Raw genomic sequence first — 52,142 nt, 5'->3', positions numbered from 1 at the left:
CAGCGCCGGACCCTGCGGCAGCGCGGCGGAAACCTGCGCGGCCAGCGCTTCGGCCTCCTCGCGGGAAAGGTCGCCGACCAGCGCGATCACCGCATTGCCGGCCGCGTAGGCGCGGGCGTGGAAGGCGCGCAGCTGCTCGACGCCGATCGCCGGGATCGACTCCGGCGTGCCTTCGCTGGGATGGGCATAGGGGTGTTCGCCGTAGAGCTGGGCGAACAGCTCCAGGCTGGCCAGCTTGCCGGGGTTCTGCTTCTGGAATTCGAAGCCGGCCAGCAGCTGGTTCTTGATCCGCTGCAGCGAGTCCTCGGGGAAGCTCGGCTGGCCGACCACCTGGCCGAACAGTTCCAGCGCCGGCTCGCGCTTGTCGGGGGCGCTCAGGCTGCGCAGGCTGGCCACCGCCATGTCGCGGTAGGAGCCGTTGCCGAAGTCCGCGCCGAGGCCTTCGAAGCCACGGGCGATGGCGCTGACGTCCTTGCCTTCGACACCCTCGTTGAGCATGGCGTTGGTCAGCAGCGCCAGCCCGGGTACGTCGCCGTCCTGGCTGCTGCCGGCGGCGAAGGTCAGGCGCAGGTCGAACATCGGCAATTCGCGGGCCTCGACGAACAGCACCTTGGCGCCTTCGGCGGTCTGCCAGCTCTGGATGTCCAGGCTGCGCCGCGCCAGCGGCTGGTCGCCCAGCTCGGCCAGCGACTCCAGGCGCGGCTTCCTGGCCCCTTCGGTCGCTACGGCGGGCTGGCTGGCTTCGCGGGCCACGTCCTGCTCGACCGGCTGGCCGGGCTGCGGCAGGACGCTGGAGCCATCATCGCAGCCCGCCAGGCCGAAACCGATCGCCAGCAACAGGCCGAACAGGCCATGGCGCAGGGCTTTGGATTCACTCATCACGGGCTTCCTCGGGCAGAACATGGGCGACGCTCAGGCGCGTGCGGGTGAAATAGCTGCGGGCGGCCTGCTGGATGTCCTCGGGCGTGACGGCTTCGAGTGCCGCCAGCTCTTCGTCCATCAGCCGCCAGGACAGGCCGACGGTCTCCAGCTTGCCGATGGTGGTGGCCTGCTGGGTGATGGAGTCGCGCTCGTAGACCAGCCCGGCGATGACCTGGGCGCGTACGCGCTCCAGTTCGTCCGCCGAAGGCGGCGCCTGCTTGAGGCGTCCAGCTCCCGCCAGAGGCCGGCTTCGACCTCCTCCAGGGTGCGGCCCTTCTGTTGGTTCGGCGCGGCGCTCAAGACGAACAGGCTGTCGCCGCGGGCGTAGGCGTCGTACCAGGCCGAGGCGCTGGTCACCAGTTCCTCGCCGCGCTCCAGGCGCTCCGGCAGGCGGGCGCTGTAGCCACCGTCGAGCAGCGCGGAGATCAGCCGCAGCGCGTGCACCTGGCGGGCGTTCTCTTCGGTGGCCAGGCTCGGCACGTTGAAGGCCATCAGCAGGGTCGGCAGTTGGGTCTTCACGTGCAGTTCGAGGCGGCGCTCGCCGGGTTCGTCCAGTTCCAGCGGGCGCTTGGCCGTCGGCACGGCGCGTTGTTCGATGCCGCCGAAGAAGCGCTCGGCCAGGCCACGGACTTCATCGAGCGAAACGTCGCCGACTACCACCAGGGTGGCGTTGTTCGGCGCGTACCAGCGCTCGTACCAGGCACGCAGCTCGTCGGCCTGCATGCGGTTGAGGTCGTCCATCCAGCCGATGGTCGGGTTGCGGTAGCCACTGGCGGGGTAGGCGATGGTCTTGAAGCGCTCGTAGGCCAGCGAACTGGGCTTGTCGTCGGTGCGCAGGCGGCGCTCTTCCTTGATCACTTCGATCTCGCGGGCGAACTCGTCTGGCGGCAGCTTGAGGCTGGCCAGGCGATCGGCCTCCAGCTCGAAGGCCACTGCCAGGCGATCGCGCGCCAGCACCTGGTAATAGGCGGTGTAGTCGTCGCTGGTGAAGGCATTCTCCTCGGCGCCGAGCTCGCGCAGGATGCGCGAGGCCTCGCCGGCGTCGAGCTTGCGGCTGCCCTTGAACATCATGTGCTCGAGGGCATGGGACAGGCCGGTCTGGCCCGGCGTCTCGTAGCTGGAACCGACCTTGTACCAGAGTTGGGAAACCACTACGGGCGCGCGATGGTCCTCGCGCACGATGACCTTCAGGCCGTTGTCGAGAAAGAACTCGTGGGTCGGCTGGCTGTCTGCCGCAGCCAGTAGCGGCAGATACAGGGCTCCGAGCAGCAGGGCGGCGGCGCGGCGTAACGTCAGGGGCATAGTCGGGACTCGTCCAGGTTGGTGCCCGCCCCGGCAGGTTGGCAGGGCGGCGACACGGCAGCCATGGTAATGGCCTGCGCGGGTCAGGCAAAGCCGGGGGTATTCGCACGCCCTGCTCGGTCGCAGCGCCGTGCTTAGCGCACCTGCTTGGCGAGGTGCTAGGATAGGGCCCATTTTGAGGTCGGCAGCCTGGCTGTCGGCGTTTCGCACCCTTGAGAATACCTTCTCCATGTTTGGTTCCAACGACGACAAGAAGACGCCGGCCGAGCCCGGCGAGAAGAAAGGCCTGTTCGGCTGGCTGCGCAAGAAGCCGCAGCAACCGGCGGCCGAACAGCCTGCCGCCGAGCCGCAGGAAGACAGCCTGCCGCTCGCCGAACGGTCCGGGGACGAGATCGAGCAGCCCACGGCAGCTACGCCCGGGGCCTTGCCCGAGCGCCCGGTCGATGCTGAACTGACGCCAGAGCCAGAGCCAGAGCCAGAGCCAGAGCCAGAGCCAGAGCCAGAGCCAGAGCCAGAGCCAGAGCCAGAGCCAGAGCCGGTCGCTGTGCCTGTCGTGGCCGAAACAGCGGCTGCCGAGCCGGCCAGGCTGGGCTTCTTCGCCCGCCTGCGCCAGGGCCTGTCCAAGACCAGTGCCAGCATCGGCGAGGGCATGGCCAGCCTGTTCCTCGGCAAGAAGGCCATCGACGACGACTTGCTCGACGAACTGGAGACCCGTCTGCTGACCGCCGACGTCGGCGTCGAGGCGACATCGGCGATCATGCAGAACCTCACCCGGCGCGTCTCGCGCAAGGAACTGGCCGACAGCGGCGCGCTCTATACCGCGCTGCAGGAAGAACTCAGCGGCCTGCTCAAGCCGGTCGAGCAACCGCTGGTGATCGATAGTGGCAAGCGCCCCTACGTGATCCTGGTGGTCGGCGTGAACGGCGTCGGCAAGACCACCACCATCGGCAAGCTGGCCAGGAAGCTGCAGCTCGACGGCAAGAAGGTCATGCTCGCCGCCGGCGACACCTTCCGCGCCGCGGCGGTGGAGCAGCTGCAGGTGTGGGGCGAGCGCAACGGCATCCCGGTGATCGCCCAGCACACCGGCGCCGATTCCGCCTCGGTGATCTTCGATGCGGTGCAGGCGGCCAAGGCGCGCGGCATCGACGTGCTGATCGCCGATACCGCCGGTCGCCTGCACACCAAGGACAACCTGATGGAGGAGCTGAAGAAGGTTCGTCGGGTGATCGGCAAGCTGGACGAGAGCGCGCCGCACGAAGTGCTGCTGGTGCTCGACGCCGGCACCGGGCAGAACGCGATCAACCAGACCCGCCAGTTCAACCAGGCGGTCGAACTCACCGGCCTGGCGCTGACCAAGCTCGACGGCACCGCCAAGGGCGGCGTGATCTTCGCCCTGGCCAAGCAGTTCGGCACGCCGATCCGTTTCATCGGCGTCGGCGAGGGCATCGACGACCTGCGCCCCTTCGAGGCCGATGCCTTCGTCAAGGCGCTGTTCGCCCGGCAGGACGGCGCATGATCCGTTTCGAACAGGTCGGCAAGCGCTACCCCAACGGCCATGTCGGGCTGCACGAGCTGTCCTTCCAGGTCCGGCGTGGCGAGTTCCTCTTCGTCACCGGCCATTCCGGCGCCGGCAAGAGCACCCTGCTGCGCCTGTTGCTGGCGATGGAGCGGCCCACCAGCGGCAAGCTGCTGCTGGCCGGGCAGGACCTGTCGCGCATCACCAATGCGCAGATTCCCTTCCTGCGCCGGCAGATCGGCGTGGTGTTCCAGAACCACCAGCTGCTGTTCGATCGCACCGTGTTCGACAACGTCGCCCTGCCGCTGCAGATCCTCGGGCTGAACAAACGCGAGATCGGCCAGCGGGTGATGACGGCGCTGGAGCGGGTCAGCCTCAAGGACAAGGCGCTGCAGTACCCGGCGGACCTGTCCACCGGCCAGCAGCAGCGCGTCGGCATCGCCCGCGCCGTGGTGCACCGGCCGGCGCTGCTGCTGGCCGACGAGCCCACCGGCAACCTCGATCCGCGCCTGGCCGCTGAGATCATGGGGGTTTTCGAAGACATCAACCGCCTGGGCACCACCGTGCTGATCGCCAGTCACGACTTGGCGCTGATCGCCCGCATGCGCCACCGCATGCTGACCTTGCAGCGTGGCCGCCTGATCGGCGATGGGGAGGCCGGCTGATGAGCGCCGAACGCAAGTCCGATTCGAACAAGAGCACCGCCGAACGCGTTGGCGGTGCGCTGAAGAAGCCCGCGCAGCACGGCGTCGACGAGCCGGAATTCAAGGTGCTGTTCCACGCCTGGCTGGAAAGCCACCGCGCCAGCCTGGTCGACAGCGTCAGCCGGTTGCTCAAGCAGCCGATCGGCAGCTTCTTCACCTGCCTGGTGATGGCCGTCGCGCTGAGCCTGCCGATGGGCCTCGCCCTGCTGCTGGACAACGTCGAACGGCTCGGTGGCTCCTGGCAGCGCGCCGCGCAGATCTCGCTGTTCATGCAGCTGGAGGTGGATGCCGCGGCAGGGGCGGAGCTGCGCGACGAAGTTGCCGCCATGCCCGACGTGGCCGAGGCGCAATGGATCAGCCGCGAGCAGGCGCTGGAGGAATTCCAACAGCTTTCCGGACTCGGCGAGGCGCTCAAGGAGCTGCCGGAAAACCCGCTGCCCGGGGTGATCCTGGTGACGCCCGAGGAGGTCGACAAGGACAAGCTGGAGGCGCTGCGCCAGCAACTGGCCGGGCTGCCGGGCGTGCAGCAGGCGCAGCTGGACCTGCTCTGGGTCGAGCGGCTGACGGCGATCCTCAAGCTCGGCGACCGCTTCGTCTTCGGCCTCACGCTGTTGCTGGTGGCCACGCTGCTGCTGGTGATCGGCAACACCATCCGCCTGCATATCGAGAACCGCCGCACCGAGATCGAGGTGGTCAAGCTGGTGGGCGGCACCGACGGCTACGTGCGCCGGCCGTTCCTCTACATGGGCGCGCTCTACGGCCTCGGCGCCGGGCTGATCGCCTGGCTGCTGCTGGCCTACGGGCTGGGCTGGCTGAACGAGGCGGTGGTGCGCCTGGCCGGGCTCTACGGCAGCGATTTCGGCCTGGGAGGCGTGCCGGCGGGCGATGGCCTGTCGCTGGTGGTCGGGGCCGTGCTGCTCGGCTACATCGGTGCCTGGCTGGCCGTCGCAAGGCACCTGAGTGAGCTGGCGCCTAGATAAAAAATCCTTATAAAACAGTAGCTTGGTTATGCTGTAAGGGAACTTTTCCATAGGCTTGCAGTCTGTTGCGGCAATGCTAAACTGCTGCAGCTTCATCACTGGAGGTACTGCATGACTACTACTCTGCAACCTGTTCAAGCACTCGTCCCGGGAGCCAATCTCGAGGCCTACGTGCAGACCGTGAACAGCCTCCCGCTGCTCACCGTCGAGCAGGAGCGCGAGCTGGCCGAGCGCCTCTTCTATCAGCAGGATCTCGAAGCCGCCCGGCAGATGGTGCTGGCGCACCTGCGTTTCGTCGTCCACATCGCGCGCAGCTACTCCGGCTACGGGCTGGCCCAGGCCGACCTGATCCAGGAAGGCAACGTCGGCCTGATGAAGGCAGTCAAGCGCTTCAACCCCGAGATGGGCGTGCGCCTGGTGTCCTTCGCGGTGCATTGGATCCGCGCCGAGATCCACGAATTCATCCTGCGCAACTGGCGCATCGTCAAGGTCGCCACCACCAAGGCGCAGCGCAAGCTGTTCTTCAACCTGCGCAGCCAGAAGAAGCGCCTGGCCTGGCTGAACAACGACGAAGTGACCGCCGTGGCCGACAGCCTGGGCGTCGAACCGCACGAAGTGCGCGAGATGGAAAGCCGCCTGACCGGCCACGACATGGCCTTCGATCCGGCCGCCGATGCCGACGACGACAGCGCCTACCAGTCGCCGGCGCACTACCTGGAAGATCATCGCTACGACCCGGCGCGCCAGCTGGAAGACGCCGACTGGAGCGACAGCTCCAGCTCCAGCCTGCACGAGGCGCTGGAAGGCCTGGACGAGCGCAGCCGCGACATCCTGCAGCAGCGCTGGCTGAGCGAGGACAAGGCGACCCTGCACGACCTGGCGGCCAAGTACAACGTCTCGGCCGAGCGGATTCGCCAGCTGGAAAAGAACGCAATGAACAAGCTCAAGGGTTGGATACAGGCCTGAAGCCCGTAGTCGCACCGAGAATCGCGGGATGGTTGGCGCCTCCCGCGATTTTTTTTGCGGAGCCAGCCATGCCTACGCCCTGAGAGCCTGTTCACGATCTAGCGAGCTAGAGACCTGCAAGGCGCAACGACCAACGGGAGTAACAGCCAAAGGCTGGCCCGAAGGGTGAGCGCCAGCGAATCAAACAGGCGAGGAAGCGGAGTTTACTGGTGTAAATGAGCATGACTCACTTCGTTCGCCCTTCGGGCCGCGCTAAAGCGCGTTAGCCGCAAGCGGCTTGCCGAGCCTGTTTTTAACGCCGCAGGGCCGACGCGCAGCAGATCGTGAACAGGTTCTGAAGCCTCGCCAGACACGGGTGGGCTGGGTGGCATTGCGCTTCGATCCATCGGATACCGCCCTGTCACCTTTGGTGGGCTGAGGCCCACCTTAGCGAGGCCGGCTATCTACACAAGCCCCGCACGATCTCCTGTAGGAGCGAGCCATGCTCGCGATGCTCCTGCGTGGCCGGTATTCGTGGGCATGGCCCGCTCCTACGGGCTCCGGGCGATTTGCGCGTTGCTTCAGGCGCTGCGCCGGGCGCTTTCCAAGGCCTGGTCGAGCGCCGCCAGCAGTTGCGCATTGGTGATCGGCTTGTGCAGCCAGATGACTTGCTCCGGGAATAGCGCCTCGTCGAATTGATGGGCGGCGGAGATGACGATGATCGGCAGGCCCTGCATCGCCGGCTTGTCGCGCAGTTCCTCGATCAGCTGGACGCCGCTGCCATCGGGCAGGTGCAGGTCCAGTGTCATCGCCTCGTAGTGCCCGCTGGCGAGCTTCTCGCGGGCCTGGTGCAGGCTTTGCACGCGATCTGCGGCATAACCACCTTCGCGCAGCATCAGGTGCAGCAGGCGGCCGGTGTCCGGTTCGTCCTCCACCACCAGGATGCGCGGCAGTTCCTCGCGGCTTTCCACTTCGCCGGAAGGCGTCTGGACCGGCAGCTCGCACCAGAAGGTAGTGCCCTGGCCTGGCTCGCAGTAGAAGCCGACGCTGCCGCCCATGCGTTCGATCAGTTCCTTGGTGATGGCCAAGCCCAGTCCCGTGCCGGATTTCTGCCGGCTGTCGGAGGCGTCCGCCTGGGCGAATTTCTCGAATACGCGCGCACGGAAGGCTTCCGGGATGCCCGGCCCCTGATCGGTGACGCTGATGCGCACCCGCGAGCCGTGCAGGCTGCTGTGCACTTTGATCTCGCCGCCTTCTGGGGTGAACTTGATGGCATTGGAGAGAAAGTTGCCGAGTACCTGCTGCAGGCGCAGGCCGTCGACCCAGACCAGCACGTCCGCCGGGTGCTCCAGCGTACAGTGCACGCCGTGCTGCTCGCAGAACCCCTGATTGCTCGCCAGGGCCTCTTCGAGCAGGCGGCCGAGGGAGTGCTCGCGTAGCTCGAAAGTCATCTTGCCAGCGGCGATCTTTTCCATGTCCAGCAGGTCGTTGATCAGGTGGCCCAGGCGCAGGCTGTTGCGATGGGCGATCTCGAGCATCTGCTGCATGGCCGGCTGTGCGGCGCCGAGGGCGCCGCCGACGATCAGCCGAGGGCGCCGCTGATGGAGGTGAGCGGCGTGCGCAGCTCATGGCTGACGGTGGAGACGAAGTCGTTCTTCATCTGCTCGACGCGCTTGCGCTCGGTGAGGTCCATCAACGTGCCGCTGATGCGCTGCGGCATGCCCTGGGCATCGCGCTGGATGTAGCCGCGTACCAGCACCGGCAACACGTGACCGTCCTTGTGCTGCAGGCGCAGTTCGTTGGTGAAGCGATCGACCTTGGCCAGCATGGTCTGCGCCAGCCGGGCCTTCTGCTGGGCGAGGTCTTCGGCGACTATCAGCCGCTCCCACAGCTTGAGGTCCGACGGCAGCTCGTTCGGCCGGTAGCCGAGCATGTCCCAGGCGCGGGGCGAGGCATAGGTGGTGCCGGCTTCCAGATCCAGGTCCCAGAGGCCGTCGTTGCTGCCCTTGAGCGCCAGCGACAGGCGCTCCTCGCTCTGGCGCAGGTCATGCTTGCTCTTGGTGATGTGCCGGGTCATTTCCTCGGCCAGCGCCTCGGCGCGGCTGTGGCGCAGCGCCAGCGAGGAGGTGAGGCAGAACAGCAGCAAGCTCAGGCCCAGCCCGAGGCCGACCACCAGCGTTTCGTTGGTATGAAAGCGCGCCTCGAATGCCGGCAGGCTGTCCAGGCGCAGGGTCCAGGTCTGGCCGTAGAGCTTCAGTTGCCGTTCCTGGCTGTATTGGGCGGTACCGGCCTCGGGTATTGCCCCGGTGGCATAGATCAGGTGCTGCGGCTGCTCGTCGGCACTGGCATAGATGCGCAGGGCCAGCGGCAGATTGCTGGCCTGGAAGATGCCGTGCATCAGGTCGTCGACCCGGTAGGGGCTGTAGACGAAGCCGACCAGCGCCTGCAGGCGCTGCTCCGGTGTGGCCAATGGCTGTCCGGCTGCGTATACCGGTACGTAGAGCAGCAGGCCGGCCTGCTCCTGCCCGTGGGTCTCCTGCATCAGCCTGACCTTGGCGGTGATGCTGGTTTCGCCCAGGCGGGCAGCGCGGCGCATCGCCTGGTGCCGGGTCGGCTCGGCGTACATGTCGTAGCCGAAGGCGGCCAGGTTGCGGTCGGCGAAGGGCTCCAGATAGACGATCGAGGTGTAGAGTTCGCGCTGCCCGGCCGGGTGGATGTCGTAGTCGGGATAGCCCTGCGCCCGGACGCTGGTGATGTGCGCGGCACGTTCCCCGGGACGAATGGCCTGGGCGAACCCGACGCCCTGGATGCCGGGATAGCGATCCGGCAGCTGCAGGCGCTCGACATAGGTGCGCCACTGCTCGCGGCTGACCGGCCCGGCCGCATCGAACAGCCCGGCGCCGCCCAGCAGGATCTGCTCATGGTCGACCAGGCGTTTGCGAATCGCCTCGGTGATCTTCTCGCGCAGCATGTCGAACTGCTGCTCGGCCGCGCGGTTCTCGTTGGTGTGCAGGTTCTGCAGCACGATCAGCTGGACCAGCAGCGTGAACGTCAGCACCACCCAGGCAATGCTGTTTCGCCAGGTGAAGTACTGTCGCAGGCCCTGTTCCGGGCGGTGGTCTGTCGCGGGGTCGCTCATCATCTTCGCTGCGGTACGCGGTGGTGAAACCGGGTTTGCTTCCTGCCGAGGCGAATGCCCGGTGGCGAGCAGGCCCAGTATGCCGCAATGCGCGGCATCCCAGCGCCCTGCCGGGCGAGTCTGCGACCGGGCGCACGGCCGCTGCCTCGCGCAGGAAAAGCGCTAGCTTACTTGGCGTGATGGCATATTGATATATCCGGTCCGTCAGCGACGTGCCGAATGGCTCTTCTGCCCGTAGTCCAGTTCGCTCGGGCGCCAATCGATGTCCGCTGCCGGAAGGGGGCGGGCGAAGCCGTAGCCCTGGCCGAAGTCGCAGTCGTGCGCCAGCAGGAAGGCCGCCTGGTCGATGGCCTCGATACCTTCGGCGACCACCTGCAGGCCGAGGTTGTGGGCGAGGCTGATGACCGAGCGGGTGATGGCGGCATCTTCGCGATCCTCCGGCAGCCCCCTGACGAAGCCCTGGTCGATCTTCAGCTTGTGCACGTTCATGCGCTTGAGGCGCTGCAGTGACGAATAGCCGGTGCCGAAGTCGTCGATGGCCAGGTGCACGCCGAGCGCGCGCAGCCGCTGCAGCAGCTCCAGGGCGGCATCGGGGTCCTGCATCACCGCGCTTTCGGTGATCTCCAGTTCCAGGTAACGGGCGTCCAGGCCGCTGTCGGCGAGAGTGGTGGCGACCTGCAGGTCGAGTTCGCCGAGCCCGAACAGCCGGCTGGAGATGTTCACCGCGATGAAGCCGAGCGGGCGACCCTGCAGCAGCCATTCGCGTGCCTGGCGGCAGGCCTGTTCCATGACCCAGCGGTCGATGGCGCTGATCAGCCCGCTCTCCTCGGCGATGGGGATGAAGGTCGCCGGGGCGATCAGCCCCTTCTCCGGATGCTGCCAGCGCACCAGGCTTCGAAGCCGGCGATCTCGCCCTGGCGCAGGTCGTAGATCGGCTGGTAATGCAGGCGCAGCTGCCCTTGCTCCAGCGCTTGGCGCAGTGCGGTGGCCAGCTCGACACGCTGGCGGGCCTGGCTGGTCAGCTCCTCGGAGTAGAAGGCATAGGTGGAGCGGCCGCTGTTCTTGGCCTTGAACAGCGCCGAGTCGGCGTTGCGCATCAACTGCTCGACGTTCTCGATGTCGCTCGGGTAGGGGAACAGCACGATGCCGATGCTTGCGCCGCTGAACAGCTGCCGGCCATCGATCCGGTACGGCTCGCTCAGCCGGTCGAGAATGCGCAGCGCCAGGGCGGTGGCTTTCTCGGCGCCGTGCTCTTCGCAGAGCAGGGCGAATTCGTCGCCGCCGAGGCGGCCGAGCGTCATGCCTTCTTGCAGGTGCTCGCTCAGGCGCGCGGTGACGGCCTGCAGCAGGGCATCGCCAAGGCTGTGGCCGAGGCTTTCGTTGATGTCCTTGAAGTGGTCGAGGTCGATCAGCAGCAGCGCGCCGCTGCGCCTCTGCGACCGGGCGCGCTCGAGTGCCTGCTTGGCGCGCTCGGTGAACAGCAGGCGATTCGGCAGGTTCACCAGCGGATCGTAGTGGGCGAGCTGGTCCATTTCCTCACGCGAGCGCTTGAGCGCCGAGAGATCGGAAAACACCGCCACGTAATGGCTGAGCTGGCTCTGGTCGTCATGGATGCTGCGCAGGTTCTGCCACACCGGATAGATCTCGCCGCTCTTGCGGCGGTTCCAGATCTCGCCGCTCCAGGCGCCTTCGCCGTCCAGGGCCTGCCACATCCGCTGATAGAAGCCGGTGTCGTGCTTGCCGGAGGCGAACAGCCGCGGCGTCTGCCCGAGGACTTCTTCCGCGCTGTAGCCGGTAATGCGGCTGAACGCTGGATTGACATGCACGATGTGCTGTTGCGGATCAGTCACCAGCACGCCTTCCTGGGTCGTGGCGAACACTGCCGCGGCCTGTCGCAGGCTGGCTTCCTGTTGCTTCTGGGTGTTGAGTTGTTCGGCGAGACGGCGGAAATGCTGGCGGCTGAGCAGGTACAGCAGGATGCTGGTGATCGTCACGAACAGCGCGCCCTTGCCCATGTGCCAGGCCTGGCCGCCGCCGGGCAGCTGTTCCAGCAGCGCATCGCCGAGCAGCACCCAGAGCATCGAGAGGACGAAGTAACCCAGGCTCAGCCGAAGGAGGTGCATATTCATTTCTCTTCAAATCCGATCCAGGTACTGCATGAAGAAAACCGCCTGTGCTGTCGGCTGCGGGATTCGCTTGCGGCAGGCGATGCCCCACTAGACGCCGAGCTGGCAGCGGGTGTCACTGCCGTTCATCGCTGCTCAGAGCCAGGCCGGCCACCAGCCCGGGTAGTTCGGCACGATCCGCTGCAGATAATGGCTGCCGCCGAGCTGGCGCATCTGCTGGCGGATCCAGGCGGCGCGGTTGTTCACGTAGTTGTTCGGTTGTCCGGCGCTCCATTGCCGCGGGTTCGGCAGCACCGCGGCCAGCAGGCTGCTCTGGCGGGTCGACAGATAGGGCGCGCCCGTGCCGAAGTGGTGCCGCGCTGCCGCCTCGGCGCCGAAGATGCCATCGGCCCATTCGACGCTGTTGAGGTAGACCTCGAGGATGCGTTGCTTCGGCCACAGCAGTTCGATCAACGCGGTGAACCAGGCTTCCAGTCCTTTGCGCAGCCAGCTGCGGCCGGACCAGAGGAACAGGTTCTTGGCCACCTGCTGGCTCAGCGTGCTGGCTCCGCGCAGCGAACCACCGCTTTCATTGTGGCTCAGCGCCGCCCGGATCGCGCCGATGTCGAAGCCCCAGTGCTCGGCGAACTTTTGGTCCTCGGCGGCGATCACCGCCATCTTCAGGTCGTCCGGCAGCTCGCGCCACGGTCGCCAGTCGCGCGTCAGGTCGATGGCCTGGCCGCTGCGCCAGGACTCGATCTTGCGCTCGATCATCAGGGCGGTGAAGGGGGGCGGCACCCAGCGAAACAGCAACACCAGCAGCGCCGAGAGCGCGATCAGCCAGAGCAGCAGTTTGGACAGGTGGCGCAGCAGAGGTCGGAGCATGTCGCATGGTCGTGGGCGAAAAGAGCGGGCATTATAACGACCGCATCGAACATTGAACGGAAAAGGGAATGATTCGTCCTTATCTCGTGCTCGCCGCCCTGTTCGGCTTCAGCGGCGTCGCCCTCGGCGCCTTCGCCGCCCACGGACTGAAGAACCGGCTGAGCGTCGACTACCTGGCCATTTTCCAGACCGCTGTGCATTACCAGCTGATCCATGCGCTGGCGCTGTTCGGCGTCGCGCTGCTGGCACTGCAGCTGCCGAGTCGCCTGCTGGCGTGGGCGGGCGGGCTGTTCATCCTGGGCACCGTGCTGTTTTCCGGCAGCCTCTACCTGCTGACGCTGACCGGCGTCGGCAAGCTCGGTATCGTCACCCCGCTGGGCGGCACGGCGTTCCTCGCCGGCTGGGCGTGCCTGGCGCTGGCCGGCTGGCGCGCGCGCCGCTGAGCGGGACGAATGGCGGCAGCCTGCGCCTTGGTGCGCTGGGTGGTTCGGGCTAGAATGCCGACCCCTTTCGCAATGGCGGCGAACAGTATGCAGATTCAGTTGAACGGCGAACCCTACGAGCTGCCTGTCGGCCAGACGGTGGCCGAGCTGCTCGCACATCTGGAGCTGACCGGGCGCCGGCTGGCGGTCGAACTCAACCGCGACATCGTGCCGCGCAGCGCGCATGCCTCGACCGAACTCAAGGAAGGCGACCATGTCGAGGTGGTGCACGCCATCGGCGGCGGCTAGCCCGGCCGCACCGGCACCCCTTTACCCGAAGCGTCCGCCGCGGTGCGGCGGGCGTTGTGCTGTATCACGTCAGAACGAGGATTTCCCATGCGCCCAGTTCCGAACGACAAGCCTTTCACCCTGGCCGGTCGCACCTATCAATCGCGCCTGCTGGTCGGCACCGGCAAGTACAAGGACCTCGAAGAAACGCGCGCGGCCATCGAGGCCTCGGGCGCGGAAATCGTCACCGTCGCGGTGCGCCGCACCAACATCGGCCAGAACCCCGGCGAGCCGAACCTGCTCGACGTGATCAGCCCCGAGCGCTACACCATCCTGCCGAACACCGCTGGCTGCTTCACCGCCGAGGATGCGGTGCGCACCTGCCGCCTGGCGCGTGAGCTGCTCGACGGTCACAAGCTGGTCAAGCTGGAAGTGCTGGCCGACCAGAAGACCCTGTTCCCCAATGTCATCGAGACCCTCAAGGCCGCCGAAGTGCTGATCGCCGACGGCTTCGACGTGATGGTCTACACCAGCGACGACCCGATCATCGCCCGCCAGCTGGCCGAGATGGGCTGCATCGCGGTGATGCCGCTGGCCGGCCTGATCGGCACCGGCTGGGCATCTGCAACCCCTACAACCTGCGCATCATCCTCGAGGAGGCGAGCGTGCCGGTGCTGGTGGATGCCGGGGTCGGCACCGCTTCGGACGCCACCATCGCCATGGAGCTGGGCTGCGAGGCGGTGCTGATGAACAGCGCCATCGCCCATGCGCAGAACCCGGTGCTGATGGCCGAGGCGATGAAGTACGCCATCGAGGCCGGGCGCCTGGCCTACCTTGCCGGACGCATGCCGAAGAAACTCTACGCCAGCGCCTCGTCGCCCCTGGACGGCTGATCCGCTGATCGACTCCCTGGCCGGCCCTGGCGCTAGCGTCGCCGGGGCCGGCTTTTTTATTCCTGCAGGTACCCCATGACAGAGCAGAGCACCGCGTCCGAGCCGCAGCAACCCGAACACCGCCGCACCATCAAGAGCTTCGTGATGCGCGCCGGGCGCATGACCGAGGGGCAGCAGCGTGGCCTCGAACAGGGCTGGCCGAAGTTCGGCCTGGCGCTGGAGGATGGCCTGCGCGATTTCGACCGAGTGTTCGGCCGCCAGGCGCCGAGGACCTTCGAGATCGGCTTCGGCATGGGCCATTCGACGCTGGAAATGGCCGCGGCGGCGCCGGAACAGGACTTCATCGGCGTCGAAGTGCATAAACCGGGCGTCGGCGCGCTGCTCAGCGGACTTCTGTCACAGAACTTGAGCAACGTCCGGGTCTACAGTTGCGACGCGCTGGAGGTGCTGCGCGATTGCGTGGCCGACGCCAGCCTGGACCGGGTCCTGCTGTTCTTCCCCGATCCCTGGCACAAGAGCCGCCATCACAAGCGGCGCATCGTCCAGCCGGCCTTCGCTGAGCTGGTGCGCCGCAAGCTGAAGGTCGGCGGCGTGCTGCACATGGCCACCGACTGGGAAGCCTACGCCGAGCACATGCTCGAGGTGATGAACGCCGCGCCCGGCTACCGCAACCTGGCCGCCGACGGACGTTGCGTCGAGCGCCCGGCGGAGCGGCCGGTGACCAAGTTCGAGCGTCGCGGCGAGCGCCTCGGCCATGGCGTCTGGGACCTGAAGTTCCAGCGTATCGACTGAGCAGAACAACCAGCGGTTGCGCTCGGGCGCGACCGCAGCCACCAGGCAACCCTGTGCGCGCGCCGCTCGGACGCGGCGCTGCGCCAGGTCGTGCCGTCGTTTTCAAGCACTGAAAAGAGCCGCAGCAGCGGCCACAGGGAATCGAATGCCGGGCCAGGAAGGCCTGCTTGCCCACACCGAACAACAATGCGAAGCCGGCGGCCGTGGTGCAGCGAAGCCGCACCCGTCGTCGCGCGAACAGGGGGAGTAGAGGATGTACGGAAAGATCGGAGTGCTGGTGCTGGCGGCCTGTGCCGCCCTGCAGGTGCAGGCCAGGGTGGACGATGCACAGGCGGTGCGCCTGGGGCAGGACCTAACCCCGCTGGGTGCGGAGCGCGCCGGCAATGCCGCCGGAACCATTCCCGCCTGGAGCGGAGGCGTCGCGCCACCGGCCGATTACCAGCCAGGCATGCACCACCCGGACCCGTTCGCCGCCGACCCGCTGCTCTATCGCGTCGACCAGGGCAACCTCGGCGAATACGCCAGCCTGCTGCCCGAGGGGCTCAAGGCGCTGCTGGAGCGCTATCCCGAGTTCCACCTGCGGGTCTTCCCGAGCCGGCGCAGCGCCGCGGCCCCGCAGCGTATCTATGACGCCACGCGCTTCAACGCCGTCAGCGCCGAGCTGATCGCCAACGGCAACGGCATCCAGGGCGCCGCGGCCGGTATTCCGTTCCCGCTGCCGCAGGACGGCATGGAGGTGATCTGGAACCACATCCTGCACTACAAGGGCGACCAGAGCCACATCGTCAACAGCCAGGCGGTGGTGATCGGCGGCAAGCGACCTACATCAAGCGCGATCGCCACGTCTATTACGTCTACAACCGCGAGGGCATGGCCCAGGCGGATCTCGACAATACCCTGCTGTACTACAAGTACCGCGTGACCGCGCCGGCCAAGCTGGCCGGCACCGCGCTGGTGGTCCAGGACCCGCTGGACCAGGTCCTCACCACCCGCAAGGCCTGGCGCTACAGCCCCGGCGAGCGCCGCGTGCGCCGCCTGCCGTCGCTGGCCTACGATTCGCAGCAGCCGGACACCAGTGGCCTGGCCACCGCCGACGTGGTCGATTCGTTCAACGGCGCGCCCGATCGCTACGAATGGATGCTGCTGGGCAAGCGCGAGATGCTGGTGCCCTACAACAGCTACGCGGTGCACCAGCAGGGCATCGCCTACGACAGCATCGTGCAGGCCCGCACGCTCAACCCGCAGCTGCTGCGCTATGAGCTGCATCGGGTGTGGGTGGTCGAGGCGAAGCTGCGCACCGGCTTCAGCCATGTCTACGACAAGCGTCGTTTCTATATCGACGAGGACAGCTGGCAGATCCTCGCCGTGGATCTGTACGACGCCAGCGGCGAGCTGATCGGCCTGCAGGAAAGCCACCCGATCAGCTATTACGAGGTGCCGATGTTCAACAGCACCCTGGAGACGCTGTACCACCTCAAGGACGGCAACTACTTCGTCGATGGGCTGGACAACAACGAGCCGATGTACGACTTCGAGGTCAAGCTCAGCCCGCGGGACTTCTCGCCCCAGGCGTTGCGGCGTGGTGCCAACTGAGCCGGCCGGAAACTCAAAAGCATCGCCCCGAGGTCGGGCCTCCCACAAAAAACCGTCAGTGCACATGACGTCCCTGTGGGCGGCGCGACCTCGCGGCGATGCAGGCCGTAGGCCTGCCAGAAGCTCAAGGGCATCGCCCTGGGGTGAACACCGAACCCTTTCGCTGCGCCGGGTAGGCGCCCCTAGTTCCGATCGGCAATCACCCCGATGATGAACAGCACCAGCAGCAACACCGGCGCCAGGGTGTAGTTGTTGAAGTGGGCCAGCCCCTTGGCCAGCCAGGGGCTCAGGTAGATGATGCCGAGGCCGTAGACCACGGCGCAGAACAGCACGAACAGCAGCGTGCGCAGGATGAAGTTCAGCCCACCGATGTTCTTCTGCACCCAGGCGTTGAGCGCCGGGCCGAACAGCACGAAGAGAGTGGCCATGATCGCCAGGGAGATATCGGACAGGTGGCTGCGGCTCCAGCGCGACAGGGTGGCGATCAGGTCGAGTAGCAAATCCATGCAGGGTCCTATGGCAGAAAGAGTTGCAGCAGGTCGTTGAGAAATAGCTGGCCCTTGGGCGTGGCGACCAGGCGCTGTGGATCGGGAAGCAGCAATCCGCGCGCTTCGGCCTCGCGGCGGGCCGTGGCCAGCACGCTCAGCGGCAGGCCGGTGCGCTGAGTGAACAACAGCGCGGGCACGCCGTCGGTGAGGCGCAGCACATTCATCAGGAATTCGAAGGGCAGCTCATCCGGCTGCAGCTGCTTGTCGCCGGCGCGGAAGGCCTTGGCCGGGTCGAGGTAGTCCTTCGGCAGGCGGGTCTTCCAGCTGCGCAGGATGCGTCCGTCGGTCTGGCTGAGCTTGGCATGGGCGCCGGCGCCGATGCCGAGGAAGTCGCCGAAGGTCCAGTAGTTCAGGTTGTGCCGCGCCTGCCGCCCGGGCTGGGCATAGGCCGAGGTCTCGTACTGGCGATAGCCTTGCTCGGCCAGCAGCGCCTGGCCGGCTTCCTGGATGTCCCAGAGGATGTCGTCTTCCGGCAGTTGCGGCGGCTGGCTCCAGAACACCGTGTTCGGCTCTAGGGTCAGCTGGTACCAGGACAGGTGCGCCGGCTGCTGGGCGATGGCGGTGCGCAGGTCGCCCAGCGCATCCTCCAGGCTCTGGTTCGGCAGGCCGTGCATGAGGTCGAGGTTGAAGTTGTCGAAGCCGGCGGCGCGGGCCATGTCGGCGGCACGGATGGCCTCGTCGCCATCATGGATGCGCCCCAGCGCCGCGAGCTTGTCGGCCTGGAAGCTCTGCACGCCGATCGACAGCCGGTTGATGCCGAGGCTGCGGTAGTCGCGAAACTTGGCCTGTTCGAAGGTGCCCGGATTGGCCTCCAGGGTGATCTCGATGTCATCGGCGAAGCCGATGCGGCGCTCGATCCCCTCGAGAATGTGCCCCAGCGCGCGCGCCGAGAACAGGCTCGGCGTACCGCCGCCGAAGAAGATCGAGCTGAGCCGACGACCCTGCACCTGCGCGCGATCGCCTTCCAGGTCGGCCAGCAGCGCATCGACATAGGCCTCTTCAGGCAGCGTCGGGCCGGCGGCATGGGAGTTGAAGTCGCAGTACGGGCATTTGCGCACGCACCAGGGGATATGGACATAAGCCGCCAGAGGCGGCAGCTGGAAGCTGGAAGCTGGAAGCTGGAAGTGGGTGATGCGCTTTTCGCTTCCGGCTTCCAGCTTCCGGCTTCCGGCTCTGCTCATGCGATTCCCAGCCGCTGCTTGAGCAGGGCCATGGCGCGGGCGCGGTGGCTGAGCCGGTTCTTTTCGATGGCCGGCAGCTCGGCGCTGGAGCAGTCGCGTTCCGGTACCCAGAACAGCGGGTCGTAGCCGAAGCCGTGCTCGCCACGCGGGGCATGCAGGATGCGCCCGTGCCAGAGGCCTTCGCAGAGGATCGGCAACGGGTCCTCGGCATGCCGCACCAGCGCCAGGGCGCAGACGAACTGCGCGTCGCGTTCGGCGTCCGGCACGTTGGCCAGCACGTCCAGCAGCTTGGCATTGTTCGCCGCGTCGCCCTGGCCATCGGCGTAGCGCGCCGAATAGATGCCCGGCGCGCCGCCAAGGGCGTCGACCGCCAGTCCCGAGTCGTCGGCCAGCGCCGGCAACCCGGAAATCCGCGCCGCATGGCGCGCCTTGAGGATGGCATTCTCGACGAAGGACAGCCCGGTTTCTTCCGGCTCGACGTCGCTGAACTCGGCCACCGAGCGCACGCGTACCGCGTCGCCGAGCATGGCCTGCAGTTCCTTGAGTTTGCCGGCGTTGTGGCTGGCCAGCACCAGTTCGTGGAAAGGCATCATTGATCGGGGAAGAATTCCTGGTTGAAGTCGAAGCTGAACGGCTCGGCGCCGGTCGGCTGCACGGTCAGGCTGAAGCGCAGGGTTTCCTGCGAATCGAAGGGGAACTGGGCCAGGTAGTAGATCGCCTCATCGCCTTCCTTGAGCTGCTTGAAGTTCAACGGGCGATCCTGGCCGAGCAGGTTCTTCACCTGGCCACTGACCTGGGCCGCGACCGGCTTGCCACCCTTGAGCACCGAGATGTTGACCACGCCCTGGGTCTTGCTGCGCACCAGCCCCGCGGCGGCGGCGACGTCGGGCTGCAGGAAGCCGGAGTTGAAGGCGATGTAGTGGATGTCGTACTCGCCGACGCTGTGTTTGCGTTCCGCGAGCGCCGGTAGCGTGAGCAGGGCGGCCAGCAGACAGATCAGGGCACGTTTCATGGTGGTTACCTCCAGCGTTGAAGCCGCTCAGCGGGAAGGTCCCGTGACGCGGTAGATGCCGATTTCCCCAAGCAGGTTCGGCCACAGGCGGCTGGCCCAGCCATGCTTGTGTTCACGGTCGACGGCCAGGCGCTCGAGCACCTTGGCGCCGCGTTCCAGACACAACCGCTCGAAATCCTCGAAAGTGCAGAAGTGAATGTTCGGTGTGTTGTACCAAGTGTAGGGGAGGAACTCGGAAACCGGCATGCGACCCTTGCTCGCAAGGTACCAGCGACAGCGCCAGTGGCCGAAGTTGGGGAAGGTGATGATGCACTCGCGGCCGACCCGCAGCATTTCCTTGAGCAGCTTGTCGGGGTAGTGCACGGCCTGCAGCGCCTGGGTCATCACCACCATGTCGAAGCTGTCGCTGGCGAAGTTGCCCAGGCCCAGGTCGAGGTTCTGTTCGATGACGTTGACGCCTTTTTCGATGCAGGCGGTGATGTTGTCGGCGTCGATTTCCAGCCCGTAGCCGCTGACCTGCTTGTGGTCGCGCAGCCAGGCCAGCAGCTCGCCGTTGCCGCAGCCGAGGTCGAGTACTCGGCTGCCGGCCGGAATCCAGTCTTGGATGATGTCCAGGTCGGCGCGCATGTTCGTTCCTTATACGGCGATGCGGTTCATGTAACCGCGGAAGGCTTGCAGGTAGCGGGGGTTCGGGATCAGGAAGGCGTCGTGGCCCTGGGGCGCCTCGATCTCCAGGTAGCAGACGTTCTTGCGCGCGGCGAGCAGGGCATCGACGATTTCCCGCGAGCGCTCCGGCGAGAAGCGCCAGTCGGTGGTGAAGGACATCACGCAGAAATTCGCCTGGGCGACCTCGAAGGTTCGGGCCAGGTCGTCGTCGTGGGCCGCGGCCGGGTCGAAGTAGTCCAGTGCCTTGGTCATCAGCAGGTAGGTATTGGCGTCGAAGCGTCCGGAGAACTCCTCGCCCTGGTAGCGCAGGTAGCTCTCGACCTGGAACTCGACGCTGTTGAAGTCGTAGTTGAGCTTCTCGCTCTTCAGCCCGCGGCCGAACTTGGTGCCCATGGCGTCGTCGGACAGGTAGGTGATGTGGCCGACCATGCGCGCCAGCATCAGCCCGCGCTTGGGGATCACGCCCATTTCCTGGAAGTGACCGCCATGGAACTCGGGGTCGGAGAGGATCGCCTGGCGCGCGACTTCGTTGAAGGCGATGTTCTGCGCCGACAGCTTGGGCGCCGAGGCGATGGCCAGGCAGTGGCGCACCCGTTCGGGGTAGCTGATGGTCCATTGCAGGGCCTGCATGCCGCCCAGGCTGCCGCCGACCACGGCAGCCCATTGCTCGATGCCGAGGCGCTCGGCCAGGCGCGCCTGGCTGTGCACCCAGTCTTCCACCGTGACTACGGGAAAGTCCGCACCATAGGGCTTGCCGCTTGCCGGGTTGGTGCTGCCCGGGCCGGTGGAGCCGTTGCAGCCGCCGAGGTTGTTCAGGCTGACGACGAAGAAGCGCTCGGTGTCGATGGGCTTGCCGGGGCCGATGCACGAATCCCACCAGCCGGGCTTGCGATCGTCCAGGCTGTGGTAGCCGGCCGCGTGATGATGGCCGGAAAGGGCGTGGCAGATCAGCACGGCGTTGCTGCGCGCGGCGTTCAGCTCACCGTAGGTTTCATAGATCAGCTGGTAATCGGCCAGCGTGCGGCCACAGGCGAGTGACAGTGGTTCGGCAAAATGCGCGACCTGCGGACTCACCAGGCCAACGGAATCGGCGGGAATTGCAGTGGGCATCGACCCTGGGCTCTTGCTTGAAGAAGGCGGCAAAGTCTAAAGGTATGCGCGGCGCAATTCATCCTGAATCGCAGCGGCGCCAGGGTTCGTTGCCATTTCCTTCGCGCGCGCGACGAAACGGCAACGGGCTTTACCGGATCTGCGCATTGCTCAGGCTGACCACCTTGCCCTGGCGGCGGATCGGCGCCGGCCGGCGCAGCGCGCGGAGCATTTCCCCGGCCTGTGCCAGCTGCTGCTCCAGTTCGCCGCTGTAGCGGGTCAGCAATTGCCCGCGCTGGCTGTTCTGCTGGTTTTCCTGGGCCAGGGCCTTGAGCTGCAGGATGTGGGTCTCCAGTTGCTGCTTGTGCTCCAGGGAGAACTGCAGCAGTGGCGTCAGGGCATCGCCGGACCATTGTTCGGCCTCCTGGCGCAGGCGCTGGTGCAGGCCGATGACTTCCTGCACCAGGGTGGCGAAGAAGCGCCGGGTCAGCGTGCGCTGCTCGGTGAGCAGGGTCTTGAGCTGCAGGCGGAACTGATCGGCCTTGCCCTGCAGGCTCTTGAGCTCGCGCTGGTAGGGGACCAGCAGGAACTGCGGCGGGTCGATGCCGTGCAGCGGGTTCTCCTCGTTGTGCCGGCGGTAGATGGCCGCGACCATCTTGTTGGCGCGCTCGGCCTCCTGTTCGAGGATGCCCAGGTCCTGCTCCATGGAGCGGAAGAAATGCAGGATGGCGAGATTGATGCCGAGCGTGGTCAGGCTGCCGGTGAGGCTGCGGCGCAGGCGCGCCAGGTGTTCCTCCAGCCGCTCGGCGCGAATCGCCGCACGCAGCAGTTCGCCCTGGCGCTGCAGCAAACGCTGGTTGGTTCTCAGGTCGAGCAGGCGCTTGTGGTGGCGGTTGTGATCGTGCCGCGTGCGGGCGGTGAGCTCGAGCAGCATCTGGCCGCTGCCCTGCTGGTGGCTGGCCAGCAGGTCGCGTTGTTCGATGACCTTTTCCAGGCGCAGCTTGAGTACCTGCTGGCTGTTCTGCACCAGCGCCAGCACCTGGTGCACCACCTGGTCTTCCAGCTGGTGTTCCTTCTGCGCCAGGATGCGCTGGGCGAGCAGTTTTTCCAGGTGTTCCAGCCGGCTGCGCTCGAGCAGCGCCTGATCGCCGCGAATCTTCGCCATCAATGCCTGCTTGGCCGACAGCGGCAGCACGTCGGCGCTGTCGATGCCCAGCTGCTGGGCGGTGCCGGCCTGGATTTCGGCAATGGCGGCGTGCACGAAATCCTCGCCGGCCAGATCGTCCCAGAGCACGTCGATCTTGTTCAGCACGGCGAACAGGCTGCTCTGGGTGTCTTCGTCGAGCTGGCGGATGTGCTGCTGCCAGATCTGCATGTCGCTGGCGGTGACGCCGGTGTCGGCGGACAGCAGGAAGATGATGGCCTGGGCATTGGGCAGCATCGACAGGGTCAGCTCCGGCTCGCTGCCCAGGGCGTTGAGGCCGGGCGTGTCGAGAATGCGCAGGCCCTGGCGCAGCAGCGGGTGGTCGAAGTTGACCACGGCATGTCGCCAGGCCGGCACCAGCACCGCATTCGCGCTGCCGGCGCTCTCCAGCGCGCTCGGATCGAAGCCGAGCTGGATGGCCTGCTCCACCGGCATGGCCTTGGTCAGTGCGACCTGGGTGAAGGCTTCGACCATGCTGTCGGGATCTTGCGGGTCCAGCGGCAGGTTCAGCCAGTGGCGCGGGGTGCGCTTGAGCTGGGCGATGCTGGTGTCTTCCAGGCGTGATTCGATGGGCAGCAGGCGGATGTAGGAGCGCTCCGCGCGCGGATCGAACAGCAGTTCGGTGGGGCACATGGTGGTACGCCCGGCGCGCGACGGCAGGATGCGCTGGCCGTAGGCGGAAAAGAACAGGCTGTTGATCAGTTCGGTCTTGCCGCGCGAATACTCGCCGACGAAGGCCAGGGTGATGTGGTCGGTGCGCAGTACCCGCAGGGCCCGTTCCAGGCGGGCTGCGACGGCTTCGCTGTCGAGCCGGTTGTGCGCCAGCCAGCTGCGGTAGCGGGTGATTTCGCGGATCAGGTCGCGCTTCCAGGCGACGTAGGCGTCCACCTGTCGATCGAGTCGTTCCATGCTCATGCTGCCCCTGGGGGAAGTGGTCGGCGAATTATCGGATTCGCCTTTGCGAGGTCAATCGAGCCGGGGCCGGGAACCGCCGAAAGGGCCGGCAAGGCGCCTGGGCGGTCGTGGCTCGCTCGAAGTCCAGTTGTCCTCGTTCACCTCCTCGCGCATCAGGCGCGAGGCAGGATGGAAACAGCCGAGAAGGGCCGAGTCTACGTGCTATCGGGCGGCAATCCGAGCGGGTGTCTGGTCCCGCCTCGCCGCATGCGCGCAAAGCATGAACGGCGTCTCAGATCAGCATGCGCAGGATGTTCGGCATGTGCGTCATGGTGGCCAGGTTGTTCACTACCAGCATGTCCAGGAGCTTGATCGCGAGGAAGGCGAAGATCGGCGAGATATCCAGCCCGCCGAGGTTCGGCAGCAGGCGGCGGAAGGGCATCAGCAGCGGTTCGCAGAGCTGGTTGACCAGTTGCGCACCGGGGTTGTGGCTGCCCGGTGCGACCCAGGAGAGGATCACGCTGATGATCAGCGCCCAGAAGAAGATATTGAGGAACAGCCCGGTGATGCCGATCAGGCCCCAGATCAGCAGCAGCACCGGATTGCCGGTGGTGCCGTAGGCCACCAGCAGGAGCAGTGCCATCAGTACCATCTGCACGATCAGCGCCAGCAGCAGCGAGGACAGGTCCAGCGTGCCCATGCTCGGGATGACGCGGCGCATCGGTCGCAGCAGCGGGTGGGTGGCCTTGACGATGAACTGGCTGAGCGGGTTGTAGAAGTCGGCGCGTACCAGCTGCAGGATGAAGCGCAGCAGCACGATCAACAGGTAGAGGCTGCCCAGGGTCTGGATGACGAGAATCAGGGCTTGCGAGAGTTGGGACATGAATGCTCCTTATTGGCCCAGTTGTTCGGCGAGTTCGGCCGAGCGTCGCGCGGCGGCGTTCAATGCCTGCTGTACCAGCCCTTCGAAGCCGCCGGCCTGGAAGGCTTTGATCGCCGCTTCGGTGGTTCCGTTCGGCGAGGTGACGCGACGTCGCAGTTCGGCGGCGTCGGCGTCGCTCTCGCAGGCCATGCGCGCCGCGCCGAGGGCGGTCTGCAGGGTCAGTTGCGCAGCGGTCTCCCTGGGCAGGCCGAGCTGCTCGCCAGCGGTGGTCATGGCCTCGATGAGCAGGAAGAAGTAGGCCGGCCCGCTGCCGGAGACGGCGGTCACCGCATCGATCAGGCGCTCTTCCTCGAGCCACAGCGCCAGCCCGACGGCGGCCAGCAGCCGCTCGGCCTGCTGGCGCTGGGCAGCGCTGACCCGGGCGTGGCGACAGGCCGCTGACGCCTGGCGCAGCAGCGCCGGGGTGTTCGGCATGCAGCGCACGATCGCCTGCGGCTGCGGGCCGAGCCAGCCCTGCAGGCTGTCGCAGCTGATGCCGGCGGCGATGGAGACGATCAGCGGCGCATGCCCGAGGTGTTGGGCCAGGTCGCGGCAGACCGCCTGCATCACCTGCGGCTTGACCGCCAGCACCACCACGTCGGCGCCGGCCAGCGCCTGGGCATTCTCGGCGAAGGTCTGGATGCCGTGCTCGGCGGCGATCTTCGCGCGCTGCTCGGCGCCGGGGTCGCTGGCGCGGATGGCGTCGGCGGCGACGCCCTGGGCGCGCAGGCCGCCGATCAGGCTGGCGGCCATGTTGCCGGCGCCGATGAAGGGCGATGCGGGGAGTGCTCATGGAGGATTCCTTCAGTGGGGGCGACCGTAGTCACGGGCGCCGAACAGGGCGGTGCCGATGCGGACCCAGGTCGCGCCCTCGGCGATGGCGGCCTCCAGGTCCTGGCTCATGCCCATGGACAGGGTGTCGAGGCCGAGGCCGAGTGCGTCGCGCAAGGCCCGCAGGCGGGCGAAGGCGGCGTGTTGCTCGGCGGGGTCGTCGCTGGGTGCCGGGATGCACATCAGCCCGCGCAAATGCAGGCGCGGCAGGTCGGCGACGGCCTGTGCCAGCGGTTGCAGGTCTTCCGGCGCGCAGCCGGACTTGCTCGCCTCGCCACTGACGTTCACCTGCAGGCAGACGTTCAGTGGCGGCAGCCCGCGGGGCGCTGATCGGACAGGCGCTGGGCGATCTTCAGCCGGTCCACCGAATGCACCCAGGCGAAATGCTCGGCGATAGGCTTGGTCTTGTTCGACTGGATGGGGCCGATGAAATGCCAGGTCAGCGCCAGGTCGGCCAGCGCGGCCTGCTTGTCCAGCGCTTCCTGCAGGTAGTTCTCGCCGAAATCGCGCAGGCCGGCGGCGAACGCCTCGCGGATGGCGGCGGCCGGCTGGGTCTTGCTCACGGCGAGCAGGCCGACGTCGGCGGGATCGCGCGCCACAGCTTGCGCCGCCTCACGGATGCGCGCTGCGACCTTTGCAATATTCTTCTCTATCGTGGACATTACTTGCGCCCGCCGCCTCAGGGTCTGCGCGGCATTCTACCTGCTTGCTTGTAATTGGGGAGTCCCATGGATATCACAGAACTGCTGGCCTTCAGCGCCAAGCAGGGTGCGTCGGACCTGCACCTTTCCTCCGGCCTGCCGCCGATGATTCGCGTCGACGGCGACGTGCGGCGGATCAATCTGCCGGCCATGGACCACAAGCAGGTGCATGCGCTGATCTACGACATCATGAACGACAAGCAGCGCAAGGATTACGAGGAATTCCTCGAGACCGACTTCTCCTTCGAGGTGCCGGGCGTCGCGCGTTTCCGGGTCAACGCCTTCAACCAGAACCGTGGCGCCGGCGCGGTGTTCCGGACCATTCCATCCAAGGTGCTGACCATGGAGGACCTCGGCATGGGCGAGGTCTTCCGCAAGATCACCGACGTGCCGCGCGGGCTGGTGCTGGTCACCGGGCCGACCGGCTCGGGCAAGTCGACCACCCTGGCGGCGATGCTCGACTACCTGAACAACACCAAGTACCACCATATCCTCACCATCGAGGACCCGATCGAATTCGTCCACGAGTCGAAGAAGTGCTTGGTCAACCAGCGCGAGGTGCACCGCGACACCCTGGGCTTCTCCGAGGCGCTGCGCTCGGCCCTGCGCGAGGACCCGGACATCATCCTGGTGGGCGAGATGCGCGACCTGGAAACCATCCGCCTGGCGCTGACCGCCGCGGAAACCGGGCACCTGGTGTTCGGCACCCTGCACACCACCTCCGCCGCCAAGACCATCGACCGGGTGGTCGACGTGTTCCCGGCCGAGGAGAAATCCATGGTCCGCTCGATGCTCTCCGAGTCGCTGCAGGCGGTGATCTCGCAGACCCTGCTGAAGAAGACCGGCGGCGGGCGGGTGGCGGCCCACGAGATCATGATCGGCACCCCGGCGATCCGTAACCTGATCCGCGAGGACAAGGTGGCGCAGATGTATTCCTCGATCCAGACCGGCGGCTCGCTGGGCATGCAGACCCTCGACATGTGCCTCAAGGGGCTGCTGGCCAAGGGCCTGATCAGCCGCGACAGTGCGCGGGAAAAGGCCAAGCAGCCCGAGAATTTCTAACACGCCTGACAACCCCGGACGCCGCTCGGCGCGGCGCTTGCCACGACTGCGAGTACGACGATGGAATTCGAGAAACTTCTGCGCCTGATGGTGGAAAAGGGCGGCTCCGATCTGTTCATCACGGCCGGGGTGCCGCCGTCGATGAAGGTCAACGGCAAGATCATGCCGGTGAGCAAGACCGCGATGTCGCCGGAGATGACCCGCGAGACCGTGCACGGCGTGATGAACGAGCAGCAGCGCCGCGAGTTCGCCGAGAACCACGAGTGCAACTTCGCCATCAGCGCGCGCGGCATCGGCCGCTTCCGCGTCAGCGCCTTCTACCAGCGCAATCTGGCCGGCATGGTGCTGCGGCGTATCGAGACCAACATCCCGACCATCGAGGAACTCAAGCTGCCGGACATCCTCAAGAAGCTGTCGATGACCAAGCGCGGTCTGGTGCTGTTCGTCGGCGCCACCGGCACCGGCAAGTCGACCTCGCTGGCGTCGATGATCGGCTACCGCAACAAGAACTCCAGCGGGCACATCATCTCCATCGAGGACCCGATCGAGTTCATCCACCAGCACCAGAACTGCATCGTCACCCAGCGCGAGGTGGGCATCGACACCAGCTCCTTCGAGGTGGCGCTGAAGAACACCCTGCGCCAGGCGCCGGACGTGATCCTCATCGGCGAGATCCGCACCCGCGAAACCATGGACTACGCCGTGGCGTTCGCCGAGACCGGCCACCTGTGCCTGGCCACCCTGCACGCCAACAACGCCAACCAGGCGCTGGACCGCATCATCAACTTCTTCCCGGCCGACCGGCAGAACCAGGTGTGGATGGACCTGTCGCTCAACCTCAAGGCCATCGTCGCCCAGCAGTTGGTGCCGACGCCCGACGGCAAGGGCCGCCGCGCGGTGATCGAGGTGCTGATCAACACGCCGCTGGCGGCCGACCTGATCCGCAAGGGCGAGGTGCACGAACTCAAGTCGCTGATGAAGCGCTCCACCGAGCAGGGCATGCAGACCTTCGACCAGGCGCTGTACAACCTCTACGTGCAGGGCGAGATCACCTACGAGGACGCGCTGCTGCACGCCGACTCGGCCAACGACCTGCGCCTGCTGATCAAGCTGGGTTCGGAAACCGACGGCGAGCACCTGACCAGCGTGTCGCAGGGCCTGAGCCTGGAAGTCAGCGACGAGGACCCGGGGCGTAGCTTCCGCTAGGGACTGTTGATAGCGTTGTAGGAGCGGCCATGCCCGCGAAAAAAGCAGCCGTACCGATGTGCGGGCTCTGTTCGCAGGCATGGCCTGCTCCTACAAGGGCGGGCCAGATGCTGCAAGCTCGTATCGGTGCTGGCGGTCGACGCTTCAGATACGCGACAGAGGACTTAGTGCGACACGTCAATAGCTTCTAGGGGCCGATGTTTCACGGCAAAAATGCGCTAACGTCACCCCATTCATACCGTCGTGGAGGCACGCATGCAGCAGGACACCCATAGCAAAGTCATCGGCTACCTTCTGTGGATCTTCGGTTTCCTCGGCTCGCACCGCTTCTATTACGGCAAGCCGGTGACCGGCACCATCTGGTTCTTCACCCTCGGCCTGTTCTTCATCGGCTGGATCATCGACCTGTTCCTGATCCCGTCGATGGATCGCGAGGCCGACCTGCGCTTCACCGCCGGGCGCATCGACTACAACGTCGCCTGGATCCTGCTGACCTTCCTCGGCGTGTTCGGCGTGCACCGCATGTACCAGGGCAAGTGGATCACCGGGATCATCTACCTGTTTACCGGCGGGCTGTTCTTCCTCGGCGTGCTCTATGACTTCTGGACATTGAACGACCAGGTATCGGTGCGCAATGCACAAGATCGATAAGGACGCGGGCGATAAAGCGTTGGCGGCTGGCTGAAGCGGGGCAGGAGCGGGCGGGGCGCCAAGTCCATGCTCGCGAGCCTGCCGCGGTTCGCGAGCATGGCTCGCTCCTACAGGATGATCCTCTTCAGCCCTCGTAACTGATCCGCCCGTCGACGAGGGTGTAGCGCACCGCGCCGGGCAGGCAGTGGCCCATGAACGGGCAGTTGCGGCCCTTGGAGAACCAGCGTTCGCCGGCCAGGGTCGAGCCCTGCGGATCGAACAGCACCAGGTCCGCCGGCAGGCCGGGCTGCAGCTGGCCGGTGGGCAGCTGCAGTGCCGCGGCCGGGCCGCTGGAGAGGCGCGCCAGCAGTGTCGGCAGGTCGAGCAGACCGTCCTGGACCAGCGTCAGTGCCAGCGGCAGGAGGATTTCCGCGCTGCTGATACCCGGTTCGGTCTCGCCGAACGGCGCCAGCTTGGCATCGGCCTCGTGGGGCTGGTGATGGCTGGAAATGGCCGAGATCACTCCGCTTTTCACTGCTTCGCGCAGGCCCTCGCGGTCGGCGGCGCTGCGCAGTGGCGGCTGCACGTGATAGAGGCTGGAGAAGCCATGCAGCGCCTCGTCGGTGAGAATCAGCTGGTACATCGCCACGTCGGCGCTGACCGGCAGGCCGCGGGCCTGGGCCTGGGCGATCATTTCGGCGCCGCGCGCGCTGCTCAGCTGGCTGAAATGCGCGCGTACGCCGGACTGTTCGACCAGCAGCAGGTTGCGCGCCAGCGCCACGGTTTCCGCGGTTTCGGGAATGCCGGCCAGGCCGAGGAAGCTGGCGGCCGGGCCTTCGTGGGCGAGCCCGCCTTCGGCCAGGCCGCTGTCCTGCGAGTGGAAGATCACGGTGAGATCGAAGCTGGCCGCATATTCCAGCGCGCGGCGCAGGTTGCGGTTGCTGGCGAAGTCGGCCAGGCCGTTGCCGAAGGCGACGCAGCCGGCCTCGCGCAGTGCGACCAGTTCGGAAAGCTGCTCGCCGGCCAGGTTGCGGGTCAGCGCGCCGATCGGGAAGACCTTGGCGTGGCCGGACTCGCGCGCGCGATCGAGGATCAGCTCGGTGACGGCCGCGGTGTCCAGCACCGGGCGCGTCTGTGGCGGGCAGCACAGGCTGGTGATGCCACCGGCCGCGGCGGCCAGGGTTTCGCTGGCGATCGTGCCCTTGCGGCTGTAGCCGGGCTCGCGCAGGGCGACGGCCAGGTCCACCAGCCCGGGGGCGGCGACCAGGCCCTGGGCATCGAGGGTGCGCTGGGCATCGAAGCCGGCCGGTGCCTGGCCGATCGCGGCGATCCGGCCGCCTTCCAGGAAGATGTCGGCGATGGCGTCGCGTCCGCTGGCGGGGTCGATAACGCGGGCGCGAGGATTCGGGTTGCCACCATTATTGCTGCTCCTCGGATACGGATTCGGAATCGATCTGGCGCTGCGCGGCCTGGCCGCTCATCGCCATGGACAGCACCGCCATGCGGATGGCGATGCCGTAGGTGACCTGGTTGAGGATCACCGACTGCGGGCCGTCGGCCACCGCCGATTCGATTTCCACGCCGCGGTTGATCGGCCCGGGATGCATGACGATGGCGTCGGGCTTGGCCAGCGCCAGGCGCTGGGTGGTCAGGCCGTAGAGCTTGTAGAACTCGCCCTCGCTGGGCAGCAGCCCGCCCTGCATGCGCTCGCGCTGCAGGCGCAGCATGATCACCACGTCGACGCCGCGCAGGCCCTCGTCCATGTCGTTGAACACGCGCACGCCGTATTGCTCGAGGCCTTCGGGCAGCAGGGTCTTCGGCCCGATCACGCGGATGTCCGGACAGCCCAGGGTCTTCAGCGCCAGCATGTTCGAGCGCGCCACCCGCGAATGCAGGATGTCGCCGACGATGGCCACCGCGAGATTCTCGAAGCCGCCCTTGTGGCGACGGATGGTGAGCATGTCGAGCATGCCCTGCGTCGGGTGGGCATGGCGGCCGTCGCCGCCGTTGATCACCGCCACGTCGGGGCAGACGTGCTCGGCGATGAAGTGCGCGGCGCCGGAGTCGGCGTGGCGCACCACGAACATGTCCGCCGCCATGGCTTCGAGGTTGCGCAGGGTATCGGTGAGCGTCTCGCCCTTGCTGGTCGAGGAGGTCGAGACGTTCAGCGTGATGACGTCGGCCGACAGGCGCTGCGCCGCCAGTTCGAAGGTGGTGCGGGTGCGCGTGGAGTTCTCGAAGAACACGTTGCAGACGGTCTTGCCACGCAGCAGCGGGACTTTCTTCACCGCGCGCGCGCCGACTTCGAGGAAGGAGTCGGCGGTGTCGAGGATCTCGGTGAGCAGCTCGCGGGGCAGGCCGTCGAGGGAAAGGAAATGGCGCAGCTGGCCGTTGTCGTTCAGCTGTAGCGGGCGCTTGGCGTCGGTGGGCGTCATCGCAGGATCTCGGTGGCGGGAGATGGACGGGTTGATGGGGCTGGGCTGGGGCTAACCGGCGCCCAGCAGCTGCGGTTCGAGCGCCAGCGGGGCGGGGCCGAGCAATTTAATCCGCTGCTCGGGCGCCAGCGACAGCGTGGCACCGACCACGTCGGGGCGGATCGGCAGTTCGCGGGCGTTGAGGTCGAGCAGGCAGACCAGCGTCACGCTGGCCGGGCGGCCGTAGTCGAAGAGCTCGTTGAGCGCGGCGCGGATGGTGCGGCCGGTCATCAGCACGTCGTCGATCAGGATCAGGTGCTGGCCTTCGATCTCGAACGGCAGCTCCGAGGGTTGGACCTGCGGGTGCAGGCCCTTGCGGGTGAAGTCGTCGCGGTAGAAGGACACGTCGAGGATGCCCAGCGCTTCGTTGCCGCCGCGCGCCGCGAGCAGCGCCTGGGCGACCCAGACACCGCCGGTGCGGATGCCGATGAAGCGCGGTTCCTGGATGTCGCGCTCGCTCAGGTGCTGCTGCAGTGCTGCGGCCATCTCTGGCAACAGCTGCTCGGGATTGGGCAGGTTCATGGGGTCTCCTTCAGGTCCGGATCAGGCTGGCGCGTGGTCGCTCAGCCAGCCCTCCAGTAATAAGGCGGCGGCCAGTGCATCGACCGGGCGTTCGCGATAGCCGCCATGCTGGCCCTGGCGCAGACGCGCGCCCTTGGCCTCGAAGGTGGTCAGGCGTTCGTCGTGGGTATGTACCGGCAGGTTGAAACGGCCGTTGAGTCGGCGGGCGAATTTTTCCGCGCGGGCGCTCATCTCGCTCGGGCTGCCATCCATGTTCAGTGGCAGCCCGACCACCAGCGCATCGGGTTGCCATTCGCGCAGCAGCGCTTCGACCTGCTGCCAGTCCGGCACGCCGTTCTGCGCCTTGAGCACGCACAGCTCGCGGGCCTGGCCGGTGACGACCTGGCCGACGGCCACGCCGATCTGCTTGGTGCCGTAGTCGAAGCCGAGCAGCAGACGAGGCCCGCTCATGCGTGGCCGACCTGGGTGCTGAGCAGGCGCAGGTCGATGCCCAGGGATGCGGCGGCGGCATCCAGGCGCTGCTCGTGCGGCAGGTCGAAGAGGATGTCCGGGCGCGCCGGGCAGCTCAGCCAGGTATTGTCGGCCAGTTCGGCTTCGAGCTGGCCGGCTTCCCAGCCGGCGTAGCCGAGTGCGACGAAATAGCGCTCGGGGCCCTGGCCATCGGCGATGGCGAACAGCGCGTCCTGGGAGGTGGACATGCCCAGCGGGCCGAGCGAGAGGGTCGCCTGGAACTGCTGATCGGCCGGGTGCAGGACGAAGCCGCGATCGGTCTGCACCGGGCCGCCGGAGAAGATCGGCAGGCTCTGGCAGGACGCGGGTACCGGCTCGTCCGGGCGCAACTGCTCGAGGATGTCGGCCAGGCTCAGGCCGCTCGGGCGATTGACGACCAGGCCCATGGCGCCTTCCGGCCCGTGTTCGATCAGATAGACCAGGGCCTGGGCAAAGTTCGGATCGGCCATCTGTGGCATGGCGATCAGAAAGTGATGCTTGAGGTAACTGGGCGCGGTGTTTTTCATGCGCGTTAGCTTAAGCGTTGCACTGCTTTCCGGCTACAGCTGCGACGCTTCGTCCGGGGCCCGAATCAGCGGCTCGACAGCCTGTCGCCGCGCTCGAAACGCCAGGTGCGGATGATCTCCACCTGGTCGAACTTCTGCGCCAGCTCGCCGGTGAACGGCGCGAAGGGCGCGGCCAGGCGCACGATGCGCAACGCGGCTTCGTCCAGCACGGCCTGCCCGGAGGATTCGATGACGCGCAGTTCGTGCACCGTGCCGTCGCTCTTGATCGTCACCAGCATGCGCAGGCTACCGTAGATCCGCTGGCGACGGGCTTCGTCCGGGTAGTTGAGATTGCCGATGCGCTCGACCTTCTTGCGCCATTCGTCGCGGTACCAGGCGCTGATGTCGCGCATGGTGGCGGCGCTGTTCTGCCGGCTGACCCGCGGCCGTTTGGCGTAGCGCTCGACCTCCTGCGCCAGTTCCGCCTCCAGGCTGGCGATCTCGGCGCTCAGCTGCGAACTGTCGAACGCCGGGGCCGGCTGCGGCTTGGGTTGCGGTTGCGCCTGCTGCTTGACCTCGGTCTTGTCCGGCTGCGGGCTGCGCGTGGCAACGGCGGTCTTGGCCGGTTCCGGACGCGTACTGCGCGGCGGCGTGGCGGGCGGGGTGACCTTGCGCACCTCGGTGTCCTGGAACGGCGCCTGCTCGGTGGTCTTCGGCGAGGCCTTGTGCTCGAGGGTGCCGCTACCCTGCTGGTTGTCCTGGGCGAGGAAGTCGGCTTCCTTCGGTTTTTCCTCGCTCTTGAAGGTCGAGAGGGTGATCTCCAGCGTCTTGCTGACCTGTTTCGGTTCGGCCAGGGTGAAACCCAGGCCGAGGATCAGCGCCAGGTGCAACGCGGCGGCCAGGAACAGGGTGAAGCCGAGCCTGTCCGCCGGGCGGACTCGGGTGATTTCAGGCGCGGGATGGCGGGTAACTGCGTTCATCGCATACAGGGTCGGCTCGGAGTGCCGCGCAGTCTGCCGGCTTTGAGCGCGAAGCCGCAAGCTTGGCGCTCAAAGCTGTTAGCTGGTTCAAGCTTGCAGCTTGGCGGCGATGGCTTCCATCAGGCGCTCGCCGATGCGGGTGTCGAAGGCATTGTCGATTTCGCGGATGCAGGTCGGACTGGTGATGTTGATTTCGGTGAGGTAGTCGCCGATCACGTCCAGGCCGACGAACAGCAGGCCGCGCTTGCGCAGCTCGGGGCCGACGATGGCGGCGATCTGGCGATCGCGGTCCGACAGCGGCTGCGCGACCCCGCGGCCGCCGGCGGCCAGGTTGCCGCGGGTTTCGCCGGCCGCCGGAATCCGCGCCAGGCAATAGGTACCGGCTCGCCGTCGATCATCAGGATGCGCTTGTCGCCATCCTTGATCGCCGGGATGTAGCGCTGCGCCATGATCTGCCGGCTGCCGTGCTCGGTGAGCACCTCGAGGATGACCGAGAGGTTCGGGTCGCCCTCGCGGTGGCGGAAGATCGAGGCGCCGCCCATTTCGTCCAGGGGTTTGAGAATGATGTCACGCTGCTCGCGGGCGAACTCGCGCAGAATGTCTGACCGCCGGCTGACCAGCGTCGGGGGCGTGCACTGCGGAAATTGCGTGGCGAAGAACTTCTCGTTGCAGTCGCGCAGGCTCTGCGGGCGATTGACCACCAGCGTCCCGGCCTTCTCCGCCAGCTCGAGCAGATAGGTCGCGTAGACGTATTCGCTGTTGAAGGGCGGGTCCTTGCGCATGAGGATCACGTCCAGATCGGCGAGGGCGGCGTCGAACTCCTCGTCCGCCTCGAACCAGTGCTGCGGATCGTTGAACACCCTGAGCGGCCGCATGCGGGCGCGGGCCTGGTCGCCGAACTGATAGAGGTCGCGCTGCTCCATGTAGAACAGCGTCCAGCCGCGGGCCTGGGCGGCCAGCAGCATGGCCAGCGAGCTGTCCTTCTTGAAGGCGATCTGCGCGATAGGGTCCATGATGATCCCGACGCGAACGGTCATGAGTTGTTCTCCGCAAGTGGGGCAGCAGAGGCTGCCAAATGGCTGAAATGTCGCTGCAGATTGGCGGCGGTTGTGCACTGGGTCAAGGAAAATCCCGCTGCTTTTGCGGTTGATAGCACGGGCTTGAGGAGTGTGCTAAAAAGGTCCCGCGATTGGGTGCAGCCCATCGATGGCAGGGCCTGCGGCGCACTGACATAACGATAAACTACGACTCACCGAGGCGATGGTAGGGCGAAATGGAACAGCACTCCGAGGGCTTGAAGGTCATGGTGATCGACGACTCGAAAACGATTCGTCGCACCGCTGAAACCCTGCTGAAGAAAGTAGGTTGCGATGTCATCACCGCAGTGGACGGTTTCGATGCGCTCGCCAAGATAGCGGACACTCATCCCCGCATAATCTTCGTCGATATTATGATGCCGAGGCTGGATGGTTATCAGACCTGCGCCCTGATCAAGAACAACAGTTCCTTCAAGTCGACGCCGGTGATCATGCTGTCCTCCAAGGATGGCCTGTTCGACAAGGCGAAAGGGCGTATCGTCGGCTCCGACCAATACCTCACCAAACCGTTCAGCAAAGAAGAGCTGCTCGGTGCGATCAAGGCGCACGTGCCGGATTTCGCACCGGTGGAGCAAGCATCCTGAAGTTCGGCATAGTGTGCCGCTGAAGCCTTCCTATGGAGAAAACATGGCTCGCGTTCTGATTGTTGATGATTCGCCGACCGAAATGTACAAGCTCACCGCCATGCTGGAGAAGCACGGTCACGTGGTGCTCAAGGCCGAGAATGGCGCCGATGGCGTCGCCCTGGCCCGCCAGGAGAAACCGGACGCGGTGCTGATGGATATCGTCATGCCGGGTCTGAATGGCTTCCAGGCCACCCGCCAGCTGACCAAAGATGCGGAAACCAGTCACATTCCGGTGATCATCGTCACCACCAAGGACCAGGAAACCGATAAGGTCTGGGGCAAGCGTCAGGGCGCCAAGGATTACCTGACCAAGCCGGTGGACGAGGCGACGTTGCTGAAAACCCTGAATGCCGTTCTGGCAGCTGACGCCGGGGTAACCCAAACTCGGACAAAGGGACATGGCCAGCATGGCTGACATGCAAACGCCGTTTCAGCGATTGCTGGAGCTGGACAACCGTTGCCGCGCACTCGCGGCAGGCCTGCCTTCTCAGCAGGAAGCCGTACAGACCTGGGGAGGGATCGGTTTTCGCATGGGGGGGCGGCTGTTCGTCGCGCCGATGGGGGAGGTTGGCGAGATTCTGCACGAGCCTCGCTACACCCTGCTGCCTGGCGTCAAGAGCTGGGTCAAGGGTGTCGCCAACGTGCGTGGCAGGCTGCTGCCGGTGATGGATCTTTGCGGCTATTTCGGCCTGGAGCTGTCGCCGTTGCGCAAGCAGCGGCGGGTGCTGGTGGTCGATCACCAGGAAGTGTTCGCGGGCCTGACCGTCGACGAGGTCTTCGGCATGCAACATTTCCCGGTGGAGACCTTCTCGGAGCAGTTGCCTCCGATCGAGGCGTCGATCCAGCCGTTCATTCATGGTGTGTTCCAGCGCGAGCAACCCTGGCTGGTCTTCAGCCCGCACGCGCTGGCTACGCATCAGGCGTTTCTGGACGTCGCTTTTTGAGTTGTAGGTGGGGTCGACCGAGGTCGGCCTTTTGGTTCTTGGATGGAAGCGCACGGAGGTCCAGGCGGGGGCCGGATAATGAAAAGAATGAATGCAAATGCTTTGTTGAGCGGTGTACGCAGCACGACGCTGACCACCGGTCTGTTCATCGTGCTGATCGTTTCGATCGTGCTGCTGTTCGCGAACTTCGCGTACGTCAACACGCAAGCGGACCACGATAACGAGTACATCGCTCACGCGGGAGAGCTGCGCGTTCTGTCCCAGCAGATCGCCAAGGACGCCGTGGAAGCGGCGGCGGGTACCCAGGAGGCATTCGCCTCGCTGAAGCAGGCCCGCAACGAGTTCGACCAGCGCTGGGGCTATCTCTCGCAGGGCAACGAGAGCATCGGCCTGCCGGCCGTGCCCGAGTCGCTGAGCACCGAGGTCAACGCGGTGGAGCAGGACTGGAACACCCTGCGTCGCGACACCGACGCCATTCTCGCCAGCGAGCAGACCGTTCTCTCGCTGCATCAGGTGGCCAGCACCCTGGCCGAAACCATTCCGCAGCTGCAGGTCGAGTACGAGGAAGTCGTCGACATCCTGCTCGAGAGTGGCGCCCCGGCGGCCCAGGTCTCGGTGGCCCAGCGTCAATCGCTGCTGGCCGAACGTATTCTCGGCTCGGTGAACAAGGTGCTGTCCGGCGATCAGGACTCGGTACAGGCCGCGGACATGTTCGGTCGCGATGCCAGCCTGTTCGGCCGCGTATTGAACGCGATGATCGAGGGCAACGTGGCGATGGGCATCACCGCGGTATCCGACGCGGAAGCGCGGGACCGGCTGGCCGAGATCGCCGAGCTGTTCCAGTTCGTCTCCGGCTCGGTGGACGAGATTCTCGAAACGTCGCCGGAGCTGTTCCAGGTCCGCGAATCGGCCAACAGCATCTTCGAGGTTTCGCAGACGCTGCTGGACAAGACCTCCGCCCTGTCGCAAGGCCTGCAGAACCGCGCGGACGCCCGCTATCTCAATACCATCCTCGGCTACGTGCTGGGCGCGCTGGCATTGGCCTCGATCATCCTGATCGGCCTGGTCATGGTTCAGGAGGCGCGTCGCCGCCTGAGCGAGACCGCCGAGAAGAACGAACGCAACCAGGCCGCGATTCTGCGTCTGCTCGACGAAATCGGCGACCTCGCCGACGGTGACCTGACCGTGGCCGCGACGGTGACCGAGGACTTCACCGGTGCGATCGCCGACTCGATCAACTACTCCATCGACCAGCTGCGCGAACTGGTTGCCACCATTAACCAGACCGCCGTCCAGGTATCGGGTGCCGCCCAGGAAACCCAGGCGACCGCCATGCACCTCGCCGAGGCATCCGAGCACCAGGCGCAGGAAATCGCCGGCGCTTCGGCGGCGATCAACGAGATGGCCGTCTCCATTGACCAGGTATCGGCCAACGCCGCGGAATCGTCGGCGGTAGCGGAGCGCTCGGTAGCCATTGCCAACAAGGGCAACGAGGTGGTGCACAACACCATTACCGGCATGGACAACATCCGCGAGCAGATCCAGGACACCTCCAAGCGGATCAAGCGTCTCGGCGAATCGTCCCAGGAGATCGGTGACATCGTCAGCCTGATCAACGACATTGCCGACCAGACCAACATCCTCGCCCTCAACGCGGCGATCCAGGCCTCCATGGCCGGTGACGCGGGTCGCGGCTTCGCGGTGGTAGCGGACGAAGTACAGCGCCTGGCGGAACGTTCCTCGGCGGCGACCAAGCAGATCGAGGCACTGGTCAAGACCATTCAGACCGACACCAACGAGGCGGTGATCTCCATGGAGCAGACCACCTCGGAAGTGGTGCGTGGGGCGCGTCTGGCCCAGGACGCCGGTGTGGCGCTGGAAGAGATCGAGAAGGTATCCAAGACACTCGCGGCGCTGATCCAGAACATCTCCAACGCGGCGCGCCAGCAGGCGTCGTCCGCCGGCCACATCTCCAACACGATGAACGTGATTCAGGAGATCACCTCGCAGACTTCCTCGGGTACCACCGCTACCGCCAAGAGCATCGGTAACCTGGCGAAGATGGCCAACGAGATGCGCCATTCCGTTTCCGGCTTTACCCTGCCGGATGCTCAGGATCAGGCCTGACTTGACGAGCGCGGCAGTCGCTGAAGGCTGCCGCCGATGATCATGCGCGAGGGGCAGGGCATGCAGCCGAGGTTTGACTGGGCATTGGAGCCCTTGGCCGATATGTCGCCGGCGGAATTCCATGACTGGCAGGCGCTTCTCGAAGAGCGCTCCGGCATGGTGGTCAGCGAGCGCAGGCGCACGTTTCTGCAGACCAATCTGAGCGCGCGCATGCGTGAAGTCGGGGTGCGCGATTACGCTAGCTACTATCGTCAGGTTACCTCCGGCCCGCGCGGGGCGGTGGAATGGTCGACGCTGATGGACCGACTGACCGTGCAGGAGACGCGTTTCTACCGCCATCCGGCATCCTTCGAACTGCTCGAAGGCTACCTGCGCCAGCGCCTCGAACAGGGCGCGCTGGAGCGCCCCTGGGCGCTGTGGAGCGTGGGCTGCTCGAGTGGCGAGGAGACCTACTCGCTGGCCATCACCGCCGCCGAGGTGTTGCGCGATGGCGAGGCTGCCGGCCGCTTCGGCGTCACCGGTACCGACATCAGCCTCAGCGCCCTGGAAAAGTCGCGCGCGGCGGTCTATGGCGCGCGCCGGCTGGAACAGGTGGCGACGGGCTTGCGCGAGCGCTATTTCCAGCCGCTGCTGCCCGATCGCTTTCAAGTCTTGCCCAGCCTGGCCGCACGCGTGTGCTTCGCCAGGCTCAACGTGCTGGAGCTGGCGAATGCGCCGCTTTCCGGCATGGACGTCATTTTCTGTCAGAACCTGTTGATCTACTTCCGCCGCTGGCGTCGCCGCGAAATCCTCAACCGCCTGGCCGAGCGCCTGGCGCCGGGAGGTCTGCTGGTGATCGGGGTCGGTGAAGTGGCTGGTTGGCAGCATCCGGAGCTGTTGCCGGTGGCCAACGATCAGGTTCTGGCCTTTACCCGGAAAAGTTTATGAGCGGAGTCGCTATGGGTGATCGGCATGATTATGTCGCCCTGGAGTGGGTGAAAGGCGAGATTGCCGAAACGCTTAAGCAGGCGCGTCAGGCGCTGGAAGCCTTCGTCGAGAATCCGCAGGACTCGACCCGGATGCGCTTCTGCCTGACCTATGTGCATCAGGTCCATGGCACTCTGCAGATGGTCGAGTTCTTCGGTGCGGCACTGCTCGCCGAGGAGATGGAACAGCTGGCACAGGCGCTGCTCGACGAGCGCGTGGCCAACCAGGCCGAGGCGCTCGAGGTGCTGATGCAGGCGATCCTGCAGATGCCGGTCTATCTGGACCGCATCCAGAGCGCGCGCCGCGACCTGCCGATGGTGGTGCTGCCGCTGCTCAACGACCTGCGGGCCGCCCGTGGCGAGAAGCTGCTTTCGGAAACCAGCCTGTTCTCGCCCGACCTGTCCGGGCGCACCCCGGCATTGCCGAGCGAGTCGGTCGAGCGCCTGCGTACCGAGGGCTTGCCGGTGCTGCTGCGCAAGCTGCGGCAGATGCTGCAGGTCGCCCTGGTGGGGGTGATCCGCAACCAGGAGCTGCCGACCAACCTGGGCTACATGGCCCGCGTCTTCGCCCGTCTGGAGATGCTCTGCAAGGACGCGCCGCTGGGCGCCTTGTGGCAGATCGCCTCGGGCATGGTCGAGGGCCTGGCCAGTGGTGGCGTGGCCAACGGCACCTCGGTGCGCACGCTGTTGCGCCAGGTGGACAAGCAGCTCAAGCGTCTGGTCGAACAGGGCGCCGATGGCCTCAATCAGGCCGCGCCCGACGAGCTGATCAAGAACCTGCTGTTCTATGTCGCCAAGGCCCCGGGGCAGACGCCGCGCATCCAGGCATTGAAGGCTCACTACCGGCTCGATGACGCGCTGCCCGACAGCGCCGTGGTCGATCAGGAGCGCGCCCAACTGGCGGGACCCGACCGTGGCGCGATGCGCTCGGTGGTGGCCGCGCTGTGCGAGGAACTGGTTCGGGTCAAGGACAGTCTCGACCTGTTCGTGCGCAGCGATCGCAAGGTCATCGCCGATCTGGCCGGCCTGGAAGTGCCGCTCAAGCAGATCGCCGATACCCTGGCGGTGCTCGGCTTTGCGCAACCGCGCAAGATCGTGCTCGACCAGATCGCCCTGGTCCAGGCACTGGCCCAGGGGCGGCGCGAGCCCGACGACGCCGTGCTGATGGATATCGCCGGGGCGCTTTTGTATGTCGAGGCGACGCTGGCCGGCATGGTCGGCGGGCCAGCCGAGGAGCGCAACGAAGACAGCCACCTGCCGACCACCGATGTGGCGCAGATCCACCAGCTGGTGATCCGTGAGGCGCGCACCGCTCTGGAGCAGGCCAAGGACGCGATCATCGAATTCATCGCCTCGCAATGGAATCACGAGCACCTGGCCCGGGTGCCGGAACTGCTCACCCAGGCCCGCGGCGGTCTCGCCATGATCCCGCTGGAGCGTGCTGCGGCATTGCTCGGCGCGTGTAACGGCTACATCCAGGAACAGCTGCTGGCGCACCAGGCCGTGCCCGACTGGCAGAGCCTGGATACGCTCGCCGATGCGATCACCAGCGTCGAGTATTACCTCGAACGCCTGAGCGAGGACTGCGGTACTCAGGGCGACCTGATCCTCGACGTCGCCGAGGAGAGCCTGCAGAACCTCGGCTATTCCCTGCGCGATGCGCAGCTGGCGCCAGCGATGCAGCCCTTGGCCGCTGCCGGGCTCGACGATCCGCTGGAAGAGATCGAGGTATTGCCCGAAGAGCTGGAGCCTGAGCCGAGCGGCGAGGCGTTCGAGTCAGCCGCCGCCAGCGAAGCGGAGCCGGCGTTTTACGCCGAGCCGGAAATGCCGTTCGAAGCGGCGGCTTTTCCGGTCGATGCCCAACCGGCGACTGACCTGGCCGACGAGTCGTTCGAGGAAGAGATCGTTTTCAGCCTGCCCGAGGAGCCGCAGGCCGAGCGGCCAGGCATCGCCGAAGCTGCCGCGCCGGCTGAGCCCGACGAGCCGGCGCTGGCTGACTGGAGCGAGGCGCAGTTCGCCGAGCTCGAGCTGCCGGAAGTCACCCTGCCAGCCTTCGCCGAGCCGGAGCCCACGCAGCCTGCAGACGCCGAGCCGACGATCAGCCTGGAACAGGTCATGGCCGCCCCGGTTGCGGCGATCAACCCGCCGGCCCAGGACGTCCCGCCGAGCCTGTTGCCGCCGCCTGCCGACGAGGAGCCGGTCGACGAAGACCTGCTGGATGTCTTCATCGAGGAAGCCGCCGAGGTTCTGGAAACCATTGCCGAGCACCTGCCCGCCTGGGTCGCGAACCCCGAGGACAAGGACGCGCTGGGCGAGGTACGCCGCGCCTTCCATACGCTCAAGGGCAGCGGCCGGATGGTGCGGGCACTGATCATCGGCGAGCTGGCCTGGTCCATCGAGAACCTGCTCAACCGCGTGCTGGATCGCAGCATCGAGCCCGCCGAGCCGGTCAAGCAGGTGGTGAAGGATGTCGTCGCGCTGATGCCGGAGCTGGTCGAGGAATTCGCCGCCAAGGCCCAGCGCCAGCGCGACGACGTCGACCGCCTGGCCGCGATGGCACATGCCTTGGCCAAGGGACAGCCGATCCAACCGCCGCCGGCCGGCACAGTGCCGTCCAAACCCGAGCAGCCTGGTGCTGGTGCGGCGGTGTCCGACGAGGATGCGCTGGACCCGCAACTGCTGGAGATCTTTCGCAACGAGGCCGAAGCGCACCTGAGCACGCTGGTCAGCTTCCTCGCCGATTGCGCGCAGCGCCTGCCGCAGCCGGTGACCGACGCCCTGCAGCGCGCCCTGCATACGCTCAAGGGCAGCGCGCACATGGCCGGCATCCTGCCGATGGCGGAGATCGCGATGCCACTGGAGAAGATGGTCAAGGAGTTCAAGACCAACCTGATCCAGATGGACCTGGCCGAAGCCGAACTGCTGCACGACGCCGAACAACTGCTGCGCCAGGGCCTGGCCAATCTCGAGCATGAGCCGCTGGCGCCGATCGCGGGGGCGGCCGCATTTCTCGAGCGGGTACATGCCCTGCATCAGGCCCGTCTGGCCGAGGCCGGCGCACGCAAGGAAAACGAGACCGGCGAGACGCGCGATCCGAGCATGATCGCCCTGTTCCTCTCCGAGGGCATGGACATCCTGCTGGATGCCGAGAACCTGCTGCGCAGCTGGCGCGAACACCCTGCCGAGCGTCAGGAGCTCTCCGCATTGCTGCAGGAGCTGACCACGCTCGGCCAGGCGCGCGGATGGCCGATCTGCCGCAGATGGATGCACTCTGCCAGGTGTTGCTGCGGCTGTATGCGGTGGTCGAGGAGGGGCGCCTGGCGGTCAGCGAGCGCTTCTTCGATGACGTCCAGCAGGGCCATGAGGCGCTGGTCGGCATGATGGACCAGGTGGCCGCGGCGCTGCAGGTCAGCGAGCAGGCGGAACTGGTCGCTCGGCTGGAGGCATTGCTCGATGAGGCGGTCGATCCGCTGGCGCTCGAGCAAGAGATGCTGGAAGAACTGCAACCGGCTGCCGTCGAGGCCCCCTTGCCGATGGCAGACTCCTTGGCCGAAGCCGAAGCCGAAGCCGAAGCCGAAGCCGAAGCCGAAGCCGAAGCCTGGCCGGCCACCGAGGCCTCCGCTGCCATCGATGACGACGAAGAGGATCTCGACCAGGAAATGGTGGAGATCTTCCTCGACGAGGCCGTCGACCTGATGGAAAGCGCGGGGCACGCACTGGACCGCTGGCTGGCCGACCCGGCCAACCAACTGGCGCTCTCGTCGCTGTTGCGCGACCTGCATACCCTCAAGGGTGGCGCGCGGATGGCCGGCATCCGACCGATCGGCGACCTGGCGCACGAGCTGGAGTCGCTCTACGAGGGGCTGTCCGACGGCCGCTATACGCATTCCGCACCGCTGGCTGCGTTGCTGCAGCGCAGCCACGATCACCTGGCGCTGCAACTCGATCAGTTGCAGCGCCAGCAGCCGATGACCAGCGCCGGCGAGTTGATCGAGTCGATGCGCGCCTTCCGCCAGGGCGTCATGTCGACGTTCGACGCCGTCGACATGGGGCGAGCCGAAGACGCCGCGCTGCCCGAAATCAGCGAGTCGGGCGAGCCGGACGCAGCCGGGATCGTGGATGCTCCGGCCGAAGCCGAAGCCGAAGCCGAAGCCGAAGCCGAGCTCGACGAGCCGCTGCCGGAGTTCGGCTCCTTGGAACTTTCAGCGATCGATTTCGACGAGGTGGCGCCCGAAAAAAAAACGGTGGACGATCAACCGCCGGTGATTGACCTTGCGCCGGCGCCCGCCGAGGCCGAGCCGGCGGCGGATGGCCAGGTCGGGTTGCAGGCGGTGCCGGACGAGCGTGACGCCGAACTGGTGGAAATCTTCCTCGAGGAAGGTTTCGATCTCATCGAAAGTGCCGCGGGCGGTTTGCAGCGCTGGATGGCCGATGTCGACAACAGCCTCGAGCTCGAGGCGCTGCAGCGCGATCTGCACACCCTCAAGGGTGGTGCGCGAATGGCCGACATCCGCGAGATCGGCGACCTGGCCCATGAACTGGAGTATCTCTACGAGGGGCTGTGCGCCGGCAACTATCGCGCCAGCCCCGAGCTGTTCGGCCTGCTGCAGGCGTGCCAGGACCGCCTGGCCGAAATGCTCGAGGCCGTGCGCGACCAGCAGGCCGTACCCGCCGGCGATGGCCTGATCGAAACCATCCGCCGCTTTCGCAGCAACCCCGACGAACGACTGAGCATGCCCAGCAGCGTTTCACTGAAGGCGGCCCAGGACGACGCCCAGCCGGCCGCCGAGGCGGAGATCCTCGACATCTTCGTCGAGGAGGCGGATGACCTGCTGGAGGAAATGGAGTCGGCCCTCGGGCGCTGGGATGCCGTGCGTGACGATGCCGCGCCGCTGGGTGACATGCTGCGCGTCCTGCATACCCTCAAGGGCGGTGCGCGGCTGGCCGGGCAGAGCGCCCTGGGCAACCTGGCGCACGATCTGGAACAGCGCCTGAGCGAGGCGCAGCTGCAAGGCGCGCCCTGGCCGGACAGCCTGTTCCTCGACATACAGCAGGGTTACGACGCGCTGCTCAAGGACGTCGAACAGCTGCGGGCGAGCCTCGCCGTGGACGGCGCCGATGAACCCATGCAGGCGCCTGCCGAGCCGGAGCCGGCGCGTCCGAGCGCGCCGCCGGCGCTGCAGCAGCCGATCGTCGCGGTCAGCACCCAGTCCGCGCCGACCAGTACGCCGGCCAAGGTACTGCCGTTCATCCGCCGGGCACAGCAGGCCGCTCAGGAGGCCGCCGCGCGGCGCGCACCGCAGGAACTGGTCAAGGTCCCGGCGGAATTGCTCGAAGGGCTGGTCAACCTCGCCGGCGAGACCTCGATCTTCCGGGGCCGCGTGGAACAACAGGTGAGCGACGTCGGCTTCACCCTCGGCGAGATGGAAGCCACCATCGAGCGTGTACGCGATCAGTTGCGCCGGCTGGATACCGAGACCCAGGCGCAGATCCTCAGCCGCTACCAGGCCGAAGCCGAGCGGGCCGGCTACGACGACTTCGATCCGCTGGAAATGGACCGCCACTCGCAATTGCAGCAGCTGTCGCGGGCGCTGTTCGAGTCGGCTTCCGACTTGCTCGACCTGAAGGAAACCCTGGCGGCGCGCAACCGTGACGCCGAAACCCTGCTGCTGCAGCAGGCTCGGGTCAACACCGAGCTGCAGGAGGGCCTCATGCGCACGCGCATGGTGCCGTTCGAACGGCTGGTGCCGCGGCTGCGGCGGATCGTTCGGCAGGTCGCCGGCGAGCTGGGCAAGCAGGTCGAGTTCCTCGTCGGCAATGCCACCGGCGAGATGGACCGCAGCGTGCTGGAGCGCATCGTCGCGCCGCTGGAGCACATGCTGCGCAACGCGGTGGACCACGGCATCGAGTCGGTGGAGCGCCGCCGCGCCGCCGGCAAGCCCGAACAGGGGCGCATCCGCCTGGATCTGGCGCGCGAGGGTGGCGATATCGTCCTGACCCTGGCCGATGACGGGGCCGGTATCAACTTCGACGCGGTACGCCGCAAGGCGATCGAGCGCGGGCTGATGACCGCCGATAGCGATCTCACCGAGCACGAGGTCCTGCAGTTCATCCTCGAGGCCGGCTTCTCCACCGCCGAGCGGGTCACGCAGATCTCCGGCCGCGGCGTCGGCATGGACGTGGTGCACTCGGAGGTCAAGCAGCTCGGCGGCTCGATGAGCATCGAGTCGACGCTGGGCCAGGGCACCCGCTTCCTGATCCGCCTGCCGTTCACCGTGTCGGTCAACCGCGCGCTGATGGTCTATTCCGGCGAGGACCTCTATGCGATCCCGCTGAACACCATCGAAGGCATCGTGCGGGTCTCGCCCTACGAGCTGGAAGCCTACTACCAGCCCGGCGCGCCGCGCTTCGAATATGCCGGGCAGGCCTACGAGCTGCGCTACCTGGGCGAGCTGCTGAACAACGGGCAGAAGCCCAAGCTGGTCGGGCAGAGCCTGCCGCTGCCGGTGATCCTGGTGCGCTCGAAGGAGCACAGCGTCGCGGTGCAGGTCGACAGCCTGGCCGGCTCGCGGGAAATCGTGGTGAAGAGCCTCGGCCCGCAGTTCGCCGGAGTCCACGGCATTTCCGGCGCGACCATCCTCGGTGACGGGCGCGTGGTGGTGATTCTCGACCTGCTGGCGACCATCCGCGTGCTCCATGCGCACCTGCTGACGCAAATGCAGCAGCCGCGCCTGCTCGACCAGGCGCCGGAGGCCGTCGAGGTGGAGAGCGAGCGGCCGACGCTGGTCATGGTGGTGGACGACTCGGTTACCGTACGCAAGGTCACCAGCCGCCTGCTGGAACGCAACGGCATGAACGTGCTGACCGCCAAGGACGGGGTCGACGCCATTACCCAGCTGCAGGAGCGCAAGCCGGACGTCATGCTGCTGGATATCGAGATGCCGCGCATGGACGGCTTCGAAGTGGCCACTCTGGTACGCCACGACGAGCGCCTCAAGGACCTGCCGATCATCATGATCACCTCGCGTACCGGCGAGAAGCACCGCGATCGGGCGCTGGGCATCGGCGTCAACGAATACCTCGGCAAGCCGTACCAGGAGTCGCTGCTGCTCGAGACCATTCAACGGCTGGTCAAGAGCGATGACTGAAGCCATGGCCGCTCGCATCGCGGTCCTCGCCGACACCTCGCTGCAGCGCCATGTGTTGCAGCAGGCGTTGAGCGCCAATGGCTACCAGGTCGTGCTGAACAATGACCCGGGGCGCCTGGAACCGGCGGACCTGGACGGCACCGAGGCCGACCTCTGGCTGGTCGACCTGGCGCAGACCGAGGATTCGCCGCTGGTCGATGCCTTGCTCGAGCGCGACCGCACGCTGGTGCTGTTCGGCGAGGGGCACGCGCCCGAACGCAACTCGGAGCATTATCCGCGCTGGGAGCGGCGCCTGTTCGGCAAGCTCAAGCGGCTGGTCGGCGATTCCACCCATGCGGTGGGGCCGTCTCGAAGTGCTGAAGGGCGAGGCACAGCGCCCCGCCCGGCTGGAATTGCCGCGGGCGCTGGCCGGCAGCGAATCGCAAGCCGGTGCGCCCGCGGCCCAGGTCTGGCTGCTGGCCGCCTCGCTGGGGGGGCCGGAAGCGGTCAAGGCTTTTCTCGATGCCTTGCCCGGGGGGCTGCCGCTGGGTTTCATCTATGCCCAGCATATCGAGGCCAGCTTCGAGTCGGCCTTGTCCCAGGCGGTCGGGCGGCACAGCCAGTGGCAGGTCCGGCAGGTGGGTACGGACGAGCCGGTGCGTTGTGGCGAGGTGATCATCGCGCCGATCGGCGAGGAACTCTGTTTCGCCCCCGATGGCAGCCTGCGGCTCAGCGGTCGCTGCTGGCCGGAGCCCTACAGCCCCTCGATCGATCAGATGATGCTCAACCTGGCCCAGCAGTTCGGCGAGCGCTGCGGCGTCATCGCATTCAGCGGCATGGGCAGCGACGGTAGCGCTGCCGCCGCCTACGTCCTGCGCCAGGGCGGGCGGGTCTGGACCCAGCGCGCCGATTCCTGCGCCTGTTCCAGCATGCCTGACACCCTGCGCGAAGGGGGCTACAGCTCGTTCAGCGGTAGCCCGCGCGAGCTGGCGCAGGCCCTGGTCATTCATCTCGCGAAGCAGGCCGCTCCGGTCGCCGCGCTCCTCGAACAGGATATTTCATGAGCCAATCGGTTGTTTCCCAGGATAGCCAGAGCAGTCTCACCGGGTTGCTGGTGCCCCTGTCCGATCGCACCCTGCTGCTGCCCAACGTGGCGGTAGCCGAGCTGATTCCCTACCGCGCGCCGCAGGCGGCGCAGGGGGCGCCGGCATGGCTGCTCGGCCAGGTGCAGTGGCGCGACCTGAGCCTGCCGCTGCTGTCCTTCGAGGCGGCTTCCAGCGGTCAGCCGGTGCCGGTCGGCAATGGCGCGCGGGTCGCCGTGCTCAACGCGATCGGCGGCCGCGAGCACGTCAAGTTCATCGCTCTGCTGGTACAGGGGATCCCGCATTCGATCAAGGTCGACGACAGTCTGGCGCGGGCGGAGGCCGAGCTTGCGCCGCTGGAGCTGGACGCGGTGAACCTGGGCGATGTGCAGGCACGGATTCCCGACCTGGTCGGGCTCGAGCAGAAACTGGCGGATGCCGGGCTGATCTGAATCCGCCTGTTGGGGTCATGTGGGTCGGTTGGCGCTGGGGGTGGGGACCGACGTGAAGGCGTTGGGCTTCGTCGCTGCGCTCCCCAGCGGAACGCCGCCCGCCCCAACCTACATGCCCGGCCCAACCTGCACTCTGATTCCGCCTGTCGGTGCCACGGGTAGGTTGGCGTTGAGCGCAGCGAAGCCCAACAAGAATTGGCGTGAGGCTGCATGCCCCGAGGTCTGGTGGTCTCTAGAAATCGCCCCACAACTGCTGCGCCACGCTCAGCGCCACCACCGGTGCCGTCTCGGTACGCAGCACCCGCGGGCCGAGGCGGGCGGGGTGGAAGCCGGCTGCACCGGCGCGTTCGACCTCGGCATCGCTCAGGCCGCCCTCGGGGCCGATGAGGAACGCCAGCGTCTGCGGCCTGGCATGACTCGCCAGCGGTGCGGCGACCGGATGCAGCACCAGTTTCAGTTCCGCTTCGACACTCAGCCAGTCGTCGAGGGTGCGTGGCGCATGGATAACCGGTAGTACCGAGCGGCCGCACTGTTCGCAGGCGCTGATGGCGATCTGGCGCCAGTGCGCCAGGCGCTTGTCGGCACGCTCATCGTTCAGGCGCACCTCGCAGCGTTCGCTGACGATCGGGGTGATCTGCGCGACGCCCAGTTCGGTCGCCTTCTGGATGGCCCAGTCCATCCGCTCTCCACGCGACAATCCCTGCCCGAGGTGGATTCGCAGCGGTGACTCCGGCTGGCCGGGCAGCTGTTCCTGCAACTCGACGACCACCAACTTCTTGCCGACGTCGGTGAGCACGCCGCGGAATTCGCTGCCGCTGCCGTCGAACAACTGCACCGCGCAACCGGCGGCCAGCCGCAGCACCCGGCTGATGTAGTGAGCCGCTGCTTCGGGCAGCGGGTGCTGGCCGAGGGCTAGCGGGGCATCGATGAAGAAGCGAGAGAGGCGCATAAGGGCAGCTGTAAGCGGCAAGTTGGAAGCGGCAAGTCTAAAGCATCAGTGGACCGGCTCGCAGGCCGCATTTCTTGAAGCTTGCCGCTGCCGTCAGCCCGGATCCCGAAACCCCGGATACCGGCCGGCCGGTACCGCCACGCTCACCGTCTCGCGGGTCGCGATGTCGATGCCTTCGCTGGCAACCTCGGCGAGGAAATCGATCTGTTCCCCGGTGATGCAGTAGGGCGGCAGGAAATACACCACGCTGCCCAGCGGGCGCAGCAGGGCGCCGCGCTCCAGGGCGTGCTGGTAGACCTTGAGGCCACGTCGCTCCTGCCAGGGGTAGGGGGTGCGGCTGGCCTTGTCCTGGACCATCTCGATGGCCAGCGCCATGCCGGTCTGGCGCACCTCGGCGACCTGCGGGTGCTCGGCCAGGTGCGCGGTGGCGCTGGCCATGCGTGCGGCCAGCGCCTTGTTCGCCTCGATGACGTTGTCCTCGGCGAAGATGTCCAGCGTCGCCAGCGCCGCGGCGCAGGCCAGTGGGTTGCCGGTGTAGGTGTGCGAGTGGAGGAAGGCGCGCAGGGTCGAATAGTCGTCGTAGAAGGCCTGGTACAGCCGGTCGGTGGTGAGTACCGCGGCCATCGGCAGGTAGCCGCCGGTCAGCGCCTTGGACAGGCAGAGGAAATCGGGGGTGATGCCGGCCTGCTCGCAGGCGAACATCGTTCCCGTGCGGCCGAAGCCGACGGCGATCTCGTCATGGATCAGGTGCACCTCGTAGCGGTCGCAGGCTTCGCGCAGCAGCTTGAGGTAGACCGGATGGTACATGCGCATGCCGCCGGCGCCCTGGATCAGCGGCTCGACGATGACCGCGGCGATCTCCCGGTGATACTCGGCCAGGGTGCGCTCCATGTACGCGAACATGGCGCGCGAGTGCTCTTCCCAGCCCATGCCCTCGGGCCGCAGGTAGCAGTCCGGGCTCGGCACCTTGAAGGTATCCAGCAGCAGCGGTTTGTAGGTGTCGGTGAACAGCGCGACGTCGCCCACCGACATCGCTGCGACGGTTTCGCCGTGGTAGCTGTTGCTCAGGGTGACGAAGCGCTGCTTCTCCGGCCGGCCGCTGTTGCGCCAGTAATGGAAGCTCATCTTCAGCGCGACCTCGATGCCGGTCGAGCCGTTGTCGGTATAGAACACCCGTTCCAGTCCGGCCGGCGTCAACGCGACCAGCCGCTCCGACAGCTCCACTACCGGCTGGTGGCTGAAGCCGGCGAGCATCACATGTTCCAGTTGATCGACCTGATCCTTGATGCGCTGGTTGATGCGCGGGTTGGCATGGCCGAAGACGTTCACCCACCAGGAACTGACTGCATCCAGGTAGCGCTTGCCGTCGAAATCCTCCAGCCACACGCCCTCGCCGCGGCGGATGGGGATCAGCGGCAGCTGTTCATGGTCCTTCATCTGGGTGCAGGGGTGCCAGAGCACGGCGAGGTCGCGTTGCATCCAGCTGTCGTTCAGGCTCATCGTCGCTCCTTTGCAGTGTGTCGGCGCAGCCTAGCAGAAGTGCGCCGCCGCGATTGAGTTGGGCAGTTCCTATCGGCTAGTTCGATGTTTCAGAGCGAAAAAATGCGCTCTATACCGATATATGACGGGCTAGGCTAGTTGCCTTCGAATTGAAGGAACAGGTCGATGCACTGGCGCAACTCCCCCACCCACTATGGATTGACCAGCATCCTGCTGCACTGGCTGGTCGCCGTCGCGGTATTCGGCCTGTTCGGCCTGGGCTTGTGGATGGTCGGCCTGAACTACTACAGCAGCTGGTATCGCACCGCTCCGGAGCTCCACAAGAGCATCGGCATCGTGCTTTTCGCCGTGATGCTGCTGCGGGTGCTGTGGCGCCTTCTCAGCCCCGGCCCGGTCGCCCTGGCCAGTCATGGGGCGCTGACCCGGCTGACGACCAAGCTTGGCCACGGCCTGCTGTATGCCGGGCTGTTCGCCGTGATGATCTCGGGTTACCTGATTTCCACCGCCGACGGCCGGCCCATCGGCGTGTTCGGCTGGTTCGAGGTGCCGGCGCTGATCAGCGGCCTGCCCAGGCAGGAAGATATCGCCGGCCTGGTTCACGAATATCTCGCCTGGGCGCTGATGATTCTCGCGGGGCTGCATGCCCTGGCAGCGCTCAAACACCATTTCATCGATCACGATACGACGCTCAAACGCATGTTCGGGCGCGTGGATGGTTAATCGAAGTCCGTCAGGAGAACCCATGATGTTGAAGAAAACCCTCGCCGCATTCGCCCTGGGCTCAGCCCTGTTCGCCGGTCAGGCCATGGCCGCCGACTATGTCATCGACAAGCAGGGCCAGCACGCCTTCGTCAACTTCAAGATCAGCCACCTCGGCTACAGCTGGTTGTGGGGGACCTTCAAGGACTTCGACGGCCGCTTCAGTTTCGATGCCGCCCAGCCGGAAGCGAGCAAGGTCAACGTCACCCTGAAGACCGCCAGCGTCGATACCAACCATGCCGAGCGTGACAAGCACCTGCGCAGCGACGATTTCCTCAACGTCGGCAAGCACCCGACCGCGACCTTCGAATCCACCTCGGTGAAATCCACCGGAGAAGGCACCGCCGACATCAGTGGCAACCTCACGCTGAACGGTGTGACCAAGCCGGTGGTGATCGCCGCCCGCTTCATCGGCGAAGGCGACGATCCCTGGGGTGGCTACCGCGCCGGTTTCGAGGGCAGCACCACGCTGACGCTCAAGGACTTCGGTATCAAGATGGACCTCGGCCCGGCGTCGCAGACGGTCGACCTGATCATCTCCGTCGAAGGTGTGCGGCAGTAGGTTGCACGGGATGTGTCATGGACGCCGGCGTATGCCGGCGTTCTGTTTTGTGGCGCAGCGACAGGTGCAGTGATGGACAGTGGACAGAGCCTGTCTGGCTCAGAGGTTTTGCAACATTTAGTCAGCCCTGAACGGTTTACAGACAGTCTTGGATGTAAGTATATTCCCGTAATTCCGCCAGCCGCGTCTGCGCTCGGCCGTCATTCTTTGCGCCTGCAGCTTTTCAAGAGGTTTCCCATGCCAATCAAGCCAGCCAGTGCTGCCCTGATCTCCATTCTTGCCGTGGCTGTTTTCCTTGCAGGCTGCGAGGAGCAGGCGCCGCCGCCTGCCCAGGAGGCGCCGCGGGTCGGCATCGTCACGCTGCAGGCCGAGCCGTTCGCGCTGACCACCGAGTTGCCCGGGCGCACCCGCGCCTACCGCATCGCCGAGGTTCGGCCGCAGGTCAATGGCATCATCCAGAAGCGCCTGTTCACCGAAGGCAGCGACGTGAAGGCTGGCCAGCAGCTGTACCAGATCGACGCGGCGGTATACGACGCGACGCTCAAGAGCG

39 protein-coding genes and 9 pseudogenes (1 of these 48 only partly in view) are annotated in these 52,142 nt (G+C 66.4%); 24 read left to right on the top strand and 24 right to left on the bottom strand.

Features of this window, described 5'->3' with window-relative positions:
• Together BAY1663_RS03615 and BAY1663_RS03610 are read right to left on the bottom strand one after the other, a co-directional pair.
• The coding region (locus BAY1663_RS03615; RefSeq protein WP_037038014.1) for a pitrilysin family protein at window positions 1-879 on the bottom strand (879 nt) is incomplete at its 3' end.
• Window positions 872-2,223 (bottom strand): annotated as a pseudogene (locus BAY1663_RS03610) (M16 family metallopeptidase). The pseudogene BAY1663_RS03610 and the gene BAY1663_RS03615, both read right to left, overlap by 8 nt.
• A gap of 229 nt (window positions 2,224-2,452) precedes the next feature.
• On the opposite strand from BAY1663_RS03610, the gene ftsY reads away from it, so the two are divergent.
• The 4 genes from ftsY to rpoH all read left to right on the top strand — a co-directional run bounded on the left by ftsY (window position 2,453) and on the right by rpoH (window position 6,389).
• Complete coding sequence (gene ftsY, locus BAY1663_RS03605; RefSeq protein ID WP_037038012.1) at window positions 2,453-3,739, top strand: signal recognition particle-docking protein FtsY; 1,287 nt, start codon at window positions 2,453-2,455, stop codon at window positions 3,737-3,739.
• Window positions 3,736-4,404 carry a cell division ATP-binding protein FtsE gene (ftsE, locus tag BAY1663_RS03600; protein ID WP_037038010.1) on the top strand — a complete coding sequence of 223 codons (669 nt, stop codon included), beginning with the start codon at window positions 3,736-3,738 and terminating at the stop codon, window positions 4,402-4,404. Before ftsY ends, ftsE begins: the two co-directional genes overlap by 4 nt.
• The gene (gene ftsX, locus BAY1663_RS03595; protein ID WP_037038009.1) at window positions 4,404-5,423 is read left to right on the top strand and encodes a permease-like cell division protein FtsX; all 1,020 of its coding nucleotides are present in this window, start codon (window positions 4,404-4,406) and stop codon (window positions 5,421-5,423) included. Before ftsE ends, ftsX begins: the two co-directional genes overlap by 1 nt.
• Window positions 5,424-5,534: 111 nt before the next feature.
• Window positions 5,535-6,389, top strand: coding sequence for an RNA polymerase sigma factor RpoH (gene rpoH / locus BAY1663_RS03590; RefSeq protein ID WP_037038007.1), 855 nt, complete (start codon window positions 5,535-5,537; stop codon window positions 6,387-6,389).
• 560 nt (window positions 6,390-6,949) lie between these two features.
• Here rpoH and BAY1663_RS03585 read toward each other — a convergent pair.
• From BAY1663_RS03585 to mtgA, 3 genes and pseudogenes are all read right to left on the bottom strand, one after another.
• Window positions 6,950-9,507: pseudogene (locus tag BAY1663_RS03585) on the bottom strand (CHASE domain-containing protein).
• A gap of 204 nt (window positions 9,508-9,711) precedes the next feature.
• Window positions 9,712-11,636 (bottom strand): annotated as a pseudogene (gene dibA, locus BAY1663_RS03580) (phosphodiesterase DibA).
• A gap of 132 nt (window positions 11,637-11,768) precedes the next feature.
• Window positions 11,769-12,497: a monofunctional biosynthetic peptidoglycan transglycosylase gene (gene mtgA, locus BAY1663_RS03575; protein ID WP_037038006.1), complete on the bottom strand. Its 729-nt coding sequence runs from the start codon at window positions 12,495-12,497 to the stop codon at window positions 11,769-11,771.
• A 68-nt stretch (window positions 12,498-12,565) separates the two neighbouring features.
• Between mtgA and BAY1663_RS03570 the strand changes: the two genes are divergently transcribed.
• From BAY1663_RS03570 to BAY1663_RS03550, 5 genes and pseudogenes are all read left to right on the top strand, one after another.
• Entirely contained in the window at window positions 12,566-12,940 is a 375-nt protein-coding gene (locus BAY1663_RS03570) for a DUF423 domain-containing protein (RefSeq protein ID WP_037038005.1), read from the top strand.
• Between the two features lie 87 nt (window positions 12,941-13,027).
• Window positions 13,028-13,228 (top strand): sulfur carrier protein ThiS, encoded by a 201-nt coding sequence (gene thiS / locus BAY1663_RS03565; protein ID WP_037038004.1) that lies wholly within the window; start codon window positions 13,028-13,030, stop codon window positions 13,226-13,228.
• Window positions 13,229-13,315: 87 nt separating this feature from the next.
• A pseudogene (locus BAY1663_RS03560) lies at window positions 13,316-14,100 on the top strand (thiazole synthase).
• A gap of 75 nt (window positions 14,101-14,175) precedes the next feature.
• Complete coding sequence (gene trmB / locus BAY1663_RS03555; RefSeq protein WP_037038002.1) at window positions 14,176-14,892, top strand: tRNA (guanosine(46)-N7)-methyltransferase TrmB; 717 nt, start codon at window positions 14,176-14,178, stop codon at window positions 14,890-14,892.
• A 253-nt stretch (window positions 14,893-15,145) separates the two neighbouring features.
• A pseudogene (locus BAY1663_RS03550) lies at window positions 15,146-16,485 on the top strand (DUF1329 domain-containing protein).
• A 182-nt stretch (window positions 16,486-16,667) separates the two neighbouring features.
• Here the strand turns inward: BAY1663_RS03550 and BAY1663_RS03545 are convergent.
• The 10 genes and pseudogenes from BAY1663_RS03545 to BAY1663_RS03500 form a co-directional block, all read right to left on the bottom strand.
• Entirely contained in the window at window positions 16,668-16,991 is a 324-nt protein-coding gene (locus BAY1663_RS03545) for a DUF3392 domain-containing protein (protein ID WP_037037997.1), read from the bottom strand.
• A gap of 8 nt (window positions 16,992-16,999) precedes the next feature.
• Window positions 17,000-18,214 (bottom strand): radical SAM family heme chaperone HemW, encoded by a 1,215-nt coding sequence (gene hemW / locus BAY1663_RS03540; RefSeq protein WP_128576057.1) that lies wholly within the window; start codon window positions 18,212-18,214, stop codon window positions 17,000-17,002.
• The gene (gene rdgB, locus BAY1663_RS03535) at window positions 18,211-18,807 is read right to left on the bottom strand and encodes an RdgB/HAM1 family non-canonical purine NTP pyrophosphatase (protein ID WP_037037995.1); all 597 of its coding nucleotides are present in this window, start codon (window positions 18,805-18,807) and stop codon (window positions 18,211-18,213) included. Before rdgB ends, hemW begins: the two co-directional genes overlap by 4 nt.
• Window positions 18,804-19,226 carry a DUF4426 domain-containing protein gene (locus BAY1663_RS03530; RefSeq protein ID WP_037037992.1) on the bottom strand — a complete coding sequence of 141 codons (423 nt, stop codon included), beginning with the start codon at window positions 19,224-19,226 and terminating at the stop codon, window positions 18,804-18,806. The genes rdgB and BAY1663_RS03530 overlap by 4 nt, the downstream gene beginning before the upstream one ends.
• 27 nt (window positions 19,227-19,253) lie before the next feature.
• Entirely contained in the window at window positions 19,254-19,853 is a 600-nt protein-coding gene (metW, locus tag BAY1663_RS03525) for a methionine biosynthesis protein MetW (protein ID WP_037037991.1), read from the bottom strand.
• 9 nt (window positions 19,854-19,862) lie between these two features.
• Window positions 19,863-21,002 carry a homoserine O-acetyltransferase gene (locus BAY1663_RS03520; protein ID WP_037037989.1) on the bottom strand — a complete coding sequence of 380 codons (1,140 nt, stop codon included), beginning with the start codon at window positions 21,000-21,002 and terminating at the stop codon, window positions 19,863-19,865.
• 130 nt (window positions 21,003-21,132) lie between these two features.
• Entirely contained in the window at window positions 21,133-23,100 is a 1,968-nt protein-coding gene (locus tag BAY1663_RS03515; RefSeq protein WP_037037986.1) for a dynamin-like GTPase family protein, read from the bottom strand.
• A 271-nt stretch (window positions 23,101-23,371) separates the two neighbouring features.
• Window positions 23,372-23,962, bottom strand: a complete 591-nt coding sequence (locus BAY1663_RS03510; protein ID WP_037037984.1) for a YggT family protein — start codon at window positions 23,960-23,962, stop codon at window positions 23,372-23,374.
• A gap of 9 nt (window positions 23,963-23,971) precedes the next feature.
• A pseudogene (gene proC / locus BAY1663_RS03505) lies at window positions 23,972-24,794 on the bottom strand (pyrroline-5-carboxylate reductase).
• Between the two features lie 11 nt (window positions 24,795-24,805).
• Window positions 24,806-25,494 (bottom strand): annotated as a pseudogene (locus BAY1663_RS03500) (YggS family pyridoxal phosphate-dependent enzyme).
• 66 nt (window positions 25,495-25,560) lie between these two features.
• Between BAY1663_RS03500 and pilT the strand changes: the two are divergent.
• The 3 genes from pilT (at window position 25,561) to BAY1663_RS03485 (ending at window position 28,452) form a co-directional block, all read left to right on the top strand.
• Window positions 25,561-26,595 carry a type IV pilus twitching motility protein PilT gene (gene pilT, locus BAY1663_RS03495; RefSeq protein WP_037037982.1) on the top strand — a complete coding sequence of 345 codons (1,035 nt, stop codon included), beginning with the start codon at window positions 25,561-25,563 and terminating at the stop codon, window positions 26,593-26,595.
• Window positions 26,596-26,655: 60 nt separating this feature from the next.
• Complete coding sequence (locus tag BAY1663_RS03490) at window positions 26,656-27,801, top strand: PilT/PilU family type 4a pilus ATPase (RefSeq protein ID WP_037037980.1); 1,146 nt, start codon at window positions 26,656-26,658, stop codon at window positions 27,799-27,801.
• Between the two features lie 255 nt (window positions 27,802-28,056).
• Window positions 28,057-28,452, top strand: coding sequence for a TM2 domain-containing protein (locus BAY1663_RS03485; RefSeq protein WP_037037979.1), 396 nt, complete (start codon window positions 28,057-28,059; stop codon window positions 28,450-28,452).
• 124 nt (window positions 28,453-28,576) lie between these two features.
• On the opposite strand, the gene BAY1663_RS03480 is transcribed toward BAY1663_RS03485, so the two are convergent.
• From BAY1663_RS03480 to gshB, 7 genes and pseudogenes are all read right to left on the bottom strand, one after another.
• Window positions 28,577-29,881 carry a dihydroorotase gene (locus BAY1663_RS03480; RefSeq protein ID WP_051497061.1) on the bottom strand — a complete coding sequence of 435 codons (1,305 nt, stop codon included), beginning with the start codon at window positions 29,879-29,881 and terminating at the stop codon, window positions 28,577-28,579.
• Window positions 29,850-30,866 (bottom strand): aspartate carbamoyltransferase catalytic subunit, encoded by a 1,017-nt coding sequence (locus tag BAY1663_RS03475; RefSeq protein WP_037037975.1) that lies wholly within the window; start codon window positions 30,864-30,866, stop codon window positions 29,850-29,852. The genes BAY1663_RS03480 and BAY1663_RS03475 overlap by 32 nt, the downstream gene beginning before the upstream one ends.
• Window positions 30,867-30,917: 51 nt before the next feature.
• Window positions 30,918-31,427, bottom strand: coding sequence for a bifunctional pyr operon transcriptional regulator/uracil phosphoribosyltransferase PyrR (gene pyrR, locus BAY1663_RS03470; protein ID WP_037037974.1), 510 nt, complete (start codon window positions 31,425-31,427; stop codon window positions 30,918-30,920).
• Between the two features lie 21 nt (window positions 31,428-31,448).
• Complete coding sequence (ruvX, locus tag BAY1663_RS03465; protein WP_037037973.1) at window positions 31,449-31,877, bottom strand: Holliday junction resolvase RuvX; 429 nt, start codon at window positions 31,875-31,877, stop codon at window positions 31,449-31,451.
• A complete protein-coding gene (locus BAY1663_RS03460) occupies window positions 31,874-32,443 on the bottom strand; it encodes a YqgE/AlgH family protein (protein ID WP_037037972.1) in 570 nt (189 codons plus the stop codon). Before BAY1663_RS03460 ends, ruvX begins: the two co-directional genes overlap by 4 nt.
• Before the next feature lie 65 nt (window positions 32,444-32,508).
• Complete coding sequence (locus BAY1663_RS03455) at window positions 32,509-33,402, bottom strand: energy transducer TonB (protein ID WP_037037971.1); 894 nt, start codon at window positions 33,400-33,402, stop codon at window positions 32,509-32,511.
• Between the two features lie 87 nt (window positions 33,403-33,489).
• Window positions 33,490-34,439 (bottom strand): annotated as a pseudogene (gshB, locus tag BAY1663_RS03450) (glutathione synthase).
• 236 nt (window positions 34,440-34,675) lie between these two features.
• Here gshB and pilG point away from each other — a divergent pair.
• The 9 genes and pseudogenes from pilG (at window position 34,676) to BAY1663_RS03410 (ending at window position 47,822) form a co-directional block, all read left to right on the top strand.
• Window positions 34,676-35,083: a twitching motility response regulator PilG gene (gene pilG / locus BAY1663_RS03445; RefSeq protein ID WP_003282729.1), complete on the top strand. Its 408-nt coding sequence runs from the start codon at window positions 34,676-34,678 to the stop codon at window positions 35,081-35,083.
• A gap of 43 nt (window positions 35,084-35,126) precedes the next feature.
• Complete coding sequence (locus BAY1663_RS03440; protein WP_051497060.1) at window positions 35,127-35,540, top strand: PleD family two-component system response regulator; 414 nt, start codon at window positions 35,127-35,129, stop codon at window positions 35,538-35,540.
• The gene (locus BAY1663_RS03435; RefSeq protein WP_037038021.1) at window positions 35,533-36,069 is read left to right on the top strand and encodes a chemotaxis protein CheW; all 537 of its coding nucleotides are present in this window, start codon (window positions 35,533-35,535) and stop codon (window positions 36,067-36,069) included. The genes BAY1663_RS03440 and BAY1663_RS03435 overlap by 8 nt, the downstream gene beginning before the upstream one ends.
• Before the next feature lie 78 nt (window positions 36,070-36,147).
• Entirely contained in the window at window positions 36,148-38,196 is a 2,049-nt protein-coding gene (locus tag BAY1663_RS03430) for a methyl-accepting chemotaxis protein (RefSeq protein WP_037037970.1), read from the top strand.
• A gap of 60 nt (window positions 38,197-38,256) precedes the next feature.
• Window positions 38,257-39,123, top strand: a complete 867-nt coding sequence (locus BAY1663_RS03425) for a CheR family methyltransferase (protein WP_037038020.1) — start codon at window positions 38,257-38,259, stop codon at window positions 39,121-39,123.
• Window positions 39,124-39,134: 11 nt separating this feature from the next.
• Complete coding sequence (locus BAY1663_RS25790; RefSeq protein WP_371257578.1) at window positions 39,135-42,542, top strand: Hpt domain-containing protein; 3,408 nt, start codon at window positions 39,135-39,137, stop codon at window positions 42,540-42,542.
• Window positions 42,539-46,309, top strand: a complete 3,771-nt coding sequence (locus tag BAY1663_RS25785) for an Hpt domain-containing protein (RefSeq protein WP_371257579.1) — start codon at window positions 42,539-42,541, stop codon at window positions 46,307-46,309. The genes BAY1663_RS25790 and BAY1663_RS25785 overlap by 4 nt, the downstream gene beginning before the upstream one ends.
• A pseudogene (locus BAY1663_RS03415) lies at window positions 46,302-47,352 on the top strand (chemotaxis protein CheB). Before BAY1663_RS25785 ends, BAY1663_RS03415 begins: the two are co-directional and overlap by 8 nt.
• A complete protein-coding gene (locus tag BAY1663_RS03410) occupies window positions 47,349-47,822 on the top strand; it encodes a chemotaxis protein CheW (RefSeq protein ID WP_037037969.1) in 474 nt (157 codons plus the stop codon). The pseudogene BAY1663_RS03415 and the gene BAY1663_RS03410 overlap by 4 nt, the downstream one beginning before the upstream one ends.
• A gap of 232 nt (window positions 47,823-48,054) precedes the next feature.
• Here BAY1663_RS03410 and BAY1663_RS03405 read toward each other — a convergent pair whose 3' ends face one another.
• Window positions 48,055-48,771 carry a 16S rRNA (uracil(1498)-N(3))-methyltransferase gene (locus BAY1663_RS03405; protein ID WP_037037968.1) on the bottom strand — a complete coding sequence of 239 codons (717 nt, stop codon included), beginning with the start codon at window positions 48,769-48,771 and terminating at the stop codon, window positions 48,055-48,057.
• A 93-nt stretch (window positions 48,772-48,864) separates the two neighbouring features.
• Window positions 48,865-50,271 (bottom strand): adenosylmethionine--8-amino-7-oxononanoate transaminase, encoded by a 1,407-nt coding sequence (locus BAY1663_RS03400; RefSeq protein WP_037037967.1) that lies wholly within the window; start codon window positions 50,269-50,271, stop codon window positions 48,865-48,867.
• A gap of 165 nt (window positions 50,272-50,436) precedes the next feature.
• Between BAY1663_RS03400 and BAY1663_RS03395 the strand changes: the two genes are divergently transcribed.
• The 3 genes from BAY1663_RS03395 to BAY1663_RS03385 all read left to right on the top strand — a co-directional run.
• Window positions 50,437-50,991, top strand: a complete 555-nt coding sequence (locus tag BAY1663_RS03395; protein ID WP_037037966.1) for a cytochrome b — start codon at window positions 50,437-50,439, stop codon at window positions 50,989-50,991.
• A 25-nt stretch (window positions 50,992-51,016) separates the two neighbouring features.
• Entirely contained in the window at window positions 51,017-51,592 is a 576-nt protein-coding gene (locus BAY1663_RS03390) for a YceI family protein (RefSeq protein ID WP_037038018.1), read from the top strand.
• 237 nt (window positions 51,593-51,829) lie between these two features.
• Window positions 51,830-52,142 carry the start of an efflux RND transporter periplasmic adaptor subunit gene (locus BAY1663_RS03385; protein WP_037037964.1) on the top strand. It continues 827 nt past the right edge of the window, so only the first 313 of its 1,140 coding nucleotides appear in the window; it begins with the start codon at window positions 51,830-51,832; its stop codon lies off the right edge, out of view.

The organism is Pseudomonas sp. BAY1663 (genome assembly GCF_000582595.1).
Classification (GTDB): Bacteria; Pseudomonadota; Gammaproteobacteria; order Pseudomonadales; family Pseudomonadaceae; genus Stutzerimonas; species Stutzerimonas stutzeri_AF.
This window is presented reverse-complemented; position numbering and strand designations above follow the sequence as displayed.

Coding starts and splice junctions, on each gene's coding strand:
- ftsY (WP_037038012.1), top strand. CDS start 2,453: ATGTTTGGTTCCAACGACGACAAGAAGACGCCGGCCGAGCCCGGCGAG.
- ftsE (WP_037038010.1), top strand. CDS start 3,736: ATGATCCGTTTCGAACAGGTCGGCAAGCGCTACCCCAACGGCCATGTC.
- ftsX (WP_037038009.1), top strand. CDS start 4,404: ATGAGCGCCGAACGCAAGTCCGATTCGAACAAGAGCACCGCCGAACGC.
- rpoH (WP_037038007.1), top strand. CDS start 5,535: ATGACTACTACTCTGCAACCTGTTCAAGCACTCGTCCCGGGAGCCAAT.
- mtgA (WP_037038006.1), bottom strand. CDS start 12,497: ATGCTCCGACCTCTGCTGCGCCACCTGTCCAAACTGCTGCTCTGGCTG.
- BAY1663_RS03570 (WP_037038005.1), top strand. CDS start 12,566: ATGATTCGTCCTTATCTCGTGCTCGCCGCCCTGTTCGGCTTCAGCGGC.
- thiS (WP_037038004.1), top strand. CDS start 13,028: ATGCAGATTCAGTTGAACGGCGAACCCTACGAGCTGCCTGTCGGCCAG.
- trmB (WP_037038002.1), top strand. CDS start 14,176: ATGACAGAGCAGAGCACCGCGTCCGAGCCGCAGCAACCCGAACACCGC.
- BAY1663_RS03545 (WP_037037997.1), bottom strand. CDS start 16,991: ATGGATTTGCTACTCGACCTGATCGCCACCCTGTCGCGCTGGAGCCGC.
- hemW (WP_128576057.1), bottom strand. CDS start 18,214: ATGAGCAGAGCCGGAAGCCGGAAGCTGGAAGCCGGAAGCGAAAAGCGC.
- rdgB (WP_037037995.1), bottom strand. CDS start 18,807: ATGATGCCTTTCCACGAACTGGTGCTGGCCAGCCACAACGCCGGCAAA.
- BAY1663_RS03530 (WP_037037992.1), bottom strand. CDS start 19,226: ATGAAACGTGCCCTGATCTGTCTGCTGGCCGCCCTGCTCACGCTACCG.
- metW (WP_037037991.1), bottom strand. CDS start 19,853: ATGCGCGCCGACCTGGACATCATCCAAGACTGGATTCCGGCCGGCAGC.
- BAY1663_RS03520 (WP_037037989.1), bottom strand. CDS start 21,002: ATGCCCACTGCAATTCCCGCCGATTCCGTTGGCCTGGTGAGTCCGCAG.
- BAY1663_RS03515 (WP_037037986.1), bottom strand. CDS start 23,100: ATGAGCATGGAACGACTCGATCGACAGGTGGACGCCTACGTCGCCTGG.
- BAY1663_RS03510 (WP_037037984.1), bottom strand. CDS start 23,962: ATGTCCCAACTCTCGCAAGCCCTGATTCTCGTCATCCAGACCCTGGGC.
- pilT (WP_037037982.1), top strand. CDS start 25,561: ATGGATATCACAGAACTGCTGGCCTTCAGCGCCAAGCAGGGTGCGTCG.
- BAY1663_RS03490 (WP_037037980.1), top strand. CDS start 26,656: ATGGAATTCGAGAAACTTCTGCGCCTGATGGTGGAAAAGGGCGGCTCC.
- BAY1663_RS03485 (WP_037037979.1), top strand. CDS start 28,057: ATGCAGCAGGACACCCATAGCAAAGTCATCGGCTACCTTCTGTGGATC.
- BAY1663_RS03475 (WP_037037975.1), bottom strand. CDS start 30,866: ATGACGCCCACCGACGCCAAGCGCCCGCTACAGCTGAACGACAACGGC.
- pyrR (WP_037037974.1), bottom strand. CDS start 31,427: ATGAACCTGCCCAATCCCGAGCAGCTGTTGCCAGAGATGGCCGCAGCA.
- ruvX (WP_037037973.1), bottom strand. CDS start 31,877: ATGAGCGGGCCTCGTCTGCTGCTCGGCTTCGACTACGGCACCAAGCAG.
- BAY1663_RS03460 (WP_037037972.1), bottom strand. CDS start 32,443: ATGAAAAACACCGCGCCCAGTTACCTCAAGCATCACTTTCTGATCGCC.
- BAY1663_RS03455 (WP_037037971.1), bottom strand. CDS start 33,402: ATGAACGCAGTTACCCGCCATCCCGCGCCTGAAATCACCCGAGTCCGC.
- pilG (WP_003282729.1), top strand. CDS start 34,676: ATGGAACAGCACTCCGAGGGCTTGAAGGTCATGGTGATCGACGACTCG.
- BAY1663_RS03440 (WP_051497060.1), top strand. CDS start 35,127: ATGGCTCGCGTTCTGATTGTTGATGATTCGCCGACCGAAATGTACAAG.
- BAY1663_RS03435 (WP_037038021.1), top strand. CDS start 35,533: ATGGCTGACATGCAAACGCCGTTTCAGCGATTGCTGGAGCTGGACAAC.
- BAY1663_RS03430 (WP_037037970.1), top strand. CDS start 36,148: ATGAAAAGAATGAATGCAAATGCTTTGTTGAGCGGTGTACGCAGCACG.
- BAY1663_RS03425 (WP_037038020.1), top strand. CDS start 38,257: ATGCAGCCGAGGTTTGACTGGGCATTGGAGCCCTTGGCCGATATGTCG.
- BAY1663_RS25790 (WP_371257578.1), top strand. CDS start 39,135: ATGGGTGATCGGCATGATTATGTCGCCCTGGAGTGGGTGAAAGGCGAG.
- BAY1663_RS25785 (WP_371257579.1), top strand. CDS start 42,539: ATGATGGACCAGGTGGCCGCGGCGCTGCAGGTCAGCGAGCAGGCGGAA.
- BAY1663_RS03410 (WP_037037969.1), top strand. CDS start 47,349: ATGAGCCAATCGGTTGTTTCCCAGGATAGCCAGAGCAGTCTCACCGGG.
- BAY1663_RS03405 (WP_037037968.1), bottom strand. CDS start 48,771: ATGCGCCTCTCTCGCTTCTTCATCGATGCCCCGCTAGCCCTCGGCCAG.
- BAY1663_RS03400 (WP_037037967.1), bottom strand. CDS start 50,271: ATGAGCCTGAACGACAGCTGGATGCAACGCGACCTCGCCGTGCTCTGG.
- BAY1663_RS03395 (WP_037037966.1), top strand. CDS start 50,437: ATGCACTGGCGCAACTCCCCCACCCACTATGGATTGACCAGCATCCTG.
- BAY1663_RS03390 (WP_037038018.1), top strand. CDS start 51,017: ATGTTGAAGAAAACCCTCGCCGCATTCGCCCTGGGCTCAGCCCTGTTC.